The sequence below is a fragment of the Mycobacterium pseudoshottsii JCM 15466 genome, assembly GCF_003584745.1.
Lineage (GTDB): Bacteria > Actinomycetota > Actinomycetes > Mycobacteriales > Mycobacteriaceae > Mycobacterium > Mycobacterium marinum.
In genome coordinates this window covers 576,715-634,385 of sequence record NZ_AP018410.1, presented here as the reverse complement: position 1 = coordinate 634,385, position 57,671 = coordinate 576,715, and the positions used below count along the sequence as shown (strand labels likewise).

The following is a 57,671-nucleotide window of genomic DNA, read 5'->3' as shown; positions in this document are numbered from 1 at the left end:
GACGACCACCCCCATTGCCGCGCAGGCACGCATGCCCTCCACGGGAGGCAGAAAGCTGCGTGTCCCCCCCACCTGCTGGCCGTCGGTCACCATCACAGTCTGCCCATCATCGACTGGCGGCCGAATCGGGTACACCGGCAAAGTTGGGGCAGGTTCGCACACCGGGACCATACGTTCTGCTGTTAGGGTCAAACGGGTTTGACTGCCTACTTATTCGGGTGGGAACAGGTCGCGGCCAACGAGTCTTTGGTCCAGAAGGAGGTCACAGCAACGTGAACCGAGCAGGCATGTTGCGGATCGCCGCATTGGGAACGATCGGACTCGGGTCCGCTCTCCTGATCGCCGCGCTGCTGCTGTCGACCTATACCAGCAGCAAGATCACCAAAATCCCGCTCGATATCGATGCCACCCTGATCAGCGAAGGCAAGGGATCGGCGCTCGACTCGGCCTCGCTGGCCACCGACCACATCGTCATCAACCAGAACGTGCCGTTGGTGTCCCAACAGCAGATCACGGTCGAGTCACCGGCCAATGCCGATGTGGTCACCCTGCAGGTCGGAACCTCGGTCCGGCGTACCGACAAGCAGAAGGACACCGGTCTGCTGCTGGCGATCGTGGACACGGTCACCCTCAACCGGCACACGGCGATGGCCATCTCCGACGACACCCACACCGGGGGAACGGTCCAGAAACCGCGTGGCTTCGGCGACGAAAGCCCGCCAACCGCTATCCCGCTGCGGCACGAGGGCTTGTCCTACCGCTTCCCGTTCCACACCGAGAAGAAGTCCTACCCCTACTTCGATCCGATCGCACAGAAGCCATTCGACGCCAACTATGACAGCGAAGAGGACGTCAACGGCCTGACCACCTACCGGTTCACCCAGAACATCGGCTACAACTCCGAAGGCAAGCTGGTCGCACCGGTCAAGTACCCGTCGCTGTACGCCGGCGACGAAGACGGCAAGGTCACCACGACCGCCGCGATGTGGGGTGTTCCGGGAGAGCCGGACGAAGAGATCACGATGACCCGCTACTACGCGGCGCAACGCACCTTCTGGGTGGACCCGGTCACGGGCACCATCGTCAAGCAGACCGTGCACGCCAACCACTACTTCGCCCGTGAGGCGATGAAGCCAGAGGTAACCCTAGCCGACTACAAGGTCACCTCCAACGAAGACACGGTCGAGACCCAGGTCAACACCGCCCGCGACGAACGTGACCGGCTGGCGCTGTGGTCGCGGGTGCTGCCGATCACGTTCACCGCAATCGGCTTGGTCGCGCTGGTCGGCGGCGGGCTGCTCACCTCGTTCAGCCTGCGGACCGAAAGCATCCTGATGGATCCGAGCCTGGACCGCGACGACACCGACTTCCTGCGGCGCGTCGGACTCGAGCAGCCGGTGCCGGGAGCCGAAGCCGAGACCGAGAAGCTGCCCGCGCAGCGTCCAGACTCGTCGGACGACGGTCCTGACTCGGACAAGACTCCGCCCGATTCGGCCGAATCGTCGTCGGAGTCGGGCTCGGCTGAGCCCTCTGGTCCCGAGGAACGGACCTAGCCCGCCGACGATGCGGGCCAAGATGGCCCGGGGAGAAGGCGCAGGTTGGGCCTCGCCGCGCTGCGCGTGCTGGTGGCGGCCGGGGTACGCGCTGGTGCTGGCGCTGCTGGTGGTCGGGCCGGTGCTGGGGCCCGGATATCTGCTGCTGCGCGACGCGGTATCCACCCCGCGGTCATATCTCTCCGACAGCGCCCTGGGGTTGATGGCTGCGCCGCGGGCGACGCCGCAGGATTTCGCGATAGCGCTGGCCTCCCAGGTGATAGACGGCGGGATCCTGGTCAAGGCACTGCTGGTCTTGGGGCTGTGGCTGGCGGGCTGGGGTGCGGCCGTGCTGGTAGCGCGGGCACTGCCCGCGGCCGGCGCCGGAGGCCAGTTCGTCGCGATCACCCTGGCGATCTGGAATCCCTACGTGGCCGAACGCCTCCTGCAAGGCCATTGGAGCCTGCTGCTCGGCTACGGCTGCCTGCCCTGGGTCGCGGCCACCATGCTGGGGTTGCGCGCACCGGAGGCAAGCCAGACCGGATTCTTCGGGCTGGCCTTCTGGATCGCGCTCGCCGGTCTCACCCCAACTGGGTTGCTGCTGGCCGCGACGGTAGCCCTGACCTGTGTGGCTGCTCCCGGTGGCGGCAAACCACGGTGGCTGTGCGCAACGGCCGCGTTAGCGGCCGCGCTGGTCGGTGCCCTGCCTTGGCTGACGGCGTCGGCCCTCGGTTCGTCGCTGACCACCCACACGGCCGCCAACGGACTCGGCGTTGCCGCGTTCGCGCCGCGCGCCGAACCGGGTCTGGGCACGCTCCTCAGCTTGGCCAGTCTTGGCGGAATCTGGAACGGCGATGCCGTGCCCGGTTCGCGAACCACTCTTTTCGCGGTGGCCTCCGCCGCGGTCCTGTTGGTCGTGGTGGCGGTCGGACTCCCCACCGTGGCGCGACGGCCGGCACTGGTGCCGCTGCTAGTGCTGGCCGCGGTGTCGGTGCTGGTGCCCGCCGCCCTGGCAACCGGCCCGGGCCTGCACATCTTGGCTGCCGCGGTCGATGCCGCACCCGGGTTGGGGGTGCTCCGCGACGGGCAGAAATGGGTGGCGCTGGCGATGCCGGGTTATGCCGTATCCGCCGCGGCCGCGGTGTCGACCCTGTCACGCTGCAAGACGGCCGCAACGCCCCTGAAATCGACACTGGCGGCGTCGGCGTGCTGCCTGGCGCTCGTGCTGGCCCTGCCCGATCTGGCATGGGGCGTGCTGGGCCGGGTTGCGCCGGTGCATTACCCGCCGGGGTGGACCGCCGTGGCGACCGCGATCAACCATCAGCCTGGGACCGTCGCGGTCTTGCCCATCGGCACCATGCGGCGATTCTCCTGGTCCCGTCGGGCGCCGGTGCTCGACCCGCTCCCCCGCTGGGTTCGACCGGACGTGTTGAGCAGCGGCGATCTGGTCATCTCCGGGGTGCTGGTGCCCGGCGATGGCGTGCGCGCCCGAACGATCCAAAAGTTGCTGCTCGCCGGGGCTGATCCGGAGGCCCTGGCCCAGGCCGGGGTGGGCTGGCTCGTCGTCGAAGTGCACGGCGGCGGCGAGGTGGGCGAAGCCGGACGCACACTGGACCGCCTGACGCCGACCTACCGCGACGATGAGCTGGCCCTGTACCGGATCGGTGGCCGGTCCGCGGGTGTCCCGGCCGGGGATCGTCGGGCAATGATGCTCGCGCATTGGGCGTGGTTGTCGATGTTGCTCGCGGGTGGCGCCGGGATGGCCGCCGGCCGGGTCCGGCCGACACTTAAGCGGTCGCAAGGAATCGCCGACGGATCTCGCAGCGGATTAAGTCTCGGGGCTACACAACGCCGCTGACGAACCGACCGGCCGGTACGGCTTCCAGGACGCTACGCATCCCGTCGACACTTTCCTGCCAGGAGAACTCGGCACTGCGCACCTGAGCCTTGGCGCCGAGCTGATCGCGCAGCACCGGATCGGCCAGCAGTCGTTCGAGCTGATCCACCAGTTCGGCGTGGCTGTCGACCAGGATGCCGGTCACTCCGTCGATGATCGAATCGGATAGACCACCCGAGGATCGATACCCGATGGTGGGCACCCCGTGTTGGGCCGCCTCGACCACCGCCAGCCCCCAGCCTTCCTTGCGCGACGGCAGCAGCTGCACCCATGAACTCTGCAGCACGTGGTGTTTGGTCACGTCGTCGACGTGACCGTGGAAAGTCACCGCGTCGGAAATGCCGAGCCGGTGCACATGATCGATCAGCCGTTGTCGCCACCAGCCGCCGCCGACGACGTCGATGTGCAGATTCGGGCTGCCCGGCGTGCGTCGCCGCAGCTGCGCGACAGCCTCCAGCGCGTCCTCAATCTGCTTGTGCGGCACCAGCCGGGACAACACCACCACCCGCGGCGTCGCCGCCCGCGGTCCGGACAGGGTTTGCCCGGGCGCCTCGTCGAGGCCGTTGCGGACCACGGCAATTCGCTCGTTGTCGACACCGAGCGCGACGAGATCGCGGGCCGAGGGCAGCGACACCGTCACGTACTGGTTGCGCCGGTTCAGCCATGGCGACAACTTCGACTCCACGAACCAGCCCAACCGCCCGAGCGCCGGACCCGCCACCGGCCACTGCTCGCGATGACAGTGGTGCACCAGCACCACCACCCGCCGGCCGTACACCAGACGAGCCAGGAAAGGGAGCCCGTTCTGGGTGTCGATGACCGCCGCGGGCCGCACCCGTCGCAGCGGACCCAGACCCATTCGCGCCGCGACCATCGCCAACAGCGCCCACACGTATACCGAGTAGCGGCCACCCGCGCGGTTGACCCGCACCCCGTCGACCAGCTCCCATCGCGGAGCACCCGGGTAACGGGCGGTGCGCAAGGTGACCTCGATCCCCGAGGCCGCCAGTTGCGCGCCGATGCGCTGCAGATATGTTTCGCTACCGCCCCCCTGTGGGTGTCCGGTGTCGCGCCAACACAGCAGCAGCACGGAGCGCAGATCAGACATCAGTGGCTAGCCTAGCCCGCGCGAGCGTCCCCAACGCCAGCCGTAGGGTGTGCCGATGGCCGTCACCGACAGGTTTGCGCGGCGGGCAACGCTGTCCCGGTCGCTGCGGTTGCTGTCCGAATTCCGCTACGAGCAACCCGACCCGGCGCGCTTCTACGGAGCACTCGCAGCCGACACCGCGACGTTGGTGAGCGACTTGTGGCTGGCCGCCCGCGGTGAATCGGTGGCCGGCCGCACGCTGCTCGACGTCGGCGGGGGTCCCGGATACTTCGCGTCCGCGTTCGCGGCCGCTGGCGTCGGGTACATCGGCGTCGAACCGGACCCCAACGAAATGCATGCGGCCGGGCCCGCGCACGCGGGTGGGCCCGGTTCGTTTGTCCGCGCCTCGGGCATGGCCCTACCGCTCGCCGACGACTCGGTGGACATCTGCCTGTCTTCCAATGTCGCCGAGCATGTGCCGCGCCCCTGGCAACTGGGGGCCGAGATGTTGCGGGTGACCAGGCCGGGTGGGCTTGCCGTGCTTTCCTACACCGTCTGGCTGGGCCCGTTCGGCGGGCACGAGATGGGCCTGAGCCACTACCTGGGCGGCGCGCGAGCCGCCGCACGGTATGCCCGCAGGCACGGCCATCCGACAAAGAATAACTACGGGTCGTCGTTGTTCGCGGTGTCAGCCGCCGAGGGCCTGCGATGGGCGGAGGGCACGGGAACCCTGATCGCCGCATTTCCCCGCTACCACCCCCGATGGGCCTGGTGGATGACTTCGGTGCCAATGCTTCGCGAGTTCCTGGTGAGCAATCTGGTCCTGGTGCTGTCGCCCCGGTAATGGAACGTGTTCTTGTTTTGCTTTCGCTTGGGTAGGGTGGCGCCATGGGCGAGAAAACCGAATACGACAAACTCTTCATCGGCGGCAGGTGGACGGAGCCGTCGACCTCGGAAGTGATCGAGGTGCACTGTCCGGCCACCGGCGAGTACGTGGGCAAGGTGCCGTTGGCGGCCGCCGCCGACGTCGACGCTGCGGTTGCCGCCGCGCGCGCGGCATTCGACAACGGTCCGTGGCCATCCACGCCGCCAAAGGAACGCGCGACCGTCATCGCCAATGCCCTCAAGCTGCTCGAGGAGCGCAAAGACCATTTCGCCAAGCTGCTCGCCGACGAGACCGGCCAACCGCCGATGACCGTCGAAACGATGCACTGGATGGGCTCGATCGGGGCGCTGAACTTCTTCGCCGGCCCCGCCGTGGACCAGGTCAGGTGGAAAGAGATCCGCAACGGGTCCTACGGGCAGACCATCGTCCACCGGGAGCCGATCGGTGTGGTGGGCGCGATCGTGGCCTGGAACGTGCCCCTGTTCCTGGCGATCAACAAGCTGGGTCCGGCGCTGCTGGCGGGCTGCACGGTGGTGCTCAAACCCGCTGCCGAAACACCGCTGACCGCAAATGCGTTGGCGGAGGTGTTCGCCGAGGCGGGCCTGCCCGAGGGCGTGCTGTCGGTGGTGCCAGGCGGGGTTGAGACCGGGCAAGCCCTGACCTCCAACCCCGGGGTGGACCTGTTCACCTTCACCGGCAGCTCGGCCGTCGGCAAAGAGATCGGGCGACGGGCCGCGGAGATGCTCAAGCCGTGCACCTTGGAACTCGGCGGAAAATCGGCGGCCATCCTGCTCGAGGATGTCGATCTGAGCACCGCGGTCCCGATCGATGGTCTTCTCCGGGATCATGAACACCGGGCAGGCCTGCGTGGGCCAGACCCGCATCCTGGCCCCCCGGTCCCGCTACGAGGAGATCGTGGAGGCGGTAAGCGCCTTCGTACAAGCACTACCGGTCGGGCCGCCGTCGGACCCAGCCGCCCAAATCGGGTCGCTGATCTCGGAGAAGCAGCGGGCCAGGGTCGAGGGCTACATCGCCAAGGGCATCGAGGAAGGCGCCCGGCTGGTTTCCGGCGGCGGCCGCCCGGAGGGTCTGGACAACGGATTCTTCGTGCAGCCCACCGTCTTCGCCGACGTCGACAACAAGATGACGATCGCGCAAGAGGAGATCTTCGGGCCGGTGCTGGTGGTGATCCCCTATGACACCGAGGAGGATGCGATCAAGATCGCCAACGACTCGGTGTACGGTCTGGCCGGCAGCGTATGGACCTCCAACGTGCCCAAGGGCATCGAGATCTCGGAGAAGATCCGCACCGGCACGTATGCGATCAACTGGTACGCCTTTGATCCGTGCTGCCCATTCGGCGGCTACAAGAATTCCGGCATCGGTCGCGAAAACAGGCCCGAGGGCGTCGAGCACTTCACCCAGCAGAAGAGCGTGCTGATGCCGATGGGTTACACGCTCGAAAGCTAGCCCACTTCGGTAGGAGGCCGAATACCACCGCAATTCGCCGCCCTTTGGAATCAGGAGCCTGGGCTTAGCGGCCGGTGAATCGGGCCTGTCGGCGTTCGATGAAAGACTGCACTCCCTCGGCGGCATCTGCGCTGGTGAATAGCGCCCGAATATCGGGGACCAGGCGCTCGATCGCCGCGGCCTCACCTTCCCGGCGAGCCAGATGCGCCGACGCGAGGGTGGCTCGCACGCCCAACGGTGCGGCACGGTCGGCGATGGTCTGCGCGATCTCCCGAGCCCGGGTCAGAGCCGTCGCCGCATCGTCGGCCACCTCTTGGACCAGCCCGATGCGATGCGCTTCGGCGGCATCGAACTCGTCGCCGGTGAGCAACCAGCGCATCGCGTTACCCCACCCGGCGTCACGGGTCAGCCCGATCGTCGCGCCTCCGAACGGGTAGATCCCGCGCTGTACTTCGAGTTGACTGAATCGGGTTCCGGCCGCCGCGATGCGAATGTCGGAGGCCAGCAGCAATTCGATGCCCAACGTCATGCACCAGCCGTGTGCGACAGCGATCAGCGGTGTGCGCCACGGGCCGTCCAGCCGCCACGGGTCGCGACCATCCGCGGGGAACGGGGACTGTCCGGCCGCGATGCTGGGCGCAACGTCAACCAGATCCAGGCCGCCGGTGAAGTGGTCACCATGGGCGAACAGGACGCCGGCCCGCACCGAGTCGTCGGTTTCCAGCAGCGCGTAGGCGCGCGACAGGTCAGCAAACATTGCCCGGTCGAACGAATTGCGTTTCTGCGGCCGATTCAGGCCGATCAGCAGGACGTGGCCATCCCGCTCGAGGGACACGGTTGCCAGTTTGGGCAGGGAAGTTTCCGTCGTAGTCATCTGCACAGTAAACCGCAGAAATATGTCATATGCAATAGTTCATACCGTCCAATTGTCGGACATTACGAGTTGGTTGCAGGGGTTTCTCTATCTCCGCCCACGCTTATATGCTGCTTTGCATAATCATGGGCCGGCGGCCCCGGCGCATGGGATAACGCAGATGCCGGGAGATACCATGTGGATCATCGAGCTCAACGTTGCCGGCTATCGCTTCACCCGCGAGATGCCCGATCTGCCCCGCAAGCAAGCCCGGTTGCGCCCCCGCCACCTGCATTGGCCGGTACTGCGCCACTCGCACGGACATTCCCCCGCCGCATGACACCGCCCAGCACATCGACGCCGAAGCGTGGCGGCACCCGCGAGAAGATGTTGATCAGCGCCGCTCAGGTGATGCGCGAGCGGGGCGCGGCCGGGGTCACCATTGATTCGGTGCTCGCCCGCAGCGGCGCCCCCCGCGGTTCGGTCTACTACCACTTTCCCGACGGCCGAAATCAGATCCTGATCGAAGCGCTGCGTTATGCCGGCGATTCCATCACCGCGGTGATCGACAAGGCCGCCGACAAGGGCGCCCGGGCCCTGCTGCGCGAATTCGTCAGGCTGTGGGAGCACCTGCTTACCGACGGGGGCTTTGCCGCCGGCTGCCCCGTGGTGGCAGCCGCCCTCGGCCCCGCCGACGATGAAGTCGAGCTAGCGGCGGAAGCCGGCACCATCCTCGACAGCTGGTGCGCCGCATTGGGCCGGGCCTTTGTTGCCGACGGATTCGACGAATCGACCGCAGCATCGCTGGCGGTGACCTCCATCGCCGCGTTGGAAGGCGCCATCATGCTGTGCCGGTCCACGCGTAGCGTCGAACCGCTGCGCCAGGTCGGCGAGCAGCTCGAATTCTTGGTAAAAGCAAGGGGATTCGTCGCACAAAGCAGACTGGATAGCGAGTAGAAACCGCAGCGGTAGCCACTGGTCCGCGGTCGCGATCGGTCAGAAACGTCTCGATCGTCTCCGCGGCAGTGTGCCCTTCAGCACCTCCCCCTCACGATGCGGAACTCCCGCGTGGCGCCCGGGTTACGCACCTTTCGCGTTGACTCGAAAACCGCTGTGCCCCGGGCGATGCGCTGGTCACTCTTCCACCAGCCGCGGCCGGAGCGCTGTTCGATGTCGATCGTCACGTCCGCCTCGTCGGTGAAATGGGTGTAAACGTATTCGTCACCGGGCAACGGGCGGACCGACAGCAGCATGCGCGCCGGGTCCGCTTTGACACGCACCACGAAGCGGAGGTCGCCACGCTCGGCAACGAAGTCCCAAGAGTCCGTGGCTGAATCCAACTCGCGGTTGTGATGAAAAGCATCGATCAGGTTGCTCTCGATGCACTCGCCCTTGTAGCTGAAGGTCAGCCATAGCGAGGTCTGAGACCAATCGTTGAAGCGGGCGCCGAAGCCTTCGATGAGGAAGTCAGGATCACCCTCGAAGTTGGCGCCATGCACCCAGGCGGACTCGCGCAGATTCTTGGTGTTCCAATAGTGCCCGTCGCTCGCCACCGTGCGGCCGATCTCGTATGTCTGGCCACAAACCGTGACAACACCGCGAAGGTGCTGTCTTGCCCCGTTCGACTGGAAGTGTGGAAGCAAGTCGTAGGCCGAGGCTTCGGGTAGGCGATCTAAGGAGATCGCCTCGCTCCGGTCCAATTCGAGATCCCACTCGATCACCCCGTCCGCGGAATCCACGCGGCCCCATACCTTCTCTTCGCCATAGCCCGAAGGACCGATCTCAAGACGTACTTTCGCCGAGTTCTCGAGCCGGGCATGACCTAGTGGATAACGCTGGCGGATGGCCAACTCCGTACCCGGGCGCTGGCGGTCGCGGAACGTAGACCACACCTCCGCGAGTTTGTCGGACTCCAGAAAGCCGTTGTGCAGCACGTAGCGCGCCATAAAGCTGAGGCCCCGCACCGGATCGTTGAAGAGGACGTAATAGGTCTCGACGAAATCCAGCTGGACGCCATCGAAGCGCAGGCGATCATCCAAAGCCTGCCCGGATTCTCCCGGGGGGTGCAGCACCAACGCAGGCTCGTCGGATAGGCCGGCACGCGGGTTGCTGGGCAGTTGGTCGTAGTAGTCGCATGCCACAAAATGGCGCGTGTAGCGGGCCAACAGCTCCAGTTGATCGGGCACGTCGAAGTCCAGATCCGCTGTGGCGGAATCAAACAACGCGCGGCCGGTGGGCGGAAAGAATACCTGCTCCTCGGAGAGCGCGCGGATGAAGTCCACGAAGGGGAAGAGCGCGTTTTTCCGCAGCCCCTCAGTACCGAGGCCGAGCAACTCCCTCTTCCAGACATCCCACGGCAGTCCACGAATGTCGTAGCCCACCTCGCGGTGCCAATCGATGTAGTCCGAAACCTGCCTGGAGCGCGGATGCACCACAAAATAAGCCTGATTGAGGTTCTGCGGGCGTTTTGCGATGTGCACGATGGCCTTGGAAGTGAAGTCCACGGGCGCCATCTCCCAGGTGGTGTCCAGCAGCGGCCAGGCGCCGAGCTGGATGCATCCCTTGAGGAACTGGGGCAGGAATTCGTCGAGCTTGTGGTAGGTACCGTCGGATAGTCCAGACACCATGCCCGGCCGGTAGATGGCACCGGGTATACCTCGTTCGGTGAATGCTTGCCACATCATCACATCGCTGACGTATTTGGTCTGCTCGTAGCCGTTTAGCAGGTCGTCGCAGTGGGTGATCGCCTCCCGGTCCTGCACAACGGAGTGTCGACCGTAGCCGGTCGACATGATCACGCCAAGGGTTGAAACAAAGTGCACCTGGATGGGGGCCTCGCTGGACACTGCCAATCGCAGGATCGTCTCCGTGGACTCCACATTGGTGGCCTTGAGATGCTGGTAGGGATAGACGAAGTTGACCCATGCCGCGGAATGCACGATGGTGTCGATGGAGCGAGCAAGCACTTGGAACGGCGCCAGGCCGTCCAGCCCCAGCCAGGGCGCGGTCAGGTCGCCCAACACGACGTCAACCCTCGGTTCGAAGGTGACATCCCAGAGCCCGTACCGGCAAAGGTTGTTCAGAATGCGCTGCCGCCCCTCCTCGGGGGTTGACGCACGCACCAAACAAGAGATGCGAGCCTCGGTTTGGATCAACAGCTCGCGGATGAGATATGCGCCCAGGTAGCCAGTACCGCCGGTCAGCAGAATGTGGTGCATGGGCCGGTCGTAGGTACTGGGGTCATAGCCCGGCCGACAAATGTCAGCGGCAAGATGGCCTTCTTCCTTGAGCGAGAAGGAATCAGCAAGCAGCTGCGGGGCGCGGCCGGCCTCCACGTCCCTTATCGCCTGGGCCAGCACGGCAACAGTGGGCTCGATGATGGTCTGCAGCGAGATTGACTCTGCTACACCCATGTCCCACATATGGGCAAAGGCCTCGGCGGCGCGCAGGGAGTCGCCGCCGAGTTCGTAGAAGTTGTCGTTCACTCCCACCCGGTCGATGCCCAGCACATCGCACCAGATGCGAGCGATCGCCTTCTCCTGGCTATCACGGGGTGTGACGTAGGGCGTGGCAAGCGCCGGACGACGCGCGTGGGCGGTCACCGCCAAGGCGGTCATCAGGGCATCGACGTTCGAGCCAATGCGGGCAATTTCAGCGTAACCACCGGCGGCCCGGGTCCGGGCGCCAGACCGGGACGGCACGGGCGCGGACTCATCCCGCGCCGGGTCGGTCTCCTCCCGCAAGATCACCCGGGTGGGAGCGAGCAGGTGAGCCTCGATATCGGCCACCTCGAGAATTATCTTCTGTACGTCGCCGACCCCCGCGGGCACACTGACGCCGGCAAGGCTGTCGTAGAAGCTGCGAACGGGAACGTTGCGCGCACTGGTCTCCAGCTCCAGCAAAAGCTGGTCGCAACCGGCCTCGCTGGCATCCACTGCCAGCCTGCGCACCAGCGCCTGCTCCACCCGACGGCCCAGTACGCGACAACTCATCAGGAAAAGATCGCAAACTAGGGCGCTGTCACGCGACACCGCGGATACCAGACCGACGAATCCATAGTCGCCGAAGCGATCACTGACGCGAGCGCGCCACGTGCGCCGGCCCGGCTCGCGACAGAACGCACGCAGCTCCGCCTCGGACATCGATCGTTTGCGGGCGTTGAACTGGTTGGTGCGGTGAGTGAGCTGCGCGGCGCGCGCAAGCTCGTCTTCCAGCGAGAGGGGTGCGAGGTCGATCTCGAGATCCAGCCGGGAAAGAAAATCATCGATGGTGGGCGCACTCGCCTCGATCTCGGCGCGCTGGACGCTCTGGCGCATCATCGCGGTGCGACTCCGATCCTCTTCGGTGGTACGCGCCGCGTCGAAGGCCCAATGGTGGTTGAGGAATGACTCGAAGCACTCGGGCTGCGGCAGCTCGATGGCGAGCACCTGCGGCAACGCCTCGCTGACCTCGGCGACTTCCATGGCACTGTCGTCAATGAAGATAAATGTGTCCAGCCCCAGTCCGAGTTCGTCAGCGAGCAAGCGCATGTTCTCTGATTTGGGTAGCCAGTTGATCCGACGAAGACAGATGTGTTCCAAGCCGAGCGGCATGTCAGGGTGAGCGGCGAAGGCGGCCAATACATCGGCATCGTTGTTCTTGCTGACAATGCATAGCAGCTTTCCTGCCTCTGCTTGGGCGACCATGAAACGCTGGAGGACCAGAAAATGCTCGGAGAGCGTGATGCCCTCCGGACCGTCTTCCCCCACCACGCCGCCCCACAAGGTGTTGTCACAGTCCAGCACGATCACCTTTGCCGGTTCGCTGAGCACGGCAGCGATGCGCCGGGCGATACAGGCCCCGATGGCACTGAAACACCCCTGAGTGAAGGGCAGGTGACCAAGGCTGTCACGGGCCTCATCCCAGATGCGCACAACCGGCCAGTCCTCGTAAACTCGGCGCAGGTCCACGGGGAAGAGACTGGGGTGGGAGCCAGCAGCGGCGATGATGCGTTGGTCCAAATCCTCCAGCAGCTCTGCCAGACCGAGTGCGCGTACCGAGTGGGGGGAGTGCGGCGCCAGAGCGACCAGAGTCGGCGCACCACTTCGGTCAGCATGGCCGAGCAGTGCGTCGCAAAGCTCCGCGACGGCACGCTCGAGTTCCTCCCGGCCGGGAGGCGTGTTGTGGTGCCGAAAGAGGTCCTCCACGCGCATGAGCACGACATTTATGCCGCCCTCGCCTGCGAATACACCCTCGGGGTTGAGCAAGGCCTGGAACACCTGGTTGTACCCGGCGAATTGGACGTTCGCCGGCATGCCCAAGCGACCGAGCAGGTTGCACACGGTCGGCTCGATCAGCTCAGCGGTGAATGAGGCGGCGACACGCACCGTTTGCACGTAGGGCGCGTTGGTGTCGCGGTTACGCATTCCCTCGCGCATGCGGAAGAGAGTGACGCACATGGCATCGATGCTCTCGAATTCGGCGAGCAGGGTTGGCTCCATGTCGATTTCCAGTAGCTTTTCCAGTTCGCCGGCCAGACGTACGGTATGAACCGAACTGAACCCCAAGTCGGCTAGCGAGCGTGAAAAATCGACACCGGTGAAGCCGGCGTCGCTGCTCTTGGCTATCTCATGCCGAAGCCAGTCGCGGAACGTCTCCAGACTGCGCACGGTCGTCGTGTTTCCACCGCTGGCCACGAAATCGACATCTTCCTTGAACATCGCGCTCCTTAGGAGTGGGTGGGTTTGACTTCGGGTGCTTAATCTCTTCGAGCCACTCGGCTACCCGCCGTGGGCACCGGAGCTCAACGCCTCAGGCCCAATCGGCCTGTCTCATTTCTCCAACGCGCCGTGCAAAGCGAGGCCACCCTGGCGCAGCAGCTCTCGGCACAAGGACCGCTGGATCTTGCCGCTGGTGGTCTTGGGAGCCTCGCCGCATCGCGCGAGAAATACCGCGTCGACCGATACCTCGTGCTCTCGGGTGATGGCGCGCGCGATGCGCTGCCCTACGTCGCGCGGGTCCAGGCCCCGTTCTGCTTCCCGGCGGATCTCGGCAACGACAATGAGGGCCTCACGGTCCTCTCGCTCCTCGGCGAACACGGCCACGAAGTGTGAGCGCACAGCCGGATGGGCGCCCTCTGCGGTCTCTTCTAGGTCCTGCGGGTAATGGTTGGCGCCATGGACGATGACGAGGTCTTTCAAACGACCGACAACAAATAGTTCATCGTCGCGGCAGAAGCCGAGATCTCCCGTACGCAGATAGCGGGCAGGATCACCGGGTAGGCGCGCCGCAAAGACCTCCTCCGTCTGAATGTCCCTGCCCCAGTAGCCCTTCGCGACGCTCCTGCCGGTTAACCAGATCTCGCCCACCCGGTCCGGGCCCACCGAGTGTCCGGTCTCGGGGTCGACGATCGTCACCATCGTCCCCGCCAAGATGCGCCCGCTGCTCACCAGCCGCCGCGACGGGGAGTCACCGCGAGGTGCACACACCTGTGACTGCCGCAGAGCCGCGACATAGATCTCCACAACGGTTGGCTCAGTCGCAGGAATCTTGGTAGAGACCGCCAGGGTGTTCTCGGCGAGGCCGTACGAGGGCTGCATGCAGGTTGGAGCCCAGCCCAAGGGGGCAAGGGCCGCATTGAAGCGTTCCAGAGTGGTAGCGCGGATGGGTTCTGCGCCGTTGAGGGCGACATTCCAACAGGAGAGATCGATGCCGCTGAGATCGGCGTACGAGGCGGCGTCTGCGCAGAGGTCGTAGGCGAAGTTAGGGCCACCGGTGAAGGTGATGCGGTAGTCGGAGATCGCACGGAGCCAGAGGTCGGGACGCTTAACGAAGCTGAGCGGATCGGCGAGCACAACCGGGAAGCCCGCGAAGATGGGCGTGAGCACTCCGAGGATCAGGCCCATGTCGTGATACAGCGGAAGCCAGCTCAGCGCACGGTCTTCCGCGGTAAGGCCGAAGCCGTATTGGATTTGGGCACAGTTGAACATGAGGTTGTCGTGGGTGACGACCACCCCGCGCGGTGCGCTTGTGGAGCCGGAGGTGTACTGCAGTAGGCATACGTCTTTGGATGCCGGTGCGACGGGTTGCCAATCTTCATCAGGGATGGCCAACAGCCAGTCGAGGCGCAGTACCGTCAGGAAGTCCAGGCGCAAATCGGCAGCCACGCTTGCCGTCAACTCTTTCGCCTCGGGCCCGCTCGTGAGCAAGACTTCCGCCCCACAGTCGGCCACGACGTGGGCGAGCCTATCCAGGTGTTTGGCACGGCGCGGCACGGGCAGATTCACCGCAACACGGCGAGCATAAGCACATGCCAGGAAGCCGACGACATAGTCGAGACAGTTGCCCATCACGAGTAGCACGCGATCACCTTGATTACCAAGACTTTTCAGCTGAAACGCGATTGCCCGGGCGCGAGCGTCCAGCCGCGCTTAGGTAGCCTTGTCCGTCTCGCCACGCATGCCTCGCAGCTCGACCATCGCCAGCTCGTCAGGCTGATTGCGCGCGCGCCATGCCAGTCGCTCAACGAGATTGAGGTGGGGAGGAGGAAGGTGCGCCACTCGTCCCCCTGGAATCGATTCGTTCACAGTGTCTCCCTGACCTTCCTGCTTGATCGATGGCTTGGACGAAGCCCCGAACCGCGAGCAGCCGCGGCCCACCCCCCTTGCTCAGCATCAGGTTCGATACTTTGCACCAACCCAACGACAACGCCATCTTGACCATGAAAACAATTGCTGCTCAATGAATTCTTAACTGGCGCCGCCGGGGTTTCACCGCCCTTGGCGTTAGATCAGTTCGAACACAACCACTCTCGCGCCGGTAGGCCGGCGGGCTGGGGCACTAACGACGGCGCGGACAGCCAAGACCCCGGCAATGGCGGGGCGGCGACAACGGTGAGTGGCTGCAACAGTGGGGTTGGCGACGACGGTGGGTTCGGTGGGAACGCCGAATTGGGCGCCTTTGCGGCCATCGCCGCCTACGGAGGCAACGGTGGAACCGGCCGGCTGGGTTTCCAGGCCGGGTTCGGTGGTACCGGCGGTGGAGCCGGACTCGGCGGGTTGTTGCTAGACCAAAACGCCAGACCTGGAGCAAAAACCCCGATGCGCGGGGGCACCGATTGCCATCGGCCGGCTGGATCAGTCGCTGGCCGGAAGCGGCTTGACCTCCTTGAGCGCCAGCTTGGTGGCACCGACACTCAACGACCCGGCGCCCGGTTTGGTGACCAGCAACTCGGCACCGGCCTCATCGACATAGCGTTTGCCCAGCACCGAGCCGTCGGCGAACTCGGGATCGAGTTAGCCCGAGCGCTGCACGCCAATCTCCACCATCGGCGCGCCTCCGCACCGCAGATCGTCGAGGGTGTCGGCGCTTCTGACCACGATGACCTGGGTGTCACACACCTGGCTGGCCAGCCGGGTTCCGTTCTTGATCATGATTTCGTACCTGCCAGTTCCTCGATGATCTCCCGGCGAAGGATTTTGCCGGTGGCGGTGGTGGGCAGCTCGCGACGAAACACTACCCGGTCCGGGGTGCGCGACCCCCGCAAACTTCTTCGCACGAATTCACGTAGTTCTTCCGGATCTGGGTCGACGCCGGCGACGGGCACCACGACGGCCACGATCTCCTGGCCCCACTGGGCATCCTCGACTCCGACCACGGCCACGTCGCGCACCTGCGGGTGCTCAATCAGCACTTCCTCGAGTTCGGCCGGCGCGATGTTCTCCCCACCGCGGATGATGGTGTCGTCGGAGCGTCCGCCGATGAATAGGTAGCCGTCTTCGTCGAGCATGGCGATGTCCTTGGTGCCGAACCAGCCGTGGCCGTCTAGCACCGAACCGATTCCGGTGTAGCGTCCGGACACCTGCTCACCCCGCACAAACAGTTCGCCGGTCTCACCGGGCCCGAGCACCCTGCCGTCCTGGCCCCGGATCTGCAGCTCGACGCCGGGCACCGGCCGCCCCACCGAGCCCAACCGCCTGGCCAGGCCAGCCGCCGCCGCGGACTGCGCGGCGCGATGGTCATCGGGCGTCAGCACGGCGATGGTCGAGCTGGTCTCGGTCAGCCCGTAGGCGTTGACGAAGCCCACGTCCGGCAACAGCTCGAGGGCCCGGCGCACCAGTGGCAGACCGACTTTCGAGCCACCGTAGGCCAGGTTGCGCAACGAGGGCAGCTTGTGTTCGCCGGTCTCGAGCACGGCGACGATGCGGTCCAGCATGGTCGGCACCACGGTGGCGGTGGTGACCTGTTCCGCATTGGTCAGCCTTACCCACTCGTGCGCGTCAAAGTTGGTCAGGTAGACCATCTTTCGTCCGGCATACAGATTCGACAGGACGGCACTTACCCCGGCGATGTGATACGGCGGCACACAGATCAGCGCCGCGTCGGAGGGCGCGGCGCACCCAAACTCGACCGTCGTGGTGACATAGCTGGTCAGGTTGCTGTGGGTCAGCTCGACGGCCTTGGGTTGCGAGGTGGTGCCCGAAGTGAACAGCACGATGGCCACCGAGTCCGGGCCGGGAAACTCCGCGACCGGTTCGGCGCGGCCGGCTAGCTCCAGAAATTGCTGGGAGCTCAGCGACTGGTCGGCTGCGATCGTGTCCCGGTAGCGTTCGTCGACGACCACCAGGGGCCGTGGCAACCGGCGGATCAAGGCTGCGATGCCGTCGGCGGACAGCCGGTAGTTGATCGAGGTGAAGGGCAGCCCGGCGCGCGCCGAGGCGAAGATCAGCAGCGGCAGCATCGCCCCGCCGGTGCCGACGTACACCACATGCTGGGCATCGGATGCGGCGATGACCCCCGCACCCCCGTCGGCGAGATCGCTGAGCTGCTGAGTCGTCAGCCGCAAGTCGCCCGAGACGACGGCGATGCGGTCAGGACTAGCTGACGCAGCCATTTCGAGCAGCAACGAAACGCTCATCCGGGACCCTTCAGGAAGCCCTCCCTTTGCAAAACTTGGCCTCAGTGTAACCCATCGGCGGGCCCGGCTTCCCGGGGAGAAGCCGTGGTCGGCGCCGGTCAGGTACCGGTCCAGCGGGGCGGACGTTTCTCCGCGAACGCGATCGCACCTTCCTTGGCGTCATTGGAGGTGGAAATCGGGAACAGGATCTTCATCTGCTGGGCGAATCTGGTGTCCAGACTCCAGCCGCGGGATTCGGTGATGATCCGTTTGGTGGCGGCCACCGCGAGCGGACCGTTGGCAGTGATCTTCTCCGCCAACGCGATCGCCGCATCCAGGGCTGCCCCGGGTTCGGCCAGCACGTTGACCATGCCGAGTGCGTGGGCGCGTTCGGCGGACAGGTTGTCACCGGTGAGCGCCAGTTCCATCGCGATCGCGTAGGGAATGCGCTCGGGCAGCCGCAGCAATCCCCCGCCACCGGCCACCAGACCCCGTTTCACCTCCGGTATTCCGAACGCCGAATCCCTCGCCGCCACAATCAGATCGGTGGCCAAGGCCAGCTCGGTGCCGCCGGCCAAGGCGTATCCTTCGACCGCCGCGATCAGCGGTTTGGCCGGTGGGCGCTCGGTGAACCCCAGCCCCCGGCCCTCGACCACGACGTTCTCGCCGCGGGCAAACGCCTTGAGGTCCATGCCGGCACAGAACGAGCCACCCGCTCCGGTAAGGATCCCCACCGAGAGGCCGGCGTCAGCATCGAGGCGATCCATCGCATCGGCCAAGGCCCGGCTCACCGCGGCGTTGACCGAGTTCTTGGCCTTGGGCCGATTGATCGTGATGATCAGGATTCGGTCCCGCTGTTCGACCAGGACTTCGGGTTCGGTGTCGCCGTTTAGTTCACTCACGCGCTCCCAGCTCCTTCATTCATTGATCGAGCTTGCGCCATCGCTGCCTCGATGACCGTCAGCTCTGCGGAAAGCCCAGCCGCCCTTCGTATCTCGACGAAGTCAGCCATCATGGCTTCAGTCACTTCATGCGGATCCTCGACGGTGGCACCGTCTGTCAGGACCGAGATATTGAGCTGGTCGACATAGCTCCACGCGGTGATGTTCAGGCCGCTACCCGCGGTCAGCGGCCCCACCGAATAGATCTCGGTTACCAGCGCACCACCCACCCTGCCGTGCTCGCGCGGGCCGGGAACATTCGAGATGTTCAGATTCAGGACCTTGTTTTGCCCGTCCCGGCTCGACGCCCACCGGAAGGCCGCTTCGGTTGCCCCCGGCGGCCAGTACGCCGCCCAGCGACTGATCAGCTCGGGCCCCAGCAGCTGGTGACTCTCCTTGGCCGATAACGCATTTTCATGACAGGCCTGTACCCGCTCCAATGGGTCCGCGCAGTCGGTGGGCAGCGCCACCATCATCCCGCTGAAGTAGTTCCCGCTGATGCGGTCCGGCGAGAAGTCGTAGCTCACCGGGACCGAGGCCAGCAGTGGCTCGGCCCGGCCGTCATAGCGCAACAGCAGGTTCCGCAGCGCTCCGGTGGACATCGCCAGCACCATGTCGTTGATCGTCGCGCCCAGCTGCTTACCGGTCTGCTTCACGTCGGCAAGCGCCAACGTCGCGGTGGCGAATCTGCGCTGCGGGGTGAGCATATGGTTCATGAACGTCGGTGGCGGGGTGAACGGGCGGGTCAGCTCGGGAGACAGCTTTCGCGAGCTGCGTCTCACGCGGGCCAGGCCCTGCGCGGTGTAGCGCATCGTCGCGGGGATCCGGCCAAGGTGGCGCAGGTGATCCAGGAACGCCGAGCTCATCAATTCCCGCTTGGTAGGAGCCGGGTCGCTCACGTACGGATCGCCCTCGGGGCCGGGCAACAAGTCCATGCCGCGTGCCATCAGGTTCGCCGAGGCGACCCCGTCGGCGAGGGCATGATGGATCTTGCCCACCACCGCGACTCGATGGTTGGCCAGGCCTTCGACGAAGTACATCTCCCACAACGGGTACCTGCGGTCCAGCGGCGTGCTGGCGATCTCACCGATCGCCTCGCCCAACTCGCGCCGACCCCCTGGGGGTCTGAGCTGCCAGGGGCGGATGTGGTAGTCGAGGTCAACTTCACAGTGCTCTCGCCACATCGGGTGATGGAACTTGAACGGGATGTCGACGAGCTGATACCCGAAAGGTTCCAGTTTGGCCATGCGTTCGCCGATGACTGCCCGGAACGCGTCGACGCCGAACGCGCGGCGGTCCGGATCGAGTTCGATAACAGCAACTTTGAGGGTGTGCATGTGCACGTTGGGCGTTTCGCTGTACAGCAGTACCGCGTCCCAACCGCTGAGCCGTTTCATCTCAGCCCTCTAGTCATGGCGTGACCTCACTGTCGACCGACGCGTTAGATGACCTCTTTCGACAGCTGCGCCCGAGTGCGATGAATCTGGTTGAGGAACAACGAAATCGCGTGCGTGGCCGAGCCTGTGCGGGCCCCGTCCAGCAGGTCGAAGCCGTGGCCGGCCCCGGGCAGTTCGACGTAGGCGACCAGTGAACGCGACACCGCACGCAACCGCTCGACGAAGCTGCGCGCTTGCGCCACCGGGATGACACCGTCGCGGCTGCCGTGAATGACCAGAAACGGCGGCGCGTTGGTGTGTACCCGGGCAACCGGTGATGCGTCGCGGAACACCTGCGGGTGACGTTTGATCGAGCGCTTGACCACCACTCGCTCCAGGAAGTCGACGAACCGCGCCCGTTCGGCGGTGGATCGATCCTCCCAGTCGTAACGACCGTAGATCCCGACGGCCGCGTCCACCGACGTGTCGGACCCTTCGGGAAGCTCACTTTGATAATCCGGATCGTTGGCGGTCAGGCCGGCCAATGCGGACAGGTGACCGCCGGCCGAACACCCCGCCACCGCAATGAAGTTGCGGTCACCGCCGAACTTGTCGACATTGGCGCGGGCCCAGGCGATGGCCGCTTTCACGTCGTGGATGTGGCGGGGCCACCGGTGATGCGGCGCGACTCGGTAGTCGATCGACAGGCACACCCAGCCCTGTTCGGCCAGCCGCGACAGCAATGCATACCCCTGGATTGCTCGACTGCCGTGTATCCAGGCGCCGCCGGGAACAAAAATCAGCACCGGCGCGGGCTCGGTGGGCAGGTCGTCCCGGCGCCACACGTCGAGCACCTGGGCCGGGCTGTTGCCGTAGTGAACCCCGCCCCGATGTAGGTAGCGGCGGTGACGAAATGCTTCGCACACTGGCGGCGTGCGCTGGGGCGCCGGCCATTCGACATCCAAATCCGCCGTTGAGACGATCCCCCGCAGCGCCGCCGCCGAGACTTCGTTCGTGCTGTCCCGGTCGCGCTGACGCGTCACGTTGATACCCGGAGTGAACAGATCCTTTGCCCTTGCCGCGACGAACTCCGGGGTATGGCGCGCGCCCCAGACCCCCATTGCGGTGACGCAACCCAGCGGCTCGAGATGCTTGCCCACCACCGGTAGCGAAGCCCCGGCGACACTCATGGCCAGCAGATAGTCGGCAGGACGCGCGCGCAGCATCCATTTGACACGGGACATCATCGACGTCATCGACATCGTTGTCGGGCCGGTGGCAGCCATGTGGGGGAGCGTACTCCTGTTGGCCGCCACCGCACCGGCTCGCGTCCGGGTTGGGTCCGACGGCAAATGATTGCGCCCGACCGATGATTTGCCAGGGTCGCCAACCCCGCTATTCAACGGCTGAGCTGGACTTCGCTCACGCGCCGCCGATGCGCGAGCACCAGTCGGACGGCGTAGGTGGCCGCACTGAGCGCGAACATCACCGCGGTGAGCAACAGCCACCTACCCAAAAACGGCTGCTGGGTTTCGCCGGTGGCCGCGTGGTAGGTCGACGCACCTTGCTCGATGATGCCGGGCAGGAATATCAGCAGCGTCAGGGCGGACCCCATCGCCGGGATCCGCAGGTAGTTGCGGACCGAGACTTCTCGACTTCCGGAGCGGGCGCGGCCCCAGCGCACCGCAAAGATGCGATCAACCAGAGAATAGACTGGGAATGCGACGAGGTCGTGGCCGATGACGGCGGCCGCGAACCACACCGCGATCGACTGCCACCAGGTACCCGGATTCCACAGTGTGGCGATCTTGAAGGTCGCCACGATGTAGCCAACCAGCGCGAGGCCGGCGAGCATGGTCAGCAGATGCAGCGGGTGCGCGCCGTAATAGCGACCGAAGCGCCTAGTGAGTTCGCGCATCTCAACCAGCCTCGAAATTGATCGAGGCGACCCATTTGGTGTTGTGCACGCCGGGCAATGCGGGAACGATGATCCGCGCCGGATAGCCGTGATCGAGCGGCAGGTCTTCGCCGTTGACCCGCAACGCCAGCAGCGCATCCGAAGCGCCGACCTGATTGCCCTGCAGCGTCGCCTCACCAAAGGCGCCGCCGCGTTGCAGCGACGTCACCCGCGCCGACCGGGGCGCGGCCACTCCGGCCCTGCGGGCCAGCTCCGACAGTCGCACCCCGGTCCAGGTCTGAACCGTCGACCACCCTTCAACACAGGCGATCGGTAGGCGGGCGGTGTGTTGCGGCAATCCGGCCAGGGCGGCGCGGTCCAGCACGACCTCGTTGGGACCGCCACGGAGCACCAGCCGCCACGCCGGCCCCACAGCCTCGGGGGTGATTCCGGCGACCGCCGCGGTCTTGTTGACCGGGAATTCCCGGTTGCCCTGTGCGGGCCGGCCTCTTGGCAGCAGCAGGGCGATGTTGCGCAGTGGCCCGCCCAAGGTTTGGCCGACGGTCAAGACGCCGAGCAGCAGCACACCCGAACCGACCAGGGCCAGCGCTCCGCGCCTGCTCACGGTCGGTTCGGCGGGATCTTCGGACACCAGCCCCGATGCGTCGGGCGGCTCGGGGCGCGTGTCAGTCACATTGGTGCGCAAGACTTCTCGTATCGAGAATGACCGCAGTCCGGTGATCATCTTTGGCATCTTGACCGCGATATGCATGAGGAAACCGGCGATGAAGACCCAGGCGCCGAAGTAGTGGCCGTCGTAGAAGCTGAAGCCGAAGATGTAGTCGTACTGGATGTTGAGCACGCCGGTGACAATCTCGAACAGCACCCCACCGACCAGCATCAACAGCGACAGCCGCTCCAGCAGTGTGGCGATCGACCGCGCCGGCGGCCAAACAAACAATTTCGGGATCACCGACCAGAGCTTGGCCAGCACCACCGGGATCAGCACCAGACCCAGTCCTACGTGCAGGCCCTGGGGCAATCGGTACAGCCAAGACGGATGAGCGGGCCAGTCAAAACCTGGCAGGCGCAGCCAGCCGACATCGGCCGGGATCGCCTGCCCGAACTGCGGGGCATAGGCGATATAGGACAGCAATCCGGTAAGGATCACGATCGGCATTGCCACCAACAGCACCAGCCCGAACACCGAGGTCAGCCACGGTCCCCGCAGCGGGCTTCGAAACGCGGCCAATCGCCGCACCCCCGGCGGCGGGTGTCGCTCCAAGGTGCGCCACAGCCGGGCGGGAAACCCGTGGGCCGGCTCCGGTTCCAGCTCCCGCTCGGGGTCGTCTTCAGCCGGGCAGTTCACAGGGCCGCCAGGTTTGCGATCACCCGTCCGCCAAGCATCCTGACGCCGATCAGCGTCAGACCTACCTGTGCGGCCAGCATTGCGGCGCTGTCCACGCCGACCGACGCCCATCGAAACCAGGGCCCGACATCGCGCGCCGACTCCAGACGAACCCAGCGGGAGCAAACCCCGATGGTCTGGGCATCGAATTCGACCACGCACCGCCCGCCGCGGGACAACAACTCGGCGGCCCGGCCCAGGATCCGCAGCGGGTCCCCACCGAGGCCGACATTCCCGTCGACCAACAACACCGTCTGCCAACGCCCCATCCCGGGCAACGGCTCGAAAACATCGCCGAGTATCGCCGGCGCACCGCCGCGACCGGCCAATCGGATCGCGGTCACCGACCGATCGATGCCCAGCGCGGGGATTCCCCGCTGCACCAACCGGGCCACCAGCCGGCCCGGTCCACAGCCCAGCTCGATGGTCGGCCCGCTACACATCTGCGCCACGGCTTCATCGAAGTCCTCGTCGGAGGCGGCGTCTTCGTCGCCGGTGCCGACGTCACCGGAAGAAGAACCCTCGGCCGAAGCGCAACCGCGCTCGGCTGCCCCGGCCCCCAACCAACGGTGAGTCGGCAACGGGCGGAGCTCACCGTCCTCATGGCGGATCCAGCACCGCTCGCCACCTAGCGCCCGCTCGTACAGATGCCCCAGCATTTCACGCCCCTTGCATCGAGCCCGACCAGGCCGGACGTCCACGCCCGGGTAACACGCTGACAGGAACCGCTTGCGCCAGCACTTCCACCGGTACCCCGATCTTTTATCGACTACACCAAGCCTGCAAGAGCTACGTAGACAAGGGGCGGAATGGTTCAGTAAGTAGGCAAATTTGGGCGCAACTCACACTTTTTGGGGCCGAAACCCAAGATCTGCTGACACATCGTTGGCGGTAGGGAAGGAATAATTGCCCGGTCCGTCGGCGACTGCGCCGTTGTACCGAACTCTGTGAGCACCGCCAGGCCGGTGCCGGCGGCGCTAGGCCGCATAGGCGACTTCGCCACCGATGATCGTCGCGCTTACCAGGATGGCGTCCAGCTCGGTCAGTACCACCGCCGGTGTCTGTGCCAGCACGCAGAGGTCCCCGGGCTGACCGGCGGCCACGGCACGCACCCGCCCCGGCTGATCCGGCCGGCCCAAGAACATGGTCAAAGCCGCACGCGCCGTGACGCATTCATCGACGCCCAGAACGACCCCGCGAGGGGTCCTGCGATGCACCGCGGCGTGCATCGCCGCCCACGGGTCGCCGGACCCGAACGGCAGGTCGGTGGACAAGGCCACCGGCACGTTTGCATTCAACAGTGAAGCGACCCGCCACAGCTGCCCGTGCTCGGCGGCGGGGATCTCGTCGAGGTACTGATCGCCGCGCTCGGCAACGAAGTTGGGCTGCGTCACCACCGTCAGCCCGAGCCCGGCCAAGTCGGCCACCAGGTCATCGGGCACCACCGCGGCGTGCTCGATTCGATCATGCGGATGGCGGCCCACGGCGCGCACCGCCGCGATCGTCACGACCAGCTGAGCCGCGGTTACGCAGTGGATGGCAACGGGTTGTCCGGCGCCATGCGAGTCCGTGATCCAGGCCATCAGCGCTTCCAGGTCCAGGTGATCGTCACGCAGGATCTTCTTGCCGGGAGAAAGAAACCGGACCCGCGGACGAAACTCCCCGCGCTGATGCGCAACGGTGAGTGCGGCCATGTCTTCGTCGCTGAGATCCGGTGTGGCATCGGTGACTCCGGTGACCCCGGCCGCGGTGAGCCGGTCACCGAGCGCCGCGAGGTCGGTCTTGCGTCGCGGCAAAGCATCCGACCAGTCGGAGTCGGCGCTGCGCAGGCGGCCGTCGACATGACCGGCCAGCCCGATCCGGTTCAGTGCCGCCGAGTTCAGGATCCACAGCGCCCCGCTGCGATGCTGAACGCGCACGGGAAGGTGCGGCACCAGCGCATCCAGCACGGTCCGGTCCAGTGGTCCGGCAACGGATTCATGATAGCCGACGGCGCGGATCCATCCGTCCGGACCGGGCTGCGCGCTCGAAAGATGTTGCCGAAATTTCTCTTTGGAATCAACTGTGGGCGGCCCCAGAGTCAGCGAATCCAGGGCGGAGGCGGCCGAGCGCAGGTGCACATGGTGGTCGTGCAGGCCGGGCAGCACGGTTTGGCCGGCGGCGTCGAGCACCCGCTCCCCCGGCCGTGCGACCAACCCCTGACCGACTTCCTGAATGCGGGCACACACCCGGATGTCGGCCGTGGACCCATCCAGCAAGGTGGCTCGCCGAATCAGCACTAGTGCCCGTCCCTTTCGCGGACCAGCCGCCGCACCAGGTCACCGTCGGCCCCCAGCGCGGCGGCGGGTCGCGACGGCGGCGCCGGCGGTTGTGGCGGCAAGGCCCGATGCGTGGCCGCCGCGGCCCCCACGGGCAGTGCGGCATACGTCGCGGCAACGCCGGCCATGGAGACGTCGATGAGCTCACCACCCCCGCGCCGTAGCGATTCGGTGATGGCCCGGGCTGACTCCAGTCCGGCCAGCGGGTCGGCTATGGCATCCGCACAGAACACCGGGCCGTCGGCCGCGACTCCTACCAGGCCACCGGCCACGGCGGCATCATCGCCGAAAGCGGGCCGCCGGGAGTGCTCTCCATATCCGCTGATGCGTAGCCAGATTCGCCCGGGCCGCGCTGCGATGTGCTCCGGGCCGAGCCGGCGTCGCGCCAGGGCAGCGGGACGCGAACCCTCGATCACGATGTCCGCGGCCTCCAACAGCTCGCGCAGCTCTTCCGCATCGTCGTCGAAATCCAGGCAGTAGGAGAGCTTTTGCGCGTTCATCCAGTCGAAGAAGGCGCGGTTGCCGGCGCGTGTGCCGTCCGGCCGGCGCGGGCTTTCGACCTTGACCACGGTAGCTCCCGCCCGGGCCAGCAGCTGACCGCACAACGGGCCCGCCCACATGGACGACAAATCGGCAACGAGCAGACCAGCGGGGTCACGCGCGCGAGCTCGCGCTCCGGCCCGACGGATTCGGGGCGGGGCGGGGTAGGCCTCCCCCAGGGCGGAAGCCGGGATGTCGAGCAATTCGGTTCGTTTGATGATGGCGGACTTGGGACGCGTTGTGGCCCACCTCTGCAGCGATCCCCATGGGTCGTCGGGCACCTCGTCGGCCCGCAGCAGCGCGGGGACCGCATCGACATCGTCCGGGCGCGACAGTGTGATTGCGAACCAGCCGTCGGCGGCCGCGAGCAGCCGGGTGGCGCCGCCCGCCGAGACCCGGCCCCGGCGAGTCAGCCCGAGCAGACCGGCCCGCCCGGTCAGCAAGGTGGCCGCGTCGGCGGCAATCGTTTCGGCGCGTCCCAAAATGTTGGCGCGCGAAAAGTCGGGCGGCCCGCCGGGCAAACCGGTCAGGTAGGCCAGCCCACTACTTCCCCACTTGCTGGCCCAGCGGGATGGCACCGCACTCACACCACCATGTTGCTCGCAGTCCAGGCCGGTGCCACCGGAATCGCCGGTAAACAAGCCCGGGAGTTCAGCTAGTACTGCAGTGCGGTGAACCGCCAGTCCAGCACCTGGCGGTCGGGCTCCGAGTCGCCGACGGCGTAGACCAGCGAACGCAGGCCAAGCACGCCCCCGTTGGCGGTCGGCTCCGCCGACTCGACGTGCAACTCGCTGTAGAGGGTGTCGCCCTCCCGTACCGGCCCGGTGTGGTCGCAGTGCTCCCACCCCAGCACCGTGACCAGGTTGGGCATCAGTCGGCTCGCCTGCGCCAAGGCCAGGCCGATGGTGTGCCCGCCGTAGACCAGCCGCTGCCCAGCCACCCGCGAATCATGATGTGTGGCAGCAATGTTGAGCGTGAGTCGGGCGAGCTCGGGCGCGCTGCTGACCAGATCTCCGGTGCTGTGCATGACCTTGCCCGCAATGCCGGCGTCAAAATGGGGCCCCGGGACCCGGGTGCGGTAGGCCTCGGCATCCCAGTGCGCCGTCGGATCGATCGCGGGTGGCTTCGCGTCGGCGCCGATGCCCGACAGGTCGTCGTCGGCGGCGCCGGCGGGATCCCAGTCCGCGCTGGCCGGCAGCATCGCGCAGCGATAGAAGTCGAGCACCAGTCGATCGGCCTGGTCGATGGTGGTCATCCGCAGCGCGGCCATTCCGGTCGGCGCCCGGCCCGGCTTGGCCGTGTTGGCCCGGAGCGCCACAACCTCGGTGCGGGTGTAGATGGTGTCTCCGATCAGCGGGTACCGATGAAAGGTCAGCCCGCGGTAGAACAGGTTGGCTTTGACCCGCTGGGTGACCAGGGTGGACTGCCCGATCGCCGCGTTGCACACCAACCCCGGATGCGCCAGCGCCGCCGGTGCGCCGGTTACCGCGCCACACAGGCTGCTGTCCAGGGCCAGCCGCAGCCGGTCCCCCAGAATCGCCTGATGGGCGGCCGCCAGGCCGGCCGACAGGGTCAACGCCGGCGCCCAGTCGAACACCTGACCCACGGACAAGTCGTCAAAGTAGGGCCCGCCCTCACGGATGCCCATGTACCCAGTATGCACAACGCCACATGCTGGCAGGCTGTCGAACCGAGGGTCAATACGGAGGGCAATAACGGTGGACAACCAACGGGCAGACAGTCAGCTTGATGCGGACGAGGCGATGCTGGTGGCTACTGTGCGGGCCTTCATCGACCGCGACGTGCGGCCCAGCGTGCGCGAGGTCGAACACGCCAACACCTACCCGCAGGCCTGGATCGAGCAGATGAAACGCATCGGCATCTACGGCCTGGCCATCGGGGAAGCCTACGGCGGATCGCCGGTGTCGATGCCGTGCTACGTCCAGGTCACCCAGGAGCTGGCCCGCGGATGGATGAGCCTGGCCGGCGCCATGGGCGGACACACCGTGGTGGCCAAACTGCTGATGCTCTTTGGCACCGACGAACAAAAATCCACCTACCTGCCAGCCATGGCCACCGGCGAGCTGCGCGCCACCATGGCCCTGACCGAACCCGGCGGCGGTTCCGACCTCCAAAACATGTCCACCACCGCGATGGCTGACGGACCCGACCAGCTGCTGATCACCGGCGCCAAGACCTGGATCAGCAACGCCCGCCGCAGCGGGCTGATCGCCCTGCTGTGCAAGACCGATCCCCACGCCACACCCCGCCACCACAGCATCTCGATCGTGCTCGTGGAACCGGGCCCCGGCCTGAACATCTCAGCCGACCTGCCCAAACTGGGATACAAGGGCGTGGAAGCCTGCGAACTGTCCTTCGACAACTACCGGGCACCGACCTCCGCGATATTGGGAGGCCAACCCGGTCAAGGGTTTTCACAGATGATGAAAGGACTCGAAACCGGCCGCATCCAGGTCGCCGCCCGCGCCCTGGGCGTGGCCAGCGCAGCACTCGACGACGCCCTGGCCTACGCCCAGCAACGCCACAGCTTCGGCCAACCGATCTGGAAACACCAAGCCATCGGAAACTACTTGGCCGACATGGCAACCAAACTCACCGCCGCCCGCCAACTCACCCACTACGCCGCCCAACGCTACGACAGCGGCCAGCGATGCGACATGGAGGCCGGCATGGCCAAACTCTTCGCCTCCGAAACCGCCATGGAAATCGCGCTCAACGCCGTCCGAATCCACGGCGGCTACGGCTATTCCACCGAATACGACGTCGAACGCTACTTCCGCGACGCACCCCTGATGATCGTCGGCGAAGGCACCAACGAAATCCAGCGCAACGTGATCGCCAGACAACTGATAGCCCGCGGCGGAATCTAACCGCCACCGCAGCGCCCGTGCGGTATATTTGCTGCCTGACTTCGCCCACCAGCAAAGCGGCGCGGCACAACACTGTTGGACCACAGGTAACCCGAGGGAAGGCAGCCGCCATGAGTTATCCGCCAGGGCCCTGCGGAGGTTCCCCAGAGTCGCAGAGTCAGCAGCCGGGCTGGCAGCCACCGCAACCCGGCTGGCCGGCCCAGCAGCCGGGCTACGCACCGGAGCCGGACAATTACCTCATCTGGGCGATCTTGACCACGCTGTTTTGTTGCCTGCCCCTTGGGATCGTCTCGATCGTCTACTCCTCCAAGGTTTCCGGCTTGTGGGCGCAAGGGCGCTACGCCGAGGCGCAGGCCGCCTCCGCCAGCGCCAAGAAGTGGGCCATCATCAGCGCAATCGGCGGAGTGGTGGTCGCGGTGGCCTTTGCGGTGATTTACATCGCCCTTATCCTGGTGGCGGTTTCGGTGGACCACAACACTCCCTCCACCATCACCACGTATTCCGACTTCTGATCAACACGGCTAGGCGGCAGCCACCTTTGGTGGGCTAGTCGCCGGTGACCGCGATCGAGTCGACCAACCCCCAGTCCCGTGCGGTGCCGGCGTCAATGGTTCGCCCGGAAAGCACCAGATATGCGGTGCGCCAGCGTCCGATTCGACGCGTCACGCTGACGGTGCCGCCGGCACCGGGGATCAGTCCCAGACTCAGTTCCGGTAGGCCGAATACCGAATCCGGATGCGCCTGCACCCACCCACAGAACGCGGCCATTTCCAGGCCACTACCCAGCACCCGGCCATGCACTTCGGCGCGACAGGCCCGGCCCAGCCGGGCGGTGAGCGCAGCCAGCGCCAGCGCCGGGCTGTGCCTGGTGCGCGCCAGATCAGCGCTGGCGGGATCGGCGAAGGTACCGAACTCGGCCAGATCGCCGCCACTACAGAACGATGGACCGTTGCCGCTCAACACGATCCCGCTCACCGAGGGGTCCAGCTGGGCTACGGTCAGCGCTTCCAGCAGCGCGGCCCGCGCATCGCCGGAAAATGCGTTGTGCCGTTGGGGCCGATTGAATCTGATTCTCAGGGTGTCATCGTCGCGCTCGGTCTGCACGGGATCGGCGATGTCGGGCAGGTCAGCGGGTCCGCGTTCGTCGAGCCAGCGAGCGAACTCCGGCCCGGCCTGCAATGTCGAATAGGCCAGCGATTCGGTCAGCACGCCGGCCAGTGTCGGGCCATCGGGATCTATCGTGCGCAGCACGTCGTCGCAGACGGCGCTGGCCTGCGGCCACCGTTGGCACCGCTGCCTTAGCTCGGCCAGAGTCTGTGACACCGACTCCACGGTGATCACCCTGCGGTCGGCACACGGGCCTTCGGCCAAGGTGAAAGTTGCGGCACTCAAACATGGTTCGGCTTCGGCGAGCTCGCTGGCCCAGCCGTGCGCCACGGTCACCCCCGGAGCCGAGATTTCGCCTGCGGCACGGGTGGCATCCGGGGCACGTGAGAGGTCAACCACACCGAACATGGTTATCCCGAATACTTTTCGATCAGTCCGTTCTTGTAGAGCTTGCCGGTGTCGGTGCGGGGCAGCTGCGCCTCGAAGGCAACCGATCGCGGACACTTGAAGTGCGACTGACGATCTCGCAGCCATTCCATGAGTTCGTCACCGAACTGGCTGGTCGCATCGGTCGGGTCGACGGTCTGCACGACGGCCATCACGCGCTGGCCCATCTAGTCGTCGGGTACGCCGAACACCGCCGCATCCATGACCTTGGGATGGGACACCAAGATGTTTTCGGCTTCCTGCGGGTAGATGTTGACCCCGCCGGAGATGATCATGTGGTGGCGGCGATCGGTCAGGAACAGGTACCCCTGGTCATCCAGGTAGCCGACGTCGCCCACCGTCACCCAACCATGCTTGTCGCGGGAGGCGGCGGTTTTCGACGGATCGTTGAGGTACTCGAAGGAATAGCCGCCTTCGAAGTAGATTTCGCCGGCCTGGCCCGGCGGCAGCTCGACGCCGTCGGCGCCGAGGATGTGCACGCCACCTTGCATGGGTTTGCCGACCGAACCCGGGTGCTCGAGCCAGTCTTCGGCGGTGATCAATGTCGAGCCGATCGCCTCCGAAGAGGCGTAGTACTCGTCGATGATCGGCCCCCACCAGTCCATCATCTGTTTCTTGATCTCAACAGGACACGGGGCGGCGGCGTGCATGACTCGCTTCAGACTGGATACGTCATACGAATTACGAATGCTCTCAGGAAGTTTCAGCATCCGAGTGAACATGGCCGGCACAAACTGTGCGTGCGTTACCCGGTGGCGCTGGATCGCCTCGAGCGCCCCCTCGGGGTCGAACTTCTCCAGCACGACCGTGGTGATTCCGCCGGCCTGCGCACTCATCGACCACACCGACGGCGCGGTGTGATAGAGCGGCGCCGGGCTCAGATAGATCGAGTCGGCGTCCATCCAATAGCCAACCAGGGCCAACATCATCCCGGGCGCAGCATCCGGGGCAACGTGGAGTAGTTCGCGCTTGATTCCCTTGGGCCGTCCGGTGGTTCCCGACGAATACTGCAGCAGGTCACCCTCGAGCTCGTCGTCGATCGCAGTGTCGGGTTGATCGGCCACGCATTGCGGATAGGGCTCCCAGCCGGTCAGGCAGCCTTCGGGCCCGGCCAGGATCAGCAGCTCGGGCGGGCCCGCCCGAAGATGTTCGCCCAGACCGGCACAGGTATCGCGCAGCGCCGCCGAACCGACGATGGCCTTGGCACCGCTGTTCTCGATGATGTAGGCGGCTTCGGCCGCGGTCAGATGGGTATTGATGGGTACGTAATACAACCCGCTACGTCGAGCCGCCCACATGACCGCGTGGATGTGCTCGTTGTTTTCCATCAGGATGGCCACGGCGTCGCCCTCGCGCAGTCCCGCGCGGCGAAACCGATGCGCCAGCCGGTTGGCCCGCGCTTCCAGTTCGTCGAAACTGACTACCGTCCCCGACGGATGCAGAATGACTGCAGGCTTATCCGCCCCGACGTGCTGGCGAATCTGCATGCTGCGACGTCATTCGGCGTCGCGCAGCCGCTCCTTGAGCGCGTCGAACTCGTCCTTGATGCCGGTCGGCAGCTTCTCACCGATGAACTGCAACCACTCCTCGATAAGAGGGAGCTCTTCGCGCCACTCTTGGGCGTTGACCGCGAGCGCTTCACTCACGTCGGCGGGGTTGGCGTCCAGCCCCTCCAGGTCCAGGTCCTCGACGGTGGGAACGGTACCGATCGGTGTGGTCTTACCGCCGGCCTTGTGCTCGATGCGATCGACGATCCACTTCATCACGCGGCTGTTCTCGCCGAAGCCGGGCCACAGGAAGCGGTGGTCTTCGCCACGACGGAACCAGTTGACGAAGAAGACCTGCGGCAACTTGGACTCGTCGGAGTTCTTGCCGATGTCGATCCAGTGCTGGACGTAGTCGCCGACGTTGTAGCCCATGAACGGCAGCATGGCCATGGGGTCGCGCCGCACGTTGCCGACCTTGCCCTCGGCGGCGGCGGTCTGCTCGCTGCCCAGGGTGGCGCCGATGAACACACCGTGCTGCCAATCGCGTGCCTGGGTGACCAACGGAACGGTGGTCTTGCGGCGGCCGCCGAACAGGATGGCCGAAATCGGCACGCCCTGGGGGTCATCCCACTCGGGGGCCAGGATCGGGCATTGCGACATCGGGGTGCAGTACCGCGAGTTCGGGTGCGCGGCCGTGGTCTCGGTCTCGGTCTCGGTCTCGGTCTCGCGGAAGTACCATTCGTTGCCCTTCCAGTCGACCAGGTGCTGGGGGTCGCCCTCCAGACCTTCCCACCAGACCTCGCCGTCGTCGGTCAGCGCGACGTTGGTGAACACCGTGTTGCCCGCGGCGATGGTGCGCATGGCGTTGGGGTTGGACTTCCAGTTGGTGCCCGGGGCCACCCCGAAGAAACCGAACTCCGGGTTCACCGCGTACAAGCGGCCGTCCTTGCCGAACCGCATCCAGGCGATGTCGTCGCCGAGGGTTTCGGCGCGCCAGCCCGGGATGGTGGGCTGCAGCATCGCCAGGTTGGTCTTGCCGCAGGCCGACGGGAACGCCGCCGCAATGTAGTACGCCTTGTTCTCGGGCGAAATCAGCTTGAGGATCAGCATGTGCTCGGCCAGCCAGCCCTCGTCACGAGCCATCGCCGAGGCGATCCGCAGTGAGTAGCACTTCTTGCCCAGCAGCGCGTTACCGCCGTAGCCGGAGCCGTAGCTCCAGATTTCCCGGGTCTCGGGGAAGTGGGTGATGTACTTGGTGTCGCTGCAGGGCCACGGCACGTCCGCCTGACCGTCTTCCAGCGGCGCGCCGACCGAGTGCAGTGCCTTGACGAAAAAGCCGTCCTGACCCATCTTCTCCAGCGCGGCGGTGCCCATGCGGGTCATCACCTTCATCGAAACCACGACGTATTCGGAGTCGGTGATCTCCACCCCAAGCTTGGGGTCCTCCGCACCCAGCGGACCCATGCAGAACGGCACCACGTACATGGTGCGGCCACGCATGCAACCGCGGTACAGGTCGGTCATGAGCGTGCGCATCTCGCTCGGGTCCATCCAGTTGTTGGTGGGGCCGGCGTCGATCTCGCGCTCGGAACAGATGAAGGTGCGTGATTCCACCCGCGCGACGTCGGAGGGATCAGACAAAGCTAGGTAGGAGTTCGGGAATTTCTCGTCGTTGAGCCGGGTGAAGGTACCGGCGTCGACCAGTTGCGCGGAGAGCCGATGAAACTCCTCGTCGGAACCGTCAGCGAAAACAACCCGGTCGGGCTGGGTCAGTTCGGCGACCTCCTGCACCCAGGACAGCAGCCCCTGGCGATTAGTCGGCGCGGTGTCCAGACCGGGGATGGTCGCTGAGGTCATCGAACTCTCCTGGATTCTGTTACTTCGGTTCTTTGGTTTACTTACTTGCCATCGACTTCTTGGGATGCGATAGGTCTGCTCAAGCTTTTGCCGGCACGACTTTCGACCCGGTAGTGCTTTCATACAGGTTATCGCGCATCACTTGTGGGGGAAGCCGTGGGCGGGTATAAGCCTCCTCACAAGACCGATTCAGAAAGCCTCACTAACTCCCGAAATCGCGGCCATTTGCCTCAGAATGTCGCGGAAGCCCGGCCCCACCACCGGCCGTGGCGGTTCACGGCGTAGCGGTACCCGATGATGTACCCGATTCGCCCAGTTCCGCACACACCGCCTCGAGCGCGGCCCGGATTGTCGGCATCTCGCGGTCGCGTCGCGCGGCGGCACGAGCCGCCGCCCTGGCATGCTCACGCAACTCGCTGTCGATGGCGCTGACCTGCGCGGCCGCCCGCGCGTTCGCGGCCTCGTCGCTGCCCCAGAGTGCGGTGGCCAACAGTGTTTCGGCGGCAAGCACCCGGCTGGCGACCAGTTGCTCCAGCGTGCAGCCCAGCGACGACAACACGTCAGCGGTCCAGCGTTCCAACACCGCACGGTCGGCGAGCAGGGCACGGGTGCGCACCACCCATAGGGCCACGGCCAGGCCCACCACGACACACCCGAGGATTCCGGCCAGGGTCAGCCCCAGATCCAGGCCCGGAGCCAACCCGGCCAGCAGCCGGCTCAGCGTGAGCGCCACACCGAGTCCAAAACCGACACCCAAGACCATCATCAACCGCGTTTCCAGCCGCCGCGACGCCAACGGCGGGGCGGGCATCGCAACGGCCGGCAGCGGGTCGGCAGGCGGGAAGTCCACCGGCAAACTCATCTCTCGCGAGACGTCGACAAGCTGGGCGGTGATGCCATCGCCCACCTCGGTGACAATCTCGTCGATCCGGCCCCGGGCATAGCTCTGGAAATCGGCCAGCCGCCGCCGGGCCAGCCCCGCGATGTCCTCCTGCAGTTCGGTGCGCACCGACGCACAGCGGCTGCGCGCGAAATAGCACAACTGGACCCGCGCCTGCTGGATCTGACCGCGCAGCGCGATGGTGCGCCCGGTCCGGTCCTGACGCCGCCGCTGCAGGACAGAGCCGCGCTCTTCCCGCAATCCGTCCACGCGCGCCCGCCTGCCGGCACCCGCGGCGTCGCGGTTGAAGCGCTGCCCGGCCAGCAGCAGCCCGGCGTGCCAGGCGCGCAGCCTGTTGCGCCGGGCGATATCGGGGGCCGCCAGCTCGGTTCGCACGGTCGCCACCAGGTCGTCCACTCCCGGTGGGCCCAGCTGTGGCGCGGCGGCGACGCCCACCCAGGGCACCGCGCCGTAGCGCGGCGCGTGGGCGGCGAGCTTGGCGCGGTTCGCCGCCAGCACCTCCCGCCAGGTGCGGTGCAGGTCGATCTTCGTCACCGCGGCGATCACCACATCGGTGTGACCGGCGGCGGCATCCAGCAATGCGCAGTCGGATTCGGTCATCGGAGTCGCCGCGGACACCACGAACACCACCACTGTCGGCACAGCACCGGCTCCCAGCCGCGGCGATTCAACAAATCTGTGCTGTGGCAACCGCCGCCGCAATGCCGTGATCACACTGCTCGTCCCGGCCAGCCACGGACCGGTCACCAGCACCACATCGCGCCGGTTGATCGACGGCGCACCCAGCTTCGGCCCGATCGCTAGGACCAGCTCGTCAACCCGGGCCACCGCCTCGTGGTGGGCGCTGCCGATCACCGCGGCCGCCCGCCCTCCGGCGGACCCGCGCACGCCAGCGATCCCGCGGCCCGGGACCAGAGCCGCAGCGATCCCCTGACGATGTCGGCACCGCACCAACGCCGTAGGTCACTGTCCGGGCTCTCAGCGGCGGGGCCGCGCTGAGACCGGTGGCGCCGCCAGCGCAGCGCCCGCTGCAGCTGGGCGCCCGGATCGTCAGGGGGCACGGCCGCACCAAAGGGGTCGAGCCCCCACGTGGACGCCGCATCCAGGGCGGCCGACATGCGGGCCAGCACGGCGGCCTCACCGGCCAGGAACTCGCTGACTTGCTCGTCCGCCACGGCCAGGACCTCGAGTGCGGCGACTGCCTCGAGTACCCGGCCGTAGCGCACACCGGCACCGGCGGCGACCGCGTTCGCGACGACGGCATCGATTCCGCTGATCTTGCGCAACAACGCCCGTACCTGCGTCCGGGCCGCACCGCGCCGCAACGCTTCGATGGCGATCGCGACCCCGAACAGATCGAGTGACTCCAGCAATCGCAGCCGTTGCCCGGTGGGCACCCCAAGATCCGCGGACAGAAAGCCGGCATGGGAGCCATCGAGGGCGGCACCGGCCGCTGGATGGGCGGCCAGCGCGCGCAAGGCGCACCAGGACCGCTCATCGAGATCGTCGAGCGCGGCCACTGCCAACAGTGCGCTGATCGGCTCCACCGGCACGCCGGCCAGCGTCGACAAGAGCTCGCACCGCTGCAGCGCCCCGGCCATCGGCCCGGCACCCGCGAATCCGACGACATCGGTCTTGTCGGCCATGGTCAGGACCGCAAGCACCGGACGCTCGGTCGGCTCGAGCACGGCGATCCCTGCGCGATCCTCGGGCTTGACCACTTCGGCAAGGGCGTAGACCACCACGTCGGCGGGGTCGCCGCCGGACGTCGCAGCCAGCCCCGCTGCGCTTCCCGCGCCGTCCAATGCCCGCGCCAGCGTGTTGCGGCCGACCCCGCGTCGTCCCCGCACGGCCACCCGTAAAGGTCGCGCGGCCCGCTCCGCGATCGCGCGAATACGCTGGTCAGCGGTGCTGGCGGCGAGACAGGTGAGCTCATCGACAAAAGCTTGATGCCCCGTCTGCATCGCAACCATCACCCCCATGGCATCCTCCTCGCGGCCACTCGCATGGTGACAGTTGCGGCGCGACGGCGCGAGTCACAACTAGTTAGAGATGTGCCGGCCGCTACCACCCGAAGACAACTGTTGGGTATCAATCTGGACCAGGAGCGGCTACGGCCGGGCTTCATGCGCCACGATGGACCAATGCATGTCCAGCCCGGGGTGGGGCTCCAGTCCGACACGTCGTCTTCGACCGGCACGGGGTCAGGCCCGGCGGACGAGCCAGAGGCCGAGAAGAGCGCGTGGGGCTATCTTCCCCCGACCGCCTTTCGTTCGCGCCATTCGGCACTGTCGAGCATCCAGCAGCAGACCTGGGAGCGGCGATGGCCGCAGCTGGGCCGGCAGGCAACGGCACACTCCCAGCCATCGGCACGCGGCCATGAGCCCATCGACCCCATCGACGCCCGGGCCTGGTTCGGCCGGGAGGCACCGGTGGTGCTGGAAATCGGCTGCGGCAGCGGCACCTCGACGCTGGCGATGGCGCAGGCCGAGCCCAACGTCGATGTGATCGCGGTGGAGGTCTATCGCCGGGGGCTGGCGCAACTGCTCTGCGCGATCGACCGGGCGGACCTGCAGCGAATCAACATCCGGTTGATCCGCGGTAACGGGATCGACGTGCTGCGCGATCTGATCGCCCCGGAATCCTTGACCGGAGTGCGCGTCTTCTTCCCCGATCCCTGGCCCAAGGCGCGCCATCACAAGCGCCGGCTGATACAGCCCAGCACGGTTGCCCTGATCGCCGACCGGCTACTCCCTGGAGGTGTTTTTCACGCGGCAACCGACCATCCCGGCTACGCCGAGCACATCATCGCCGCCGGCGATGCCGAGCCAGCGCTGGCACGAGTGGATCCGGGCGTCGATTCGCTTCCCGTCTCGGTGGTCCGTCCGACCACCAAGTACGAGATGAAAGCCCATAACGCGGGCAGCAGCATTAACGAGTTGATATGGAAAAAGCAGCGTTAGACGTGGCCGATAGGGAAACCTGAAATTAGATGAGCAAATGAGCCTGACCGAAGATGTGACCACACAAGGGTCCGATCCTGTGGCGGAGCCGCCGATGGTGGCCGGAGATTTGTCGCGCGACGGCCTGTCCGGCTCCGCGGCGCCGGCGGGCCGGGTCCTGTTGGTGTGGGATGCCCCGAACCTGGACATGGGGCTGGGTTCCATCCTCGGGCGACGGCCGACTGCGCTGGAAAGACCCCGGTTCGACGCACTCGGGCGCTGGTTGTTGGCCCGCACGACGCAGGTGTCCGCCACGGCACCGGACGGCCCGGACGTCAGGGTCGAACCCGAAGCAACCGTCTTCACCAATATCGCGCCCGGGAGCGCCGAAGTGGTTCGCCCATGGGTGGACGCGCTACGCAACGTCGGATTCGCGGTCTTCGCCAAGCCCAAGATCGACGAGGACAGCGACGTCGACCGTGACATGCTCGAGCACATCGATCAGCGGTACCGGGAGGGACTCGCGGCGCTGGTAGTTGCCTCCGCGGATGGCCAGGCATTCCGGCAGCCGCTGGAAAAGATTTCGCGAGCCGGAACCCCTGTTCAGGTGCTCGGATTTCGTGAACACGCCAGTTGGGCGCTAGCGTCGGATACCTTAGAGTTTGTCGACCTGGAGGACATTGCTGGTGTTTTCCGCGAGCCGCTCCCGCGAATCGGCCTCGATTCGCTGCCTGAGCAGGGAGCTTGGCTGCAGCCGTTCCGGCCGCTGTCCTCGCTGCTGAACTCGCGGGCGTGAGAATCTCGTGTGTGTGAAAAGGCCACGTCTCACCGACAATCGAAAAGCGCTGCGAAGCAAAGCAGAGCAATGCGCGGATCGTTAACGATCCAGTAAGGAGCTCACGTGTTCGCCTGGTGGGGTCGAACTGTGTACCGCTACCGATTCATCGTAATCGGTGTCACGGTGGCACTATGCCTCGGCGGCGGCGTCTTCGGGCTGAGCCTGGGTAAGCACGTCACGCAGAGTGGTTTCTACGACGAGGGCAGTCAATCTGTGACGGCCTCGATCCTTGGCGACGAGGTCTACGGCCGCGACCGAACCGGCCACATCGTCGCGGTCTTCAAGGCCCCGGACGGCAAAACCGTCAATGACCCGGCGTGGTCGAAGAAAATCACCGACCAGCTGAACCAGTTTGTGAAAGACCACCCTGATCAGGTGCTGGGTTGGGCCGGCTACCTCAGGGCACCGGACAGCACCAGCCCGGTCATCAAGGGCATGGCCACCGATGACAAGAAGTACACGTTCGTCTCCATCCCACTCAAGGGCGACGACGACGACACCATCCTCAACAACTACAAGGACATCGCGCCGTCGCTGCAGAAGCTCGACGGCGGCACGGTCCAGCTCGCCGGCCTCGAGCCGGTGGCCGAGGGGTTGACCGGCACCATCGCCACCGACCAGCGCCGGATGGAAGTGCTGGCCCTGCCGTTGGTGGCCGTGGTGCTGTTCCTGGTCTTCGGTGGCGCGGTGGCGGCCTGCCTCCCGGTGATGGTGGGCGGGCTGAGCATCGCGGGCGCCCTGGGCATCCTGCGGCTGGTGGCGGTGTTCGGGCCGGTGCACTTCTTCGCCCAACCCGTCGTCTCCCTGATCGGTCTGGGTATCGCGGTGGACTACGGGCTGTTCGTGGTCAGCCGGTTCCGAGAAGAGATCGCCGAAGGCTATGACACCGAGACGGCGGTACGCCGAACGGTGATGACGGCCGGGCGCACGGTGGCCTTTTCCGCGGTCCTGATCATGGCCTCGGGGGCGAGCCTGCTGATGTTGCCCCAGGGCTTCGTGAAATCGCTGACCTACGCCCTGCTAGCCGCGGTCGGCCTGGCCGCCCTGCTGTCGATCACACTGCTGCCCGCGTGCCTGGGCGTGCTGGGCAGGCACGTCGACGCGCTCGGCGTCCGGACCGCGTTCCGGGTGCCGTTCCTGCGGAACTGGAAGGTGTCGCGGGCCTACCTGAACTGGCTGGCCGACCGGCTGCAGAAGACCAAGACCCGCGAAGAGGTCGAGGCCGGCTTCTGGGGCAACCTCACCAACCGGGTGATGCGCCGCCCGCTGGTGTTCGCCATCCCGATCGTCCTCGGCATGATCCTGCTGGTCATCCCGCTGTTCAACCTGTCGCTGGGCGGCATGAGCGAGAAGTATCTGCCACCCAACAATGCGGTGCGCCAGTCGCAGGAACACTTCGACCAACTCTTCCCGGGATACCGCACCAATCCGCTGACCCTGGTGATCAAATCGACCAACAATCAGCCGGTCACCGACCAGCAGATTGCCGATATTCGCAGCAAGGCGATGTCGATCAGCGGGTTCATCGACCAGGACAACGACGCGGACAGTATGTGGCAGGAGCGCAGCTATGCGCCCGGTGGATCCAAGGATCCGTCGGTCCGGGTCCTACAGAACGGGTTGATCAACCCGGGTGACGCGCCCACCAAACTCGCGGAGCTACGCGCGATCACACCTCCCAAGGGCCTCGAGATATTTGTCGGCGGGACCCCGGCGCTGGAACAGGATTCGATTCACAGCCTGTTCGAGAACATGCCGGCGATGCTGGTCATCCTGCTCACGACCACCACGCTGTTGATGTTCCTGGCGTTCGGTTCGGTGGTGCTGCCAATCAAGGCGGCGGTGATGAGCGCGCTGACGCTCGGGTCCACGATGGGCATCCTGACCTGGATCTTCGTCGACGGACACGGGTCGAGCGTACTGAACTTCACCGCCACCCCGCTGACCGCGCCCGTCATCGCGCTGGTGGTGGCGGTCGGATACGGCCTCGCCACCGACTATGAGGTGTTCTTGGTATCCCGCATGGTCGAGGCGCGCGAAAACGGCATGTCGACTCAGGAGGCGATCCGGATCGGCACGGCAACCACCGGTCGCCTCATCACCGCGGCCGCACTGGTGCTCGCCGTGGTCGCCGGCTCGTTCGTGTTCTCCGACCTGGTGATGATGAAGTATCTGGCGTTCGGGCTGGTGGCGGCGTTGCTGCTGGATGCGACCGTGGTCCGGATGTTCCTGGTGCCGTCGGTGATGAAATTGCTCGGCGATGATTGTTGGTGGGCGCCGCGCTGGATGCGCCGCCTGCAGACCCGCATCGGGCTCGGCGAGATCCAGTTGCCCGACGAGCGGAAGCGCCCGGCCAACAACGGCAGCGCCCGCCCACCCGTCAAGGCCGCCCTGGCCGCGGCCACGGCCCGCGCACCGCATGACCCCACCCACCCGTCGGCCCCCGAGGCGGCTCGGCCGTCCCGTTCGGGCGGGCCCGCGCGAACTGAGCTCGGGTCGGCCCAGAGCGGTCCGTCCAGCGCCGGCACCAAAGAGATCCAGACCAGGGCCAGCCAGCCAAGCGACCCCCCGACCACCCGGCTCACGGCACCGGGGGCGCCACCCGCTCGCGGATCCAGCAATCCGGCTCCACCGGCGCAGACCCGGCCCACCACGCCGGCGCCTCCCGCACCGGCCCCGCCGCCGGCGCCATCCGCCGGTCAGACGCGAGCCATGCAGATTCCGACAAACCGTTCCAGCGACACCGGCGGCGACCCGGCCGATCCAACGGCCGCGCTACCGATCCAGCGCCCGGAAGGGACCGACACGGAGGCCGCCACCGAGCAGCTGAATGCGCGCGGTGGGCAACCAGACGGCGGCGAGAATCCGCGGCCACGCCGCCGCGGAGCGGGCGGGGCCGGCGGGCTCAGCGCCCAGGATCTGCTGCGTCGTGAGGGACGCCTGTAGCAACGCCCCGGCGCCCGCAACCGGGCGCTGCGGGTACGGCCAGCGGTTCTACGCGACCGCCTAAGCGCGAGTTTGGTCAGCGCCGGCTTCGGCCTCAGTACCCTCGTCGGGCTCGTCGGGTTGCGCCGCGATGAGGGCCAGCGGATCCTGGTCCTGCTGCTGCGCTTCCGCGATCGGATCCTCGGCCAACAACACCCGCATCGCATTGTTGAGGAATGCGACGGTGGGGACCGCCAGCAAAGCACCGACGATCCCGGCCAGCACGCCGCCGGTGGAAATGGCCAGCACCACACCCAGCGGGTGAATCGAGACCGCGCGGCCCATGACCAAGGGCTGAAGCAAATGCGCCTCGAGTTGATTGACGGCAATCAGCAAGGCCAGTGTGAGCAGGGCATACACCAGCCCCTTGGCCAGCAAGGCAACCACCACCGCCAGCAAGCCGGAGATCAACGCACCGATCAGCGGGATGAACGCGCCCAGGAACACGATGGAGGCCAGCGGCAGGGCGAGCGGAACACCCATAACCGCCAACCCTGTCCCCACGCCGGCCGCGTCGGTCAGGGCCACCAGGAAGGTGGCCCGCACATACCCGATCAGTGACCCATAGCCCGCGCGTCCGGCCGCCATCGCGCGGTCACGGACATGGGCCGGGATGATCTTGGCGACGTACTGCCAAATGTTGCGGCCGCCGTAGAGGAAAAAAATCAGCGTGAACAACACCAGCACCGCGGCGGTCAGCAGTTCGGTGATGGTGGCCGCGGTGGAGATCGCGCCGCTGGTCAACTTCGCCTGGTTGTTGTGCAGCGCTTCGATCGCGGCGTTGCCCGCGTTGTCTATCTGTTCACGGCGCAGGTGCGGCGGCCCCTCGATCAGCCATTTGCGGCTGGAGTCGATGCTGTGCTCCACCTGGTAGGCCAGATCGGGCAGACCAACGATGAACTGGCTGATGACGAACGTCAGGATGCCGCCGAGGATGGAAAACCCGCCCAGCAAGACCAGCGACACCGCGGCACCACGTGGCAGCCCCCTGGCGTCCAGCCAGTCCACCACCGGCACCAGCAATGCGCTGAGCATCAGCGCCAGCAGCACCGGCACGACAATGATTTCGAGCTTCTTGATCACCAGCAAGAGGGCCACCAGAGCGGCCAGGATGACAAGTAAGCGCCACGACCAGGCCGCCGTCTTGCGGACCAGCGGGGCTACCGAGGCATCGTCGAGGCTCGCCGACATCCGGCAAGCCTAACCGGGCGCCGGACCCGGCTCTCCCGCAAATTCCCCCGAGCTGATCGCGGGCGCCCGCGGCGCTTCGGGCTGCCACCGCCACCACGATCCGGTCACGACCCCAGAACGAGGCAGACACGGTCAGTGACGTGCGGCGATCGTGGCATCACCTGCGCGGTTACCCTTATTCGATGTCGTTTGACGCCCCCGTCCGCAAACTCCGCCAGCGTGTGGGGGCGCTGCCCCGCGCTCGCGGGACGGAGGCACCCCGTGGCAAGTACTGGTGGCTGCGGTGGGCCGTGCTCGGCATCGTCGCGATCGTGCTTGCCGTCGAGGTGGCGCTGGGCTGGGACCAGCTGGCCAAAGCCTGGATGAGCATGTATCAGGCCAAGTGGTGGTGGCTGCTCGCGGCGATGGTGGCCGCGGCGGCGTCGATGCACAGTTTCGCGCAAATCCAGCGCACCCTGCTGAAGTCCGCGGGTGTGCACGTCCGCCAACTTCGGTCCGAAGCCGCGTTCTACGCCGCCAACTCGCTGAGCACCACCCTCCCCGGCGGTCCGGTGTTGTCGGCCACGTTCCTGCTGCGCCAGCAACGCATTTGGGGCGCCTCTACGGTGGTGGCGTCGTGGCAGCTGGTGATGTCGGGAGTGCTGCAGGCGGTGGGCCTGGCACTGCTCGGCCTGGGTGGTGCCTTTTTCCTGGGCGCCAAGAACAACCCGTTCTCACTGCTGTTCACCCTGGGCGGGTTCATCGCGTTGCTGCTGCTTGCCCAGGCGGTGGCCTCACGTCCGGAGTTGCTCGAGGGAATCGGCCGCCGGGTGCTGGCGTGGGTCAACTCGATCCGCGGCCGGCCGGCCGCGACCGGCATGGAGAAGTGGCGTCAGATTCTCATGCAACTCGAGTCGGTGAGCCTGAGCCGGCGCGATTTGGGAGTGGCATTTAGCTGGTCGCTTTTCAACTGGATCGCCGACGTCGCGTGTCTGGGCTTCGCCGCATACGCCGCGGGCGACCACGCGTCGGTCGCCGGGTTGACCGTTGCCTATGCGGCGGCCCGCGCGGTGGGCACCATCCCGTTGATGCCGGGTGGACTGTTGGTGGTCGAGGCCGTGCTGGTGCCTGGTTTGGTATCCAGCGGCATGGCCCTGCCCAACGCCATCTCCGCGATGCTGATCTATCGGCTGATCAGCTGGTTGTTCATCGCCGCGATCGGCTGGGTGGTGTTCTTCTTCATGTTCCGCACCGAGAAGGCCGCCGATTCCGACGCTGGCGACCCGCCAACCGACCCAAATCTGGCGATCGTCATCCCCATCCCGGGCGAACTGTACGAGGACCCGGCCGAAACGGCCCTGCAAGGTCCGCTACCGCCCCCCGACCGCGGGTGCGAGGGCAACCCCGGACGCATCGGCTAGCTCAGCCGGCGCGGTTCGCCGGCGCCGGCCCGGGCAGCGGGCCCGCCGCCACGGGCAGATTCCCCGGCGTCAGCGGCAGCCCAACGGCCGGTAGTCCCGACAAAGCACCGCCATCTTGGGCCGCCTGCGCCAGCCCCACCGCCTGCGACAGCGTGATCGGCAGCCGACACTGCGTTGAGAGATTGGTCAGCGGCTGCGACAGCGACTGCAGGTCGCTGGCGACTTTGGGATTCTTCTCCAGATAGCTCTTCAGCGATCCGAACGATTGCGGGCCCGCGGAGCCCTGGAAGGCCGCGGTCATCGCCTGATTGGTCTCCGGATGCGAGTCCAGGTAATCGCCCGTCTGCTTGGCGACCGAACCGATCGTTCTGGCCACTTCACTGGCGGCACATGGATCGGTAGCACCGGTGGCCGTCGGCTCTGCCACCGTCACGAGCGCGAGGCCCGGCAGCCCGACGGCGACCAATGCGGCGAACAGCCCGCGGCGCTTTGTCGCATTGCCTGACTTCATGGATAACTCCTCATGGATTGCATAACGTACGAATTCCCTTGCCACGCCAGTGGCGGCGATCAGCGACGCATTCCGTCGCGATCTGTCTGGACTGTCCCGGGTTGGTACTCGGATCGACCCAAGTCCCCCGCGTGGACATCAGCCATACTGCCATCTCCGGCGCGGGCACCGCCAACTCGCGCCGCGGCCCTGCGGCCACCCGGTGAACTTCACAGTGTCTTCCGAGCGTCCTGGCAGTGTCGGCATCGTTGCGGCTCAGCAACCAATAAACGGACCTACTCCACATTTGTCTGCGGTAGGCTCGCGAGCAACGCGTCGCGTGAGAATTACGGGGAGTCCGACATCCAGCAGTTCATGATGCGCCTGAGCCGCAACCTGCGCAGATTCCGCTGGTTGGTGTTCACCGGATGGATGCTGGCTCTGGTCCCGGCAATCTATCTGGCGCTGACTCAGTCAGGGAATCTCACCGGTGGCGGCTTCGAGGTCGCCGGGTCCCAGTCACTTCGGGTACACGATGTGCTCGAGGCGCAATACCCCGACCAGGGGGCATCCTCGCTGGCCCTGGTGGCGACCCCGCGCCCGGATGCCAGCTACCAGGACATCACCGACGCGGTCGCGCAACTGAGACGAATTGCCGGCGAATTTCCCGGGGTCTCGGAGGTGCCCGACCCCACCCAGCGGCCCCCGCAACCCGATCGGCCCTACGTGGTGTCGCTGCGCCTGGACGCCCGCAACGCGGGCACCAGCGACCTCGCCAAGAAGCTGCGCGCGCGAGTCGGCGTGGAAGGCGACAAACCGGGACAGACGGCGGATGGCCGGGTACGGCTCTACGTCATCGGCCAGGGTGCGCTCAGCGCCGCTGCGGCGGCGAACACCAAGCACGACATCGCCGCCGCGGAACGCTGGAACCTGCCCATCATCCTGATCGTCTTGTTGGCGGTGTTCGGCTCGCTGACCGCCGCGGCCATCCCGCTGGCGCTGGGGATCTGCACCGTCGTGGTCACGATGGGCCTGGTCTACCTGCTGTCGATGCACACCACGATGTCGGTGTTCGTGACGTCGACGGTGTCGATGTTCGGCATCACGCTGGCCGTCGACTACTCGCTGTTCATCTTGATGCGTTTCCGCGAGGAGTTGCGCTCCGGCCGTCAGCCCCAGGAGGCGGTGGACGCCGCCATGGCCACGTCCGGGCTGGCGGTGGCGCTGTCCGGCATGACCGTCGTCGCCTCGCTCAGCGGTATCTACCTGATCAACACCCCGGCGCTGCGATCCATGGCCACCGGGGCGATCCTCGCGGTGGCCGTCGCCATGCTGACATCGGCCACCCTGACGCCCGCGGTGCTGGCCACCTTTGCCCGGGCCGCCGCCAAGAGGTCGGCCCTGCTGCATTGGTCGCGCCGGCCGGAAAGCACCCAGTCCCGGTTCTGGACCCGCTGGGTGGGCTGGGTGATGCACCGGCCCTGGATCACCGCGTTGTCGGCTTCGGTCGTGCTGCTGCTGATGGCGGCACCGGCGGCGTCGATGGTGCTGGGCAACAGCCTGTTACGCCAGTTCGATTCCTCGCACGAGATCCGCGCCGGGGTGTCCGCGGCGGCCCAGGCCCTGGGACCGGGCGCGCTGGGTCCGGTCCAGGTGCTGATCAAGTTCCCCGACGGCGGCGCCTCCACGCCCGCACACAGCCAGACGGTCGGCGCGGTCCGCCAGCGGATGGCCCAAGGTCCCAACGTCACCACGGTGGCACCGCCGAAATTCGCCGAGGACAACGACAGCGCGCTGCTGAGCGCGGTGCTGTCGGTGGATCCCGAGGACATGGGTGCCCGCCACACCGTCGACTGGATGCGCAGCGAGCTACCGCAGGCTGCCGGCGGCGCCCAAGTCGACGTCGGCGGATCGACCGCGCTGATCAAGGATTTCGATGACCGGGTGTCGGCGACCGAGCCGCTGGTGCTGGCCTTCGTCGCGCTGATCGCCTTCGTGATGCTGTTGATCTCGATCCATTCGGTGCTGCTGGCGCTCAAGGGCGTGCTGATGACCTTGCTGTCGGTGGCGGCGGCCTACGGCAGCCTGGTCATGGTGTTCCAATGGGGCTGGGGGGAACGGCTCGGCTTCCCCCAGCTGACCTCCATCGACTCCACGGTGCCGCCGCTGGTCCTGGCGATGACCTTCGGGCTGTCCATGGACTACGAGATCTTCCTGCTCACCCGAATCCGGGAACGCTTCCTGCACACCGGCCGGACCCGCGACGCGGTGGCCTACGGCGTGAGCACCAGCGCACGCACCATCACCAGTGCGGCGCTGATCATGATCGCGGTGTTCTGCGGATTCGCCTTCGCCGGCATGCCGCTGGTGGCCGAGATCGGCGTCGCCTGCGCCGTCGCGATCGCGGTGGACGCCACGATCGTGCGGCTGATCATGGTGCCGGCCCTGATGGCGATGTTCTCGCAGTGGAACTGGTGGTTGCCCAGATGGCTGGGCCGGATCCTGCCGTCGGTGGACTTTGACCGGCCGTTGCCCGAGGTCGACCTCGCTGACGTCGTGGTCATTCCCGAGGACATCGCCGCGACGATTCCGCCTGGCGCCGACTTGCGCATGGTGCTCAAGTCGGCGGCCAAGCTCAAGCAGCTGGCACCCGACACCATCTGCGTGGCGGACCCCCTCGCATTCACCGGCTGTGAGCGGGTCGGCAAGGGGCCGGAGCGGATTCCCGAGCTCGTCAAGGACGGCCTCAACCTGGCCGGCGGCACCGACACCGCGGGACCGGGCGGTGCCGCTGAGGCCAAGAACGGTTCCAACGGGCAGTCGGCCGCGCGAAAGGCCGTCGGCCTGGCCTACCGCAGCGGCATCGCGCGCGCGATGTCGTGGGCGGAGCGCCCGGTCCATCCGGTCACCGTGTGGCGCGGGCGGCTCTCGATCGCACTGGACGCGCTGGAAACCAACGCCTCCGAGCGGCGGGCCGGCCCGGGCAGCGGGCGAGAGCCCAGCTACCGGCGGCGCAGCCCGGTGGAAACCACCAACGTCCAATTGCCCACCGGGGACCGGCTGCTGATCCCGACCGGGGCCGAAACGTTGCGTCTCAAGGGCTACCTGATCATGAGCCGTAACAGCAGCCGGGATTACGCCGAACTTGCAGACATGGTCGAAGCGATGGAACCCGAGACCGCGGCCGTCGTACTGGCGGGGATGGACAGGTACTACTGTTGTCAACCGCCAAGGCGGCAATGGATCGCCACCCAGCTGGTTCGGCGTCTTGCGGATCCGCATCCGTCTGATGTCGACGTTGAGTGGCCCCAGCCCGATGACAAGGCAGACTGGGAGGAAGTCCGGCAACGCTGTCTGGCGGTGGCAGTAGCCATGTTGGAGGAGGCGAGGTGACGTTGGCAACCGACCAGCGGAAACCTGCGCAAGTACAGCCGCCACACCGCCCCGATGGTGACAACCGCGAGCACTTCGTTGACCAGCCGGTGGAATTTTGGCCGACGGCAGCCATCCGTTCCGCGCTACAGAGCGGCGATATCGCCACCTGGAAGCGCATCGCCGCCGCGCTCAAGCGCGACCCCTACGGTCGCACCGCGCGCCAGGTGGAAGAGGTCCTCGGCGGAGCCCGGCCGATTGGCATCTCCAAAGCGCTGTGGGAGGTGCTGGACCGGGCCCGAGCCCATCTGGAAGCCAATGAGCGCGCCGAGGTCGCCCGTCACGTCAAGCTGCTGATGGATCGATCGGGTCTGGGCCAACAGGAATTCGCGTCCCGCATCGGCGTTTCGCCCGAGGACCTGGCCGCCTACCTGGACGGCAGCGTGAGCCCGTCGGCTTCGCTGATGATCCGGATGCGTCGCCTGTCCGACCGGTTCGTGCGGGTCAAGAACACCCGCGCGGCCGACTCCGACCAGGACGCGGCTAGCGGGAGTTGATCGGCACCACGTCGAGCACCAGCCAATCGTTGCCGCGCTTGGTCAAACTCACCCGCAACGCGGGCGCGGCCTGACTGGGCGGTTGACCGGGCGAGTTCTGGGTCACCCGCAGAATCACCGCGACACTGGCCGCCGACGGCCCCAGCGCCTCAACCCCGGCCGACAGCGTGTCGGCCTGGGCGGTGATCTTGTGTTGCACCAGATCGGCGCTGGATTTGGCGTACTGCGCTTTGAACTCCGCGACCCGCTCGGGCACCATCATCGCGGCGGCCCGGTCGGCTGACGCGTTGGGCGCACCCGGCGAGAAGGAGGCCACCGCCTCGGCCATTCCGGTGGCGATCGCGACCACCCTTCGCGAGTCCCGGTTGAAGTCGCGGTCGGGGGACGTCCAGTGGGTGTATCCGGTCAGCACCGCGGCCACCAACGCAGCAGTGCACAAAAAGACCACCGCCAGGCGCAGCCCGGGCGCCTCGTCGTCGGTGCCTACAGTGACCGCATCGCGGCGGAACAGCCAAAAATTGACGGCCACCCCTTCCAGGACCAACAGGACCAGGACCGAGCACGCCGATATCCACCACCACGGCCAGCCCAGGATGAAACCGATCATGACCAGCGCCGCGATCGCGACCAGCGGGGCCAAGATGTCGAATGCGGCAAGCCGCCATGCGTTTCTCATCGGATCGAAGCCAGCCCGGAGACCAACAGCTTGCCGTCGACATCGGAGACTTCCACCCGCAGGCTCCAATGCACCGTCTGCGGCTTGACGCCGGCGTTCTCGGCGACCGATGTCGCCACCAGCAGCACCGAGTCTGTTCTGCTGGCAAACAGCGGCAGCTTGGTGGTCACCACCGGCCGAGCGGTACCGGGCCGGGTGTCCAGATCGCGGTGCACCGTTTCGATCGCCACCGCCTCGATCCGGCCGCTGCTGTGTGTCTGCAACTTCTCCACCACCTGCCGGTAGGGCTGCACGGCCGCGTCGAAGTCGGTGTTGAGCTGTCCGACCGTGCCGTCGTGCAGCTGCTGCAGGCTGGAGTCGATGTTGCCGGCGTTCATGTTGATCAGCACATCCGTCCATTCGGCGGCGGCCTGCATGACACGGGTCAGGTAGACGCGCTCGGAGATTTCGTCGCGGTGGCCGATCCAGATCAGCACACCGAGCACCACCGCGGCCACCGACAGCACGCCGAGGAAGGCCGAGCCGACGCCATAGCTGGAGAACATCCCTTCGCCGGACGACTCCCCCTCGGTAGCGGCGGGCGCTGAGTCTGCAGAATCCGGATCGGAGTCTTTGGCGGTATCGGCCGCGGCGTCGTCTGGCATGGCCCGATCGTCGCACTTGAAATGAGGTGAAAAGATGGCGGGGTGACGTATGCGGCTGTTCGCTCGGGTATCGACCTGAGCCATGTAGATCCTGATGCCCGTCCGCAAGACGACTTGTTCGGCCACGTCAATGGTCGCTGGTTGAAGGAATACGACATACCCGCGGACCGGGCGACCGACGGCGCATTTCGCCACCTGTTCGACCGCGCCGAGGAGCAGGTGCGCGAGCTGATCATCGAAGCCAGTCAGCAGGGCGCCGCTACCAGGACCGACGAGCAGCGCATCGGTGACCTCTACGCCAGCTTCCTCGACGAGGAGACCGTCGAGCGCGTCGGCCTGCAGCCGCTGCACGACGAAGTGACCGCGATCGATGACGCCGCCGATCGCGACGCCCTGGCCGCGGCTATCGGGGCCCTGCAACGCACCGGGATGGGCGGTGGCGTCGGGCTGTACGTCGACACCGATTCCAAGGACTCGACCCGCTATCTCATGCACTTCTCCCAATCGGGCATCGGCCTGCCCGACGAGTCCTAGTTTCGGGAGGAGCGCCACGCCGCGGTGCTGGCCGCCTACCCCGGGCACATCGCCCGGATGTTCAGCCTGGTGTTCGGCGGCGACAGCACCGACCACGCCGACGTCGCGGCGCGCATCGTGGCGCTGGAAGCCAAACTGGCCGCGGCCCACTGGGATGTGGTGAAACGCCGCGATGCCGAACTCACCTACAACCTGCGCACGTTTGCCGAACTGCAGACCGAAGGGTCGGGATTCGATTGGACGGGCTGGGTCACCGCCGTGGGCACCACCCCGGCCGCCGTTGCCGAACTGGTGGTGCGCCAACCCGATTACCTACGGACCTTCGCGTCGCTGTGGACCAGCGAAAGCCTCGAAGACTGGAAGTGCTGGGCGCGCTGGCGGTTGATCCGGGCCCGCGCTCCGTGGCTGACCAGTGACCTGGTTGCCGAGGACTTCGAGTTCTACGGCCGCAGGCTGACCGGCGCCGAGCAGATTCGGGACCGCTGGAAGCGGGCGGTGGCGCTGGTGGAGAGCCTGACCGGTGACGCCGTCGGCAAGCTCTACGTGCAACGGCATTTCTCGCCGGATGCCAAGGACCGCGTCGACAAGCTGGTGGCCAACCTGCGGGAGGCCTACCGGATCAGCATCACCGACCTGGACTGGATGACCCCCCAGACCCGCGAACGGGCATTGACCAAATTGGCCAAGTTCACCGCCAAGGTCGGCTATCCCGTCAGATGGCGCGACTACTCCAAGTTGGTGATCGACCGCGGCGACCTCTACGGCAATTTCCGGCGCGGCTACGCGGTCGACCACGACCGGGAGCTGGCCAAGCTCGGCGGCCCGGTCGACCACGATGAGTGGTTCATGACGCCGCAGACCGTCAACGCCTACTACAACCCCGGGATGAACGAAATCGTGTTCCCGGCAGCGATTTTGCAGCCACCGTTCTTTGATGCGCAGGCCGATGACGCCGCCAACTACGGGGGAATCGGCGCGGTCATCGGACACGAGATCGGGCACGGATTCGACGACCAGGGCGCCAAATACGATGGCGACGGCAACCTGGTCGACTGGTGGACCGATGCCGACCGTACCGAGTTCGCACACCGGACCAAGGCATTGATCGACCAGTACGAGGCCTACGTGCCGCGGGATCTGGCGGCTTCCGAGGGCCCGCCGCATGTCCAGGGCGCGTTCACCGTGGGTGAGAACATCGGCGATCTGGGCGGACTGTCCATCGCCCTGTTGGCCTACCAGCTCTCGCTGCAGGGCAAGCGGGCTCCGGTCATCGACGGTCTCACCGGCGTGCAACGGGTGTTCTTCGGCTGGGCTCAGGTGTGGCGCACCAAATCACGTGACGCCGAGGCGATCCGGCGGCTCGCCGTGGACCCGCATTCCCCGCCGGAGTTCCGGTGCAATGGCGTCGTGCGCAACCTGGACGCGTTCTATGACGCGTTTGACGTCGCCGAGGACGACGAGCTGTTCCTGACTCCGCAGAGCCGGGTCAGGATCTGGAACTAGCCCCTGACCCCGGCGAGCAGACACAAACTCGCACGGTTTCGCGGCTGGATATGCGATTACGCGTCTGCTCGGCAGGCCTCGATTCGGGCCGGCACATGCTTGTGCCAGGGCGTCCCGGCGTAGGGGTCGCGCCATTTGGTCGAGGTGAGCGCGTTCGGGGCGACTCCTGGAACAACGGTTCGGCCGTCGCCGTCGACGTAGTCCAGGCCGAAACCGTTGGGCAGCGAGGCATGCCCGGGCAGCATCACCTCGGTGACCTCCACCGTCGCCTCGGCGGCGCCGGCCGCGGTGGTGATCCGGGCCCGGCATCCGTCGGTAAGCCCGAGAGCCTGGGCATCCTCGACGCTGACACGCAGTGCGCCATCGGCGTCGCGTTTGCGCCACGACGGGTCACGGAAGATGTCGTTGGCGGTGTAGGCGCGGCGCTCGCCCACCGACAGCACGATCGGCAGCTCTGTGGTGGTCAACGACATCTTCAGGTCGGCCAGTGACCTTATCTCGTCCAGCATTTCGGGAATGCCCAGTGCGATCTTGTGATCGTCGTTATTGATGAGTTCGAAGTCGTCCTCGTAGTTGTGGGCGGTGAAGGTGACCCCGGAGCGACCGTTGAGGATCGCGTCGAACAGCGCGTTCCCGTCGGTGTGCCCAGCCCGCCGAACCGCATCCGGGTAGGTCATCGCCGTCTTCTGCGCCAGTCCCCACAGCGCGGCGGCGCCGGCCATACCGTCGGGCAAGGTGGGGCCCAGCGTTTCGTAGAGCACATAGGGAAGCAGTTTGGCCACGCTCGGATTGGAGGCCACCGCCACCAGGAACGCCTCGGTGTACGCCTGACGCCCCCGCTGCGCCGCCTCCCGCAGCGGCCGCAGATCATCGTCGGTGACAAAACCCAGGGCGCGCACCAACCGGGCCCAGATCTCGGGTTCGGGCAACGTGCCCGGCAACGGGTCCAGCAGTGGGTGCCGTAGATGCACCGCGTTGTGCGGGAATTCCAGGTTGAAGAAGGTGGCTTCGGGCTTCTCGAATTGCGAAGCGGCCGGTAGCACGTAGTGGGCGAGCCTGGCGGTCTCGGTCATCGCCACATCGATGACCACCATCAGTTCCAGCGCCTCGAACGCCTGCCGGCAGGCCGCCGAATCAGCCAGGGAGTGAGCGGGATTGGCGCTCTCGACGATCATGGCGCGGAATCGGTCGGGGTGGTCGGTGAGAATCTCCTCGGGAACCACGTTGCCGGCACCAGTCCGGCGATGATCCGTGCCCCGGTGACCGGGGTGCGCCCGGAGGTCATGCTGAACAGCGGGGCGAACGACGAATGCAGGTGCTGGCCGCCCTTTTTCGCGAAATTTCCGGTGAGAATCCACAGCATCTTGTTCAGGTAGGAAACCAGCGTGCTGTTGGGTGCCTGCTGGACGCCGAGGTCCTCGAACACCGCGACGCTGGCGGCGCCGCCGATGCGCCGCGCGGCCGCGCGCAGCAACTCCTCGTCGACCCCGCAACGCTGCGCAAACTCGGCGACCGGCACCTCAGCCAAGACCTCGCGGACTTCTTCCACACCGCGCACATGCTCGGCGAGAAATGCTTCGTCACAGAGGTTTTCCTGGACCAGAACCGCCGCCAATGCGGCGACGCACCAGGCGTCGGCGCCGGGGTGCACCCGCAGGTGAAAGTCGGCCATCTTCGCGGTGTCGGTGACGACAGGGTCGATGACGATCATCGACCGGGCGGGATCTTTGGCGATCTCGTTGAGCACCACCCGCGCCCTGGGGAAGCTTTGCGACATCCAGGGGTTCTTCCCGATGAACACCGACACCTCGGCGTGTTCGAACTCACCACGGGTATGACCGCCGTAGAGCTTCCCGTCTATCCACGCCTCCCCGGTCTTCTCCTGTGCCAACGCATTTGACCGGTAGCGGGAGCCCAGGGCTTTCAGGAAGGCGCCACTGTAGACACCGCCGAGGTGATTGCCCTGGCCCCCTCCGCCGTAGTAGAAGATCTTGTCGCCGCCATGCACATCCCGGATGCGCTTGAACCCCTCGGCGATCTCGACAATGGCGGTGTCCCAGTCGATCTCCTCGTAGGTCCCATCCGGGCGGCGCCGCAACGGCGCCGTCAGCCGGCCTCGGCTGTTTTGATAGTGGTCCAGCCGCAAAGCCTTGTTGCAGGTGTACCCCCGTGACGCCGGATGCGCTTTGTCGCCACGAATGCGGGCCAACGTACGATCCTCGACCTGTACCACGATGCCGCAATTGCATTCGCACAGGATGCAGGCCGTGGGCTGCCAGTCAGTTGTGGTCATTGCGATTCCCTTCCGGCCGTTGCGCCAGCAGCATGCTGCGCAGTTGGCGGTGAACAACATCCAGCGGCGTCAGGTCACGCCGCACCCGAGCCAGCAGGAGTGCGCCTTCCAGCGTCGACATCGCCGTCACCGCCAACTCGTGGGCGCTATCCAGGGGTATGCCGTCGCTGACGAACCGCTGCGCGATCAGATCCGACCAGCGGTCGAACACCGCTGCCGCGTGCTCGACCACCGGAGCCATCCGTTCCCGATCCGATGGTTCGCCGGCTTCGACCGAGACCGCCGCGACGGGGCAGCCAGCGCGAAAATCGTTGGCGCGCAGCTGCTCACGATACTGATCGATGAGGGTGTCAAGCAGGTCCAAACTCCGGTTCGCCGAACCGATGATCTTTGCGACATGCGCGCCGGCGTAGTCGACGGCCTCACACAACAACTGAGTGCGTCCGCCCGGGAAGTAGTGGTAGGCCGACCCGCGCGGTGCGCCGCTGTGTTGCAGCACATCGGAGATGGCGGTGGCGCGCGCACCACGCTCGCGAATCAGAAGTACGGCTGAAATGACCATCCGTTCGCGCGGACTCGGCATATGTATGCTGCTATACATAACACCCGGACCGGCGAAAGCCCTGTTCAGAAATCGACATCGGGAATTTGCGGTGGGTTCAGCAGTCCCCGACATGCGAGCGCACTCGCGAAATTGGGCGCCGGGCGCGATTCAGTGCAGATTCAGGGCCGGTATTGCGCCCTCAGGCGCGCACCAGCACCGGCACCGCTAGATCTGCCAGTCTTGCGCGCCGTCGTTCTTGTTGTAGGTCCCCACCGAGTTCTTCACCACGATCGGGTCACCGCTGCCGAAGTTGTCGAAGAACCACTTGGCGTTGGTCGGGCTGAGGTTGATGCAGCCGTGACTGACATCGCGCTTGCCCTGGTCCCCTACCGACCACGGCGCACTGTGCACGAAGTTGCCGCTGTTATCGATCCGGACGGCGTCGGCGACGGTCACCTTGTAGCCCTGCGGCGAGTTGACCGGCACACCGTAGGTCGAGGAGTCCATCACCACCGTGGGCATCTTCTCCAGCACGTAGTACGTGCCGTTGGGCGTCTGGTGGTTACCGGCCGCCATGCCCATGGACATCGGGAAGGTCTGCTCGACGACCCCGTTGCGGGTGATCGTCATCTGGTGCGTGGCGTCGTCGGCGGTGGCCACCAACGAGTCACCGGTGCGGAAGCTCGATTTGGTGCCCGCCGCGTCGATGTTCACCGCGGTGTTGGCCGGCCAGAATTGGAACGGCCGCCAGCGCACCTGCGTCGGAGTCATCCAATAGAACTTGCCCGGCACCGGCGGAATCGACGAAATGTGGATGGCGCTTTCGGCCATCGCCTGGTCGGCGATCGGCACCTGGAAGTTGATGATGATCGGCTTGGCCACTCCAACCATCGCACCGTCAACCGGGTTGAACGACGGCGGCCGGAACGGGGGCGGGCCGAAGAACGGAGTCGGGTCCTGCCCGGCCACCGGACCGGCAGCGACCGGCACCAATGGCGGCGGGGCCAACGGGTCGGGGAACGGCGGCGGCGCCAGCGGGTCGGGCATCGGCGGCAGCGCCAGCGGCCCCGGCGGGTCCGGCGCGGGTTCGGCCGGGGCAATCACCGGCGGATCGCCGGGAGCGTCATCCGGGTCGGCAACAGCGGGGCCGGCACCCAGCAGCAGCACGCCAACGACTCCGGCCGCATTGACAGCGGCGAAGAGGCTTCCCCTGATTCGGCCTCTCGTCCAGCGCGACATATGACATCCCTCCGGTCACGTCCTGGAACCCAGTGTGGCATAGCACAGCCACCCGATGCCCATTCCGCGACCGTCCAAAACCCCGTCAGCCGACGATTCCGAGTCTTTGACCTGCGACTTTACTGGTTGTGTGAAGTTGCGCCAGCAACCGCGACCGGGGCCTCGAACACGCGGCGAGCCGACGTCATCCCGACCAGCGCCACGCCCATCAAGCCCGCGGAAGCGGTCAGCATCATCGCCACACTCCGCTCATAGAGCAGCCCACCGATCAACGAGCCGGCCATGATGCCCACCTGAAATGCCGTCACATAAAGGCCGGAGGCGCCGTCCGGGTCGTCGGCCCCGCTGCGCATCGCCGCGGATTGCAGCATCGGCGACACCGCGGTCGCAGCGGCGCCCCACAGCACGATCGCCCCCGTCCCGACCACCAACGCCGTCATCGGGGCCAGGTGACCCCCGAATGCCAGCGCGGTCAGCAGCACGAACGCAAACGTCAGCCCGGCCACACAGAAAATGATGGTGCCCTTTGGCCGGCGGTCCAGCGGTCGCGCCACCAGCGCCACCGCGACGACACCCGCGACACCGTAGGCGGCCAACAGCCAGGCCAGGCTGGGCCCACGTACACCGACGACTTGCCGGATGATCACCACGATGTAGGTATAGGAAACGAAATGGCCGGTGACGCCGACCATGGTGATCAGGCTGACGATGATCAGCGCCCGGTTGCGGTGATGCCGCGACCGCGGGCCCACATACTGCAACTGATCGGCGCTAAGCACCATTTCGGGGAGCAACAGCCGGGCGGCCACCGTCACAACGGCGGCCGCGACCGTCACACAAACCGCGGCCAGCCGCCAGCCCCACATCAGGCTCAGGGCCGCGGTGAGCGGGCTGCCGATCACCAGCGCCAGGCTGGTCCCGATGTAGATCGAGGTGGTGGCGCGTCCGGCGTGGCTGGGCGGCACCAATCGGGTAGCGATCGGGGCGATCACCGACCACAGCAAGCCATGGGTGATCGCGCACAGCGCCCGTCCGGCGGCCAGCACCGCAAAATTGGGCGCCAGCGCCGAGATGAGCTGCGAGATGGTCAGACACACCAGGCTGACCATCAGGGCGTGGCGGCGCGGCCAGTGCGCGGTCCAGCGCACCAGCGGAACCGTCGTCAGGGCCGCAACCAGCGCATACCAGGACAACAGGATCCCCACCAGTACCACGCTGATGTGCAGGTTCCGCGCGATGGCCGACAAGGCGCCAACCGGCAGGATCTCCGCGGTCACATAGATGAAGGCCGCCGCCGCCAGCACAGACAGTTGTGCAGCGACTCGTGGCGTCCACGGTCGCGCTGCGGTGGTTGCGGTTCGGGCTTCGGAAGTCATGGCGAGTGCGACGGGATCGGCCGGTACTGCGGTAGTGCTACGACCGATCACGCTGCTCTCACCGTACGCACCACACCGGCGGCATTAAACCCGGTGGCCCCGCAACACACCCTCGCGTTACGAACGAACAAAACGTGCGATGGCCGCGGACGCCTCCGCGAGCTTGCCGTCGGCGTCGGTGCCCCCCTCGGCCACCGCGCGGGTGACGCAGTGATTCAGATGTTCGTCGAGCAGGTTCAAGGCCACCGACCGCAGTGCGCTGTTGACGGCGCTGATCTGGGTGAGCACGTCGATGCAGTACTTGTCCTCGTCAATCAT

39 protein-coding genes and 6 pseudogenes (2 of these 45 only partly in view) are annotated in these 57,671 nt (G+C 66.4%); 15 read left to right on the top strand and 30 right to left on the bottom strand.

The features are described 5' to 3' along the window. Window positions 1–171: the start of an acyltransferase family protein gene (locus tag MPSD_RS02920; RefSeq protein ID WP_369797278.1), read on the bottom strand. The gene continues 1,074 nt to the left of window position 1, outside the view; 171 of the gene's 1,245 nt are visible here — the first part of the coding sequence; the start codon lies at window positions 169–171; its stop codon lies beyond the left edge, outside the window. Window positions 172–272: 101 nt separating this feature from the next. Here MPSD_RS02920 and pgfA point away from each other — a divergent pair, with 101 nt between their 5' ends. Then, on the top strand, window positions 273–1,553 hold the full coding sequence (pgfA, locus tag MPSD_RS02915; protein ID WP_165601478.1) for a cell envelope lipid trafficking protein PgfA: 1,281 nt from the start codon (window positions 273–275) through the stop codon (window positions 1,551–1,553). Window positions 1,554–1,563: 10 nt separating this feature from the next. Continuing rightward, a pseudogene (locus tag MPSD_RS02910) lies at window positions 1,564–3,364 on the top strand (MmpA family trehalose lipid delivery protein). Between the two features lie 9 nt (window positions 3,365–3,373). Here MPSD_RS02910 and MPSD_RS02905 read toward each other — a convergent pair. Then, window positions 3,374–4,537 carry a glycosyltransferase family 4 protein gene (locus MPSD_RS02905; protein WP_086085576.1) on the bottom strand — a complete coding sequence of 388 codons (1,164 nt, stop codon included), beginning with the start codon at window positions 4,535–4,537 and terminating at the stop codon, window positions 3,374–3,376. A gap of 55 nt (window positions 4,538–4,592) precedes the next feature. On the opposite strand from MPSD_RS02905, the gene MPSD_RS02900 reads away from it, so the two are divergent. Then, entirely contained in the window at window positions 4,593–5,360 is a 768-nt protein-coding gene (locus tag MPSD_RS02900) for a class I SAM-dependent methyltransferase (protein ID WP_020785040.1), read from the top strand. Between the two features lie 44 nt (window positions 5,361–5,404). Continuing rightward, window positions 5,405–6,872 (top strand): annotated as a pseudogene (locus MPSD_RS02895) (aldehyde dehydrogenase). Between the two features lie 64 nt (window positions 6,873–6,936). Here the strand turns inward: MPSD_RS02895 and MPSD_RS02890 are convergent. Further along, window positions 6,937–7,746 carry a crotonase/enoyl-CoA hydratase family protein gene (locus MPSD_RS02890; RefSeq protein WP_174524114.1) on the bottom strand — a complete coding sequence of 270 codons (810 nt, stop codon included), beginning with the start codon at window positions 7,744–7,746 and terminating at the stop codon, window positions 6,937–6,939. Between the two features lie 160 nt (window positions 7,747–7,906). Here MPSD_RS02890 and MPSD_RS27965 point away from each other — a divergent pair, with 160 nt between their 5' ends. Further along, complete coding sequence (locus tag MPSD_RS27965; RefSeq protein ID WP_020727860.1) at window positions 7,907–8,065, top strand: hypothetical protein; 159 nt, start codon at window positions 7,907–7,909, stop codon at window positions 8,063–8,065. After that, entirely contained in the window at window positions 8,062–8,682 is a 621-nt protein-coding gene (locus tag MPSD_RS02885; RefSeq protein ID WP_011739325.1) for a TetR/AcrR family transcriptional regulator, read from the top strand. The genes MPSD_RS27965 and MPSD_RS02885 overlap by 4 nt, the downstream gene beginning before the upstream one ends. A gap of 77 nt (window positions 8,683–8,759) precedes the next feature. Here MPSD_RS02885 and MPSD_RS02880 read toward each other — a convergent pair whose 3' ends face one another. The 13 genes and pseudogenes from MPSD_RS02880 to MPSD_RS02820 all read right to left on the bottom strand — a co-directional run bounded on the left by MPSD_RS02880 (window position 8,760) and on the right by MPSD_RS02820 (window position 27,742). Next, window positions 8,760–13,424, bottom strand: coding sequence for a thioester reductase domain-containing protein (locus MPSD_RS02880; RefSeq protein WP_086085577.1), 4,665 nt, complete (start codon window positions 13,422–13,424; stop codon window positions 8,760–8,762). A 111-nt stretch (window positions 13,425–13,535) separates the two neighbouring features. Next, the gene (locus MPSD_RS02875) at window positions 13,536–15,095 is read right to left on the bottom strand and encodes a fatty acyl-AMP ligase (RefSeq protein ID WP_232022856.1); all 1,560 of its coding nucleotides are present in this window, start codon (window positions 15,093–15,095) and stop codon (window positions 13,536–13,538) included. A gap of 744 nt (window positions 15,096–15,839) precedes the next feature. After that, window positions 15,840–16,136: pseudogene (locus MPSD_RS02870) on the bottom strand (hypothetical protein). Beyond that, on the bottom strand, window positions 16,133–17,620 hold the full coding sequence (locus MPSD_RS02865) for a class I adenylate-forming enzyme family protein (RefSeq protein WP_020785048.1): 1,488 nt from the start codon (window positions 17,618–17,620) through the stop codon (window positions 16,133–16,135). Before MPSD_RS02865 ends, MPSD_RS02870 begins: the two are co-directional and overlap by 4 nt. Before the next feature lie 98 nt (window positions 17,621–17,718). Then, window positions 17,719–18,501: a crotonase/enoyl-CoA hydratase family protein gene (locus tag MPSD_RS02860; RefSeq protein ID WP_020785049.1), complete on the bottom strand. Its 783-nt coding sequence runs from the start codon at window positions 18,499–18,501 to the stop codon at window positions 17,719–17,721. Then, complete coding sequence (locus tag MPSD_RS02855) at window positions 18,498–19,937, bottom strand: WS/DGAT/MGAT family O-acyltransferase (RefSeq protein ID WP_020785050.1); 1,440 nt, start codon at window positions 19,935–19,937, stop codon at window positions 18,498–18,500. Before MPSD_RS02855 ends, MPSD_RS02860 begins: the two co-directional genes overlap by 4 nt. A 44-nt stretch (window positions 19,938–19,981) precedes the next feature. Beyond that, the gene (locus tag MPSD_RS02850; protein WP_171944472.1) at window positions 19,982–21,178 is read right to left on the bottom strand and encodes an alpha/beta hydrolase; all 1,197 of its coding nucleotides are present in this window, start codon (window positions 21,176–21,178) and stop codon (window positions 19,982–19,984) included. A 137-nt stretch (window positions 21,179–21,315) separates the two neighbouring features. Next, window positions 21,316–21,834, bottom strand: a complete 519-nt coding sequence (locus MPSD_RS02845) for a hypothetical protein (protein WP_011739319.1) — start codon at window positions 21,832–21,834, stop codon at window positions 21,316–21,318. A 1-nt stretch (window position 21,835) separates the two neighbouring features. Beyond that, window positions 21,836–23,182: a molybdopterin-dependent oxidoreductase gene (locus MPSD_RS02840; RefSeq protein ID WP_086085578.1), complete on the bottom strand. Its 1,347-nt coding sequence runs from the start codon at window positions 23,180–23,182 to the stop codon at window positions 21,836–21,838. Continuing rightward, entirely contained in the window at window positions 23,179–23,880 is a 702-nt protein-coding gene (locus MPSD_RS02835; protein ID WP_015354213.1) for a class I SAM-dependent methyltransferase, read from the bottom strand. Before MPSD_RS02835 ends, MPSD_RS02840 begins: the two co-directional genes overlap by 4 nt. 318 nt (window positions 23,881–24,198) lie before the next feature. Further along, window positions 24,199–25,500, bottom strand: a complete 1,302-nt coding sequence (locus MPSD_RS02830; protein ID WP_086085579.1) for an amidohydrolase family protein — start codon at window positions 25,498–25,500, stop codon at window positions 24,199–24,201. Continuing rightward, window positions 25,500–26,666, bottom strand: a complete 1,167-nt coding sequence (locus tag MPSD_RS02825; protein ID WP_232022732.1) for a CoA transferase — start codon at window positions 26,664–26,666, stop codon at window positions 25,500–25,502. The genes MPSD_RS02830 and MPSD_RS02825 overlap by 1 nt, the downstream gene beginning before the upstream one ends. A 68-nt stretch (window positions 26,667–26,734) precedes the next feature. Next, window positions 26,735–27,742, bottom strand: a complete 1,008-nt coding sequence (locus tag MPSD_RS02820; protein WP_012392431.1) for a MaoC family dehydratase — start codon at window positions 27,740–27,742, stop codon at window positions 26,735–26,737. A 100-nt stretch (window positions 27,743–27,842) separates the two neighbouring features. Here MPSD_RS02820 and MPSD_RS02815 point away from each other — a divergent pair, with 100 nt between their 5' ends. Both MPSD_RS02815 and MPSD_RS02810 read left to right on the top strand, forming a co-directional pair. Next, window positions 27,843–28,970, top strand: a complete 1,128-nt coding sequence (locus tag MPSD_RS02815) for an acyl-CoA dehydrogenase family protein (RefSeq protein ID WP_119571752.1) — start codon at window positions 27,843–27,845, stop codon at window positions 28,968–28,970. A 110-nt stretch (window positions 28,971–29,080) separates the two neighbouring features. Beyond that, window positions 29,081–29,482 (top strand): CD225/dispanin family protein, encoded by a 402-nt coding sequence (locus MPSD_RS02810; protein WP_020785053.1) that lies wholly within the window; start codon window positions 29,081–29,083, stop codon window positions 29,480–29,482. Between the two features lie 34 nt (window positions 29,483–29,516). Here the strand turns inward: MPSD_RS02810 and MPSD_RS02805 are convergent, their stop codons facing one another. The 5 genes and pseudogenes from MPSD_RS02805 to MPSD_RS02785 all read right to left on the bottom strand — a co-directional run bounded on the left by MPSD_RS02805 (window position 29,517) and on the right by MPSD_RS02785 (window position 36,751). Beyond that, complete coding sequence (locus MPSD_RS02805; protein WP_020785054.1) at window positions 29,517–30,485, bottom strand: enoyl-CoA hydratase/isomerase family protein; 969 nt, start codon at window positions 30,483–30,485, stop codon at window positions 29,517–29,519. A gap of 2 nt (window positions 30,486–30,487) precedes the next feature. Beyond that, window positions 30,488–32,011, bottom strand: a pseudogene (gene fadD4 / locus MPSD_RS02800) (fatty-acid--CoA ligase FadD4). A 9-nt stretch (window positions 32,012–32,020) separates the two neighbouring features. Next, the gene (locus MPSD_RS02795; protein ID WP_086085134.1) at window positions 32,021–33,868 is read right to left on the bottom strand and encodes a phosphoenolpyruvate carboxykinase (GTP); all 1,848 of its coding nucleotides are present in this window, start codon (window positions 33,866–33,868) and stop codon (window positions 32,021–32,023) included. Window positions 33,869–34,142: 274 nt separating this feature from the next. Continuing rightward, window positions 34,143–35,621: a hypothetical protein gene (locus MPSD_RS02790; RefSeq protein WP_372509657.1), complete on the bottom strand. Its 1,479-nt coding sequence runs from the start codon at window positions 35,619–35,621 to the stop codon at window positions 34,143–34,145. Continuing rightward, on the bottom strand, window positions 35,621–36,751 hold the full coding sequence (locus MPSD_RS02785; protein ID WP_020785058.1) for a hypothetical protein: 1,131 nt from the start codon (window positions 36,749–36,751) through the stop codon (window positions 35,621–35,623). Before MPSD_RS02785 ends, MPSD_RS02790 begins: the two co-directional genes overlap by 1 nt. 144 nt (window positions 36,752–36,895) lie before the next feature. On the opposite strand from MPSD_RS02785, the gene trmB reads away from it, so the two are divergent. The 3 genes from trmB (at window position 36,896) to mmpL3 (ending at window position 41,495) form a co-directional block, all read left to right on the top strand. Then, the gene (gene trmB / locus MPSD_RS02780) at window positions 36,896–37,732 is read left to right on the top strand and encodes a tRNA (guanosine(46)-N7)-methyltransferase TrmB (RefSeq protein WP_174524075.1); all 837 of its coding nucleotides are present in this window, start codon (window positions 36,896–36,898) and stop codon (window positions 37,730–37,732) included. A 37-nt stretch (window positions 37,733–37,769) separates the two neighbouring features. Beyond that, window positions 37,770–38,507 carry an NYN domain-containing protein gene (locus MPSD_RS02775; protein ID WP_012392422.1) on the top strand — a complete coding sequence of 246 codons (738 nt, stop codon included), beginning with the start codon at window positions 37,770–37,772 and terminating at the stop codon, window positions 38,505–38,507. A 105-nt stretch (window positions 38,508–38,612) separates the two neighbouring features. Further along, complete coding sequence (gene mmpL3, locus MPSD_RS02770) at window positions 38,613–41,495, top strand: trehalose monomycolate exporter MmpL3 (protein ID WP_036425893.1); 2,883 nt, start codon at window positions 38,613–38,615, stop codon at window positions 41,493–41,495. 60 nt (window positions 41,496–41,555) lie between these two features. Here the strand turns inward: mmpL3 and MPSD_RS02765 are convergent, their stop codons facing one another. Further along, window positions 41,556–42,725 (bottom strand): AI-2E family transporter, encoded by a 1,170-nt coding sequence (locus MPSD_RS02765; protein WP_015354200.1) that lies wholly within the window; start codon window positions 42,723–42,725, stop codon window positions 41,556–41,558. A gap of 182 nt (window positions 42,726–42,907) precedes the next feature. Between MPSD_RS02765 and MPSD_RS02760 the strand changes: the two genes are divergently transcribed. Then, a complete protein-coding gene (locus MPSD_RS02760; RefSeq protein ID WP_086085136.1) occupies window positions 42,908–44,125 on the top strand; it encodes a lysylphosphatidylglycerol synthase transmembrane domain-containing protein in 1,218 nt (405 codons plus the stop codon). Window position 44,126: 1 nt separating this feature from the next. On the opposite strand, the gene MPSD_RS02755 is transcribed toward MPSD_RS02760, so the two are convergent. Then, the gene (locus tag MPSD_RS02755) at window positions 44,127–44,636 is read right to left on the bottom strand and encodes a hemophore (RefSeq protein ID WP_012392419.1); all 510 of its coding nucleotides are present in this window, start codon (window positions 44,634–44,636) and stop codon (window positions 44,127–44,129) included. Window positions 44,637–44,990: 354 nt separating this feature from the next. On the opposite strand from MPSD_RS02755, the gene MPSD_RS02750 reads away from it, so the two are divergent. After that, window positions 44,991–48,008, top strand: a complete 3,018-nt coding sequence (locus MPSD_RS02750; protein WP_020785062.1) for an MMPL family transporter — start codon at window positions 44,991–44,993, stop codon at window positions 48,006–48,008. After that, window positions 48,005–48,544 carry a helix-turn-helix domain-containing protein gene (locus MPSD_RS02745; protein WP_012392417.1) on the top strand — a complete coding sequence of 180 codons (540 nt, stop codon included), beginning with the start codon at window positions 48,005–48,007 and terminating at the stop codon, window positions 48,542–48,544. Before MPSD_RS02750 ends, MPSD_RS02745 begins: the two co-directional genes overlap by 4 nt. On the opposite strand, the gene MPSD_RS02740 is transcribed toward MPSD_RS02745, so the two are convergent. Continuing rightward, the gene (locus MPSD_RS02740) at window positions 48,531–49,220 is read right to left on the bottom strand and encodes a hypothetical protein (protein ID WP_011739302.1); all 690 of its coding nucleotides are present in this window, start codon (window positions 49,218–49,220) and stop codon (window positions 48,531–48,533) included. The genes MPSD_RS02745 and MPSD_RS02740 overlap by 14 nt on opposite strands. Further along, entirely contained in the window at window positions 49,217–49,864 is a 648-nt protein-coding gene (locus MPSD_RS02735) for a hypothetical protein (RefSeq protein WP_020785063.1), read from the bottom strand. Before MPSD_RS02735 ends, MPSD_RS02740 begins: the two co-directional genes overlap by 4 nt. A 42-nt stretch (window positions 49,865–49,906) precedes the next feature. Here MPSD_RS02735 and MPSD_RS02730 point away from each other — a divergent pair. Then, window positions 49,907–51,901: pseudogene (locus MPSD_RS02730) on the top strand (M13 family metallopeptidase). 56 nt (window positions 51,902–51,957) lie between these two features. Here the strand turns inward: MPSD_RS02730 and MPSD_RS02725 are convergent. The 5 genes and pseudogenes from MPSD_RS02725 to ricR form a co-directional block, all read right to left on the bottom strand. Next, window positions 51,958–54,194: pseudogene (locus tag MPSD_RS02725) on the bottom strand (molybdopterin-dependent oxidoreductase). Further along, window positions 54,181–54,777 (bottom strand): TetR/AcrR family transcriptional regulator, encoded by a 597-nt coding sequence (locus tag MPSD_RS02720; RefSeq protein ID WP_036425897.1) that lies wholly within the window; start codon window positions 54,775–54,777, stop codon window positions 54,181–54,183. Before MPSD_RS02720 ends, MPSD_RS02725 begins: the two are co-directional and overlap by 14 nt. Before the next feature lie 186 nt (window positions 54,778–54,963). After that, the gene (locus MPSD_RS02715; RefSeq protein ID WP_036425899.1) at window positions 54,964–55,977 is read right to left on the bottom strand and encodes a L,D-transpeptidase; all 1,014 of its coding nucleotides are present in this window, start codon (window positions 55,975–55,977) and stop codon (window positions 54,964–54,966) included. A gap of 119 nt (window positions 55,978–56,096) precedes the next feature. Beyond that, on the bottom strand, window positions 56,097–57,353 hold the full coding sequence (locus MPSD_RS02710) for an MFS transporter (RefSeq protein ID WP_036426981.1): 1,257 nt from the start codon (window positions 57,351–57,353) through the stop codon (window positions 56,097–56,099). 117 nt (window positions 57,354–57,470) lie between these two features. After that, window positions 57,471–57,671, bottom strand: partial view of a copper-sensing transcriptional repressor RicR gene (ricR, locus tag MPSD_RS02705; protein ID WP_086085137.1) — the 3' portion only. The gene runs 90 nt beyond the window's last position; 201 of the gene's 291 nt are visible here — the last part of the coding sequence; the start codon falls outside the window, past its right edge; its stop codon occupies window positions 57,471–57,473.

What these genes read in the sequence shown, in the direction of transcription:
- MPSD_RS02905 (WP_086085576.1), bottom strand. Translation starts at nt 4,537, where the DNA reads ATGTCTGATCTGCGCTCCGTGCTGCTGCTGTGTTGGCGCGACACCGGA.
- MPSD_RS02900 (WP_020785040.1), top strand. Translation starts at nt 4,593, where the DNA reads ATGGCCGTCACCGACAGGTTTGCGCGGCGGGCAACGCTGTCCCGGTCG.
- MPSD_RS02890 (WP_174524114.1), bottom strand. Translation starts at nt 7,746, where the DNA reads ATGACTACGACGGAAACTTCCCTGCCCAAACTGGCAACCGTGTCCCTC.
- MPSD_RS27965 (WP_020727860.1), top strand. Translation starts at nt 7,907, where the DNA reads ATGCCGGGAGATACCATGTGGATCATCGAGCTCAACGTTGCCGGCTAT.
- MPSD_RS02885 (WP_011739325.1), top strand. Translation starts at nt 8,062, where the DNA reads ATGACACCGCCCAGCACATCGACGCCGAAGCGTGGCGGCACCCGCGAG.
- MPSD_RS02880 (WP_086085577.1), bottom strand. Translation starts at nt 13,424, where the DNA reads ATGTTCAAGGAAGATGTCGATTTCGTGGCCAGCGGTGGAAACACGACG.
- MPSD_RS02865 (WP_020785048.1), bottom strand. Translation starts at nt 17,620, where the DNA reads ATGAGCGTTTCGTTGCTGCTCGAAATGGCTGCGTCAGCTAGTCCTGAC.
- MPSD_RS02855 (WP_020785050.1), bottom strand. Translation starts at nt 19,937, where the DNA reads ATGAAACGGCTCAGCGGTTGGGACGCGGTACTGCTGTACAGCGAAACG.
- MPSD_RS02850 (WP_171944472.1), bottom strand. Translation starts at nt 21,178, where the DNA reads ATGTCGATGACGTCGATGATGTCCCGTGTCAAATGGATGCTGCGCGCG.
- MPSD_RS02845 (WP_011739319.1), bottom strand. Translation starts at nt 21,834, where the DNA reads ATGCGCGAACTCACTAGGCGCTTCGGTCGCTATTACGGCGCGCACCCG.
- MPSD_RS02835 (WP_015354213.1), bottom strand. Translation starts at nt 23,880, where the DNA reads ATGCTGGGGCATCTGTACGAGCGGGCGCTAGGTGGCGAGCGGTGCTGG.
- MPSD_RS02815 (WP_119571752.1), top strand. Translation starts at nt 27,843, where the DNA reads ATGCTGGTGGCTACTGTGCGGGCCTTCATCGACCGCGACGTGCGGCCC.
- MPSD_RS02810 (WP_020785053.1), top strand. Translation starts at nt 29,081, where the DNA reads ATGAGTTATCCGCCAGGGCCCTGCGGAGGTTCCCCAGAGTCGCAGAGT.
- MPSD_RS02805 (WP_020785054.1), bottom strand. Translation starts at nt 30,485, where the DNA reads ATGTTCGGTGTGGTTGACCTCTCACGTGCCCCGGATGCCACCCGTGCC.
- MPSD_RS02795 (WP_086085134.1), bottom strand. Translation starts at nt 33,868, where the DNA reads ATGACCTCAGCGACCATCCCCGGTCTGGACACCGCGCCGACTAATCGC.
- MPSD_RS02785 (WP_020785058.1), bottom strand. Translation starts at nt 36,751, where the DNA reads ATGGGGGTGATGGTTGCGATGCAGACGGGGCATCAAGCTTTTGTCGAT.
- trmB (WP_174524075.1), top strand. Translation starts at nt 36,896, where the DNA reads ATGCGCCACGATGGACCAATGCATGTCCAGCCCGGGGTGGGGCTCCAG.
- MPSD_RS02775 (WP_012392422.1), top strand. Translation starts at nt 37,770, where the DNA reads ATGAGCCTGACCGAAGATGTGACCACACAAGGGTCCGATCCTGTGGCG.
- MPSD_RS02765 (WP_015354200.1), bottom strand. Translation starts at nt 42,725, where the DNA reads ATGTCGGCGAGCCTCGACGATGCCTCGGTAGCCCCGCTGGTCCGCAAG.
- MPSD_RS02760 (WP_086085136.1), top strand. Translation starts at nt 42,908, where the DNA reads ATGTCGTTTGACGCCCCCGTCCGCAAACTCCGCCAGCGTGTGGGGGCG.
- MPSD_RS02755 (WP_012392419.1), bottom strand. Translation starts at nt 44,636, where the DNA reads ATGAAGTCAGGCAATGCGACAAAGCGCCGCGGGCTGTTCGCCGCATTG.
- MPSD_RS02750 (WP_020785062.1), top strand. Translation starts at nt 44,991, where the DNA reads ATGATGCGCCTGAGCCGCAACCTGCGCAGATTCCGCTGGTTGGTGTTC.
- MPSD_RS02740 (WP_011739302.1), bottom strand. Translation starts at nt 49,220, where the DNA reads ATGAGAAACGCATGGCGGCTTGCCGCATTCGACATCTTGGCCCCGCTG.
- MPSD_RS02735 (WP_020785063.1), bottom strand. Translation starts at nt 49,864, where the DNA reads ATGCCAGACGACGCCGCGGCCGATACCGCCAAAGACTCCGATCCGGAT.
- MPSD_RS02720 (WP_036425897.1), bottom strand. Translation starts at nt 54,777, where the DNA reads ATGCCGAGTCCGCGCGAACGGATGGTCATTTCAGCCGTACTTCTGATT.
- MPSD_RS02715 (WP_036425899.1), bottom strand. Translation starts at nt 55,977, where the DNA reads ATGTCGCGCTGGACGAGAGGCCGAATCAGGGGAAGCCTCTTCGCCGCT.
- MPSD_RS02710 (WP_036426981.1), bottom strand. Translation starts at nt 57,353, where the DNA reads ATGACTTCCGAAGCCCGAACCGCAACCACCGCAGCGCGACCGTGGACG.